Here is a 55,462-nt window from a genome sequence, read left to right as displayed (position 1 = left end):
CGCGCGGGGCGGGGGCGACCTGCCAGTCGCCGGAGCGGACGTCGGCGGTGTGCGGCAGGAAGTCCAGCGTCCCGGTGCGGGCGATCTCGGCGCGGCGCTCGCGGCGGGCGGCCAGCAGCTCGCGGCGGCGGCCGTCGAACGTGCGGTGCAGGTCGGCGACGAACGCGAGCGCCGCCGCGGTCAGCACCTCCTCGGAACGCGGTACCGGCGGACCGACGACCGTGACACCGGGGACGGTGGGGGACGAACCCTGATCTGCGGCGGCCATGGGCAGGACTCTCCTTGGGCTGTTGCGTTCTGTACAGTGGAGACTAGTTTCCGCGATACAGAATTTCAACGGTTTGTTGATTGATCGTGCGGACTCTACTCCCCACCCGACAGCGAAGGGAACGCTCATGGCCGGCACCTCCCCCGAACGCGCCACCGGCTCGGTGCAGTCCGTCGAGCGCGCCTTCCAACTCCTCGAAGCGCTCGCCGACTCCGGCGGCATCGCCACCCTCAGCGAACTGTCCGCCACCTCCGGCCTGCCGATGCCGACCATCCACCGGCTGGTCCGCACCCTGGTCGCCCAGGGCTACGTCCGGCAGGACACCGCCCGCCGCTACACCCTCGGCCCGCGCCTGATCCGCCTCGGCGAGACCGCCGGCCGCCTCCTCGGCTCCTGGGCCCGCCCGTACCTCGCCGAACTCATGGAGGCCACCGGCGAGACCGCCAACCTGGCCGTCCTGGAGGGCGGCGAGGTGGTCTACGTCGGACAGGTGCAGTCCCGCCGCTCCATGCGCATGTTCACCGAGGTCGGCCGCCGCGTCCAGACCCACTGCACCGGCGTCGGCAAGGCGCTGCTCGCCCAGCTCCCCGAGGACGAGGCCCGCGCCCTGCTCGGCCCCGGCCCGCTCCAGGCGCACACCCCGCACACCGTGGTCGAGCCCGCCGCGCTGCTCGCCCAGCTCGCCACCGCCCGCGACCTCGGCTACGTCGTCGACGACCAGGAGCAGGAGATCGGCGTCCGCTGCATCGCCGTCGCCGTCCCCGGTGCCCCCACCCCCACCGCGCTCTCCGTCTCCGGCCCCGAGGCCCGCATCCAGGCCCTCGAGGCCCAGTCGGGCGCGGCCGGACTCGTCCCGCGCATGCAGGCGATCGCCGCCCGCCTCGGCGAAGTGCTCTGACGGAGCGTCAACTCACCTGCGGTGGCTAGCTGTTGTACACGTGCCCGAGGACCCGGTGCCAGTACGCGTCCGGGTCGGCGACCGCCTCCGGGTCGATCCGCCGCAGCAGCGCCGTGAAGCGCCGGGCGACCCCCGCCGGGTCGAGGTGGTCGTCGTAGCGGAGGCCCGGCTCGTAGAACGGCCGCTCCGCCTCCAGCGCGTGCAGCGCGAGGACGAACGCGTCGATCCGGGTCGCGGCCAGCTGCGGCGCCTCGCCGTCCGGGACGTTGTGGACCCGGCCGGTGACGGTGTCCAGGTGGAAGCTGTCCTCGCCGAACCGCCCGAGCGGCAGCCAGGCCGTCGCGTCCAGCGGCGCGGCGCGCGACACCCAGTACTCGTCGCCGATCAGCGACCCGCCCCACCGGATCTCGGGCTCCAGGGCCAGGAACGCGGCGTCCTCCGGCAGCCCGACCTCGCGCAGGAACACCCGGCTCGGCCGGTGCGCGACCGCGGCCGCCGTCCGCTCGTCCAGGGTGACCGTCCCGTCGGCGCCGAACACCGCCTCGGCGGTGGCCCGGTCGAGCAGGAAGCCGTGCAGCAGCGCGTCGTCGGGCCCGGCCGGCGCCTCGAAGTCGATCGCCGACAGGCAGGCCCTGAACCGCTCCGCCGCCGACTGCAGCCGGTCCTGCTGCCGCTCCAGCGCCACCGCGCAGCGCTCCACCTCCACCGGGTCGAACCCGTGCTCCGGACCGATGTCCTCCCCCCGCTCCAGCGCCGCGAACAGCTCGGCGGAGCGCGGTCGTTCGGGCCCGGCCGACGCCCCCTGGACGATCGCCTCCAACTGGTCCGTGGCGACCTCGCCGATCTGGTCCAGCGCGTAGTGCTCCAACTGCCCCTGCAGGTAGTCGATCAGCCGCTCCGCCTCGCCGACTCGCCACTCCACCGGCCGACTCGCGTCCGCCACCAGCGCCGCCAGCTCCCCGACCACCTCGTTCTGCATGGTCGCGACCACGTCCGCCGCCACCCCCAGCCGCGCCGCGCACTCCCGCGCCGCCGCCACCATCCGGGCCATCCGCCCCTCCGCCGCCTCCCGGTACTCCCCCGCCAACGCCTCGTACACCGGCCCCCGGTAGTGCGCCCCCAACGCGGTCAGCGCCCGCAGCCCCTCCGCCAGGTTCTCCTCCAGCGCGTCCGCCAACTCCCCCACGTACCGCCCGAGCCGCCGCACCGCGCCGTCGTTCGCCCGCTCCCACAGCACCCCGGCATCGTCGAGGAACGCCCGCACCTCATCCGGCAGTTCAGCCGTCCACACCTCGGTTCCCATCCGCCCCACCCTACCCGCCGCCACGGTCAGGACGGCCCGTCCGGCTTGGCCAGCGCGGCGAGGGCCTTCGCCTCGTCCCCGGTCCTGCGGTGCGCGGCGGCCGCCTCCTCCCGGACGGCCCGGACCTCGGCGGCGGGGTGTCCGGCGGCGAGCAGGGTGTCGGCGAGCTCGTCGGCGGCCCAGCCCAGGTTGTACTGGTAGTCCAGTTCGCGGAACAGGGCGATGGCCTGCCGGGCGGCCTTCACCGCCTGCTCCAGGTCCCCGGAACTCCTCATCGTGGTACCGAGGTTGTGCCAGGCGATGGCCTCACCCGCCTGCCAGCCCGATTTCTGCAGCACCAGCAACGCGGCGCGGTGAGCCTGTTCGGCCTCCTCGAACCGCCCCAACTCCTGGAGGATGAGCCCCAGGTTGCTCTCGCTCACCTCCAACCCCTCCTTCCGGTACAGCGCCAGGGAAGTGCGCTGCGCCAGCTCGGCCTCCTCCAATCGGCCCTGCCCACTCAACGTCATTCCCAGGAAGTCCCACGCGGCGGCTTCGGTCCTCGAGAACCCGCACTCATGGCACAGCGCCACGGCACTGCGCTGGACCGACTCGGACTCCTCCAGATGCCCCAGCTCCTGCATCAAGTAGCCGAACTGGATCAGCCCCAGAGCCTTCATCCGCGGATCCCCGACCTCCTCCGCCGAAGCCAGGGAGGCTTTCACCACGGCCAGGCCGTCCTCGAGGCGTCGGCGCACGTCCAGGTACTCCGCGATGTTGTCGGCCAAAGACATGACAAGATCGTGGTGCCCCGCCTCACGGGCGGCGTGGACGGCCGCGGTGAGGTTGGCGCGCTCCGCGTCCAGGGCGGCCAGGTCCATGGCCGACTGGCCGTAGCCGACGTAGTACCTGTCGAACTGGTGCCCGCCACGGGTTGCGGCGATCCGGTCGTAGTACTCCAGCAGTCGGCGCAGCGCCACCGCCGAGCGCCTGGGGTCCTCCCGCGCCAGTTCGTCGGCGTAGGCGCGCACCAGGTCGTGCATCCGCCAGCGGCGGGTCTCCGGGTCCTGCCGGATCAGGCTGGCCCGGGAGAGCGCGACCAGGCGCAGCCGGACGTCCTTGAGCTTGGCCATGCCGGTCGCGGCGGCGGCGGCCTCCAGCGCCAGGTCCGGGCCCGGGTTGACCGCCAGCAGCCGGAACATCTCGGCGTGGGTGGGCGCGAGCCGCCGGTAGGAGCGCTCCAGCACGCCGCGCACCGCCCGTGGGCCGTCCTCCAGCAGGTCGAGCCGGTCCGCCGTGTCCTCCAGTTCGTCGGCGAGTTGGTCCGGTTGCAGACCCCGGTCGCCCGCCAGCTGCCCGGCCGCGATCCGCAGCGCCAGCGGCAGGTGCCCGCACAGCGCGGCGACCCGGGCCGCGCCCGCCGGGTCGGCGGCCACCCGGGCGTCCTTCGGCAGGACCAACCGCACGGCGGCGTCCAGGAGTTGGACGGCCTGGGCCGGCGTGAGGACGTCGAGGTCGACCAGGGAGGCGTCCAGCGCGGCGGCGAAGTCGTCCCGGGAGGTGACCAGCAACCGGTGCGGCCCCGGCGGGGGCACCAGGTGCTGGACCTGCTCGGCGGCGGACGCGTTGTCGGCCAGCACCAGGACCCGTTCGCCGGCCCGGGTGCGGGCGTCGAGGCGGGCCCGGTAGAGGGCGGCGCGCTGGTCGGTGCCGGGCGGGATCTGCTCGGGCGCGGCACCGAGGGCGCGCAGCACGGTGTCCAGGACCTGGCCGGCGTCGAGGACGCTGTCGTCGTAGCCGTGCAGGTCGAGGAAGAGCACGCCGCTGAACAGCCCCCGCCGCACGGCCTCGTGACCGACGGCCAGGCCCAGCGTGGTCTTGCCCATGCCGCCCATGCCGTGCACGGACGCCACCAGCACGGCCTGCTCCTCGCCTGCGGCCGGGTCGAGCAGGGCCAGCAGCCCGCCGAGGTCGGCCTCGCGCCCGGTGAACCCGCGCGGGACGGCGGGCAGCGGGTCGAACGCGGAGAGCACCGGGCCTTCCTGCTCCAACCGGTCGAGCTCCTTGACGAGTTCACCGTGGCGCCGCCGCCAGTACGCGGTCCCGCCGCGCTCGCCGTCCAGCCCGATGCCCACGGCCTCGGCGTGCCTGCGGCAGCCCTCGACGAACGCCCGGACGGTCTCCCAGCGCGGGATCCCGTACGCGCCCCGCTTTCCGCCCAGCAACTCGCTGACGCCGCTGGTGCTCAGCCCTCCCCCGGCCGCCTTGCACAGCTGCGGGCCGCTCGGGTCCCCGGCGTCGGCCCGCAACTCCGCCAACTCCCGGGCGAACTCGCGGATCTCCGCCTGCGCCGCCGCGCCCTGCCCGCGTCCCCGCCCCACCTGATGCCCCTCCGCCCCGCCCGTCCGCCGACGGCCGCCGGTGTCCGCCACCGTCCGCCGACCGGCCTCCCACCCTAGCGCCCACCTGCGGCGACACGGGCCGCTTCCGGGCCCCTCCGGGTCCGTCCGCGAATCCGCCAACCACCGCCCCGCCCAAGGATCGTGGTGCCCACGCCGGCCGGCCGACCCCGTCACCACCGCGACCCGTCAGGGGAGGACCCGATGTCCCGCAAGCACCGCCCCACCCGCACTGCCCGCACCACCCGCACTGCCCGCGCCATGAAGCGCACCGACCACCCGCTCGGCGGGCAGGTGGCGCGCGGCGCCGCCGCCGGAGCGGCCCGATCGCTGCTGGACTGGCTGATCGGGCTGGTCCGCGAGCACTTCGAGGCCCGCTGACCTCCGCTCAGCCGAACAGCCGCTCGTACTCGGTGCCCTCGGGCGTGAAGACCAGCCGGTAGTCGCGGCCGGTGACGGTGGCCGTCTCGCGCAGGCGGGCCAGCGCCCCGGCGGCGGTCGGCAGGTCGAGCCCGAGGGCCCGGGCGGCGGCTTCGCGGTCGGCCGCGAGGTCGGGCAGGTCCGCCAGGTACTCCTCGGCGAGGAGGTCGCTCTCCGCCTCGGTGAACTCCTGGCAGTCCCGCCACCACGGCGCCGCCAGCAGCAGCCGCAGCCGCAGCAGTTCCGGCAGCCCGACGGCGAGCAGCGCGGCGCCGCCCTCGGAGTCGGCGTACAGCACGGGGCGTTCCTCGACGCCTTCGCCGCAGAAGAAGTACGTCCCGCCCGCGCCGTCCCCGGCGAAGGGCTCCAGCCGGGTGCCGGAGGCGAGGTGGACGGGCTCGGCGTGCTCGGCCTCGTCCGGCTCGAAGTCGCCGGGCCAGGACAGGAAGCGGGCGACGCCCTCGTGCGTGCGGACGGTGTCGAGCAGCGGAAGCGCGGAGGTCATGCGCCGCACGGTAGCGGCGTGGTCCGACACCGCCGCCGGGCACCGTGACTACGCTGAGTACCCATCACCCCACGCTCCGCCGGAGGACACCCGTGCACCGTCTCCTCTCCCTGCTCGCCGCCCCCGCCCTCGCCCTGGGCACCCTCGGCACCCTGGCCGCGCCGGGCGCGGCCGCCGCCCCCTCGAACTCGGACCTCCGCGTGGTCCGCCTCGACCCCGACCCGGTGGCCCCCGGCGGCACCACCACGGTGCACGGCTTCGTCGGCAACGGCGGCCCGCAGACCGCCGCCTCGCCCTTCACCGTGGTGATCGACCTCCCCCCGGGCTTCACCCCGACCGGCCCCTACTTCCCGTCCGCCTGCACCGTCACCGGACGGACCGTCAGCTGCACCTTCCCCGCCGGCCTCCCCTCGCTGCGCTCCGCGACGGCCCTGGTGCCGGTGCGGGCGGACGCGGAGCTGCCCCACGGCCTGAAGACCGTGGGGCAGGTGCGGGTGGTGAGCGCGGACGACCACAATCCGGCGAACAACCTGACGCCGTTCACGCTTACCGTTTCGTGACGTGTCATCAATGTCGCGTCATCGATGACGCTTTATCGATGCCGCGACATTGATGCCGCGACATTGGTGACACGTCATCCATGCCGTGGCATCAAATGACTTGTCATTGGTGTCGCGACACGCATGAGGTGACATCCATGACTCGACATTCATGACTCGTCACCGATGCCGCAGCATCGATGCCTCCTCACGCATGCCGCGTCACCGATGCGGTGTCATCGATGTGGCGTCACCAATGTCGCGTCATCGATGTCACGTCACCGGTAAACCCGCAGGTAGTCCGCGCTGAACGCGAGCGCCGCGCTCCCGCTCGCCGCCGGGTGGTACTGCCCGGCGCTGAGCGACAGGTTGAGGATGGGGTAGGCGGACCAGTTCGCGCCGACGCCCGTCCCGTCCGAGTAGACCTTGGCGCCGTTGACGTACCAGTCGACCGAGTCCGCGCCGTAGTAGGTGCCGACGGTGACCCAGCGGTCGGGGGCGATCGCGGCGGTGTCGGTGTGGTACTTCAGGCCGGGGCGGATCCGGTTGGAGAGTTCCAGCAGGTTCGGGTTGTCGGGGTGGTACTCGAAGCTGTCGATCTCGTTGTTGCCGTCCTTCCAGGTCCACAGCGCGGGCCAGGCGCCGTCGCCGGCCGGGAGCTTCACCCGGGCCTCGATGTAGTCGCCGGTGCGGACCTGGAAGCCGTCCTTGCTGTACTCCGTGGTGAGCAGGCCGGTGTCCCAGGCCCGCTTTCCGCTCTCCAGGGTGTGTGCGGAGGGGGTGGCGGTGAAGGTGGCGACGCCGCCGGAGACGGTGACGGCGGACGGGGCGAGCCAGTCCAGCTTGTTGTCGTCGGGGTTGTGGTCGCCGTAGCGGTAGGCGCTGCTGCGGTCGCCGGTCCACTTGCTGCCCCAGGCGATCGGTCCGGAGAACTCCTCCGCCCAGACCGGCGTCTTGCCCTGGGCGGGGCCGGCCGGGGTGGTCGGGGTCGTCGGGGTGCCGGCGGCGGGGTCCGCGACGGTCAGCGTCCGGGTGGGGAGGTTGTGCCAGCCGCCCGCGGTGTCCTGCCAGAAGCCGAACTGGGTGTAGCTGCCGGCCGGGAGGGCACGGGCGCCGGTGGTGACGGTGGTGCCGCCGGGGCAGATCCGGACGTTGCTCGCGCTGCCGGGGAAGTCCAGGTTGGTCCCGGCCGCGTCGCGGACGCCGACGCCGACGGTCTTCGCGGTGAAGCAGCGGTTCGCGTGCAGGGTGACCGAGGCGGTGCTCGCGCTGCCGGCGGTCATCCCGGCGGGGGTGAGCCGGTCCTGGACGACGGTGCCGGTGCCGGTGCCGGTCGTGGTGGCGGCCTGCGCCGGGACGGTGGCGAGCGGGACGCCGACCAGTGCGGCGGCGCCCGCGAGGACGCCGAGGCGCAGCGGGCGGGAGGGGGCGGCAAGAGTGGTGGGTCGCATGGGGTGTGGTCCTCCGCGACGCCTGCGAGGTGAGCTGTCGGGTTCGGGCGCCGTGGTTCCCGGGACGGGCCTGCCGTCCGGTACCTCCGCGTGCGCCCGGCCGCTCCGGCCCGTACCGGTGGAACGCGGTACGGGCGGTGCGGCTTCACCCCGAGCCGGGCCGGTGCCCGCCGCCGGGCAGGGGCGGGGGCAGGAGGGTGGCGCGGCGTACTGCCGTGGGTCCCCCGCTCCCGCCCGTGGTGTGCTGTGGGAACGCCGTCGGGCGGGCGGGATCAGGCGTCCCGGCGGCGGGTGCGCCCGGTTCGGGACGCACTCGCAGGCTAGGCAGATTGTCGCTTTGTCTCCAAGGGTCGACGGCCCGCTGAGAGCACTCTCACACCACGCTCCGTGACTGCCGCCGGGCCGGGTACGGCTCGCCCGCGCACCGGGTACGGGCCTGCGCTCACGAGCCGGGTCGGCCCGTGGCGAGGCGGCGGCGGGAGAGGCGGCGGGGGCGGGAGGAGAGGCGGCGGCGGGCGCGCGGCAACGGCACCGTCCCGCCCTGCCCCCGTGATCGACTGGAACGGCGCGGAGGAAGCCGCCTGCGCCGTACCCGCCGGCCGGCTCGCGGACGACCTCGTCCGGGAGCTGTCCGACGCGCTGACGGATCCCGATCCGCTGGTGCAGGACGGTGCGCCGCCCACCGTCACGACGGCCTGGATCGCCCGCGGCACGATCGGGGCGGCCCGGCGGCTGAGCCGGGTGACGAGATGGCCGCCCGGTTCGCCCACCTGCGGAGCGAGGCCCGCGCCTTCGCGCCCCCTCGTCCTCGACATGCTGGTGACCGCGGGGGACCTCAGGTCCGGCTGGGTGGACGCGTTCGAGCGCTGGTGCCCGGCGGAGCGGGACCTGCGCGGCCAAGACCCGGAGCTCGGCCGGCTCCACGCGGTCGCGCCGACCTGGACGAACGCGAGGCCGTCGGCCGGCTCGGCCCGATCGCCGACCGGTTCGGGGCCGACCGCGTCAGGGCTCCCGTCCCCGCGCGGGTCGGCAACTGCCTGCGCACCCTGCGGCTGCTCCACGTCCTCGCCGACCGGGGCGTGCGCCACCGCGACGCGGTCAAGTCCGCCGTCGCCGCCGTCCTCGACCGGCTCGTCAAGCGCTGACGGACGACGTGCCCTCGGGCGCGGCCGGACGGCGTCGCGCGCGGCATGTGTCAGGACCACACCGCCGGGACGCCGCTGGTGGCGGTACGGCACAAGTCGTCGGGATGGTGCGGCAGTTACCCATACGTGAAGTGTTCCCGCCAAGGGTTACCGCGGGCCCGGCGCGGCATCACACTGCTGCCATGCGAATGACTCTACGCGCGTTGAAGATCCGTGCCGGCTCGGTCGCCGCCCTCGGCCTGCTGACCCTCGCCCCCACCGTCGCCACCGTCGGCGAGGCGCACGCCGCCGTCAGCGGGAACGTCTGCTACTCGGCGCTGCCCAGCCAGGGCCGCGACACCATCCGCCTGATCGACGCGGGCGGGCCGTTCCCGTACTCGCAGGACGGCATCGTGTTCCAGAACCGCGAGGGCGTGCTGCCCGCGCAGTCCTCCGGCTACTACCACGAGTACACCGTCATCACCCCGGGCAGTTCGACCCGCGGCGCCCGGCGGATCGTGACCGGCAAGGTCTACCACGAGGACTACTACACGGCGGACCACTACGCGACCTTCCGCCGCGTGGACTTCGCCTGCTGACCCGCCACCCGGCCCGGGCCCCGGTCCGATAGGTTGGGCGGGTGCGGCCACCCCGGCCGCACCCGCCTGACCGCATCACCCCGCAACGCCCCGCACCACCACCGACCGACCCGACCGCACCGAGGACCGAGGACCACCCCATGAACGCCCCCCTGCCGGGCTTCGCCGGCCGCACCTACCTCTTCGAGGTCGACAACGGCGCCTCCTTCCGCAACTCCTACTCCGCGGACGGCACTCGGCTGCGCTGGGAGGGCCTCGGCGAGTCGGCCGGCCAGTACGAGGACGTCCCGCTGCACGTCGCGGCCGTCGCCCCGAACGTCTGGTTCGTCTCCTGGACGGAGCGCAGCGGCATCACCGTCAGCCACGTGATGGACCTCAACGCCCTGACGGTGAAGGTGTTCTGGACATGGGAGGGCGAGACCGGCCGGGTCGGCGAGCTGCACACCGGCACCCTCACCCCGGCCTGACCCGACCGCCCCGAGACCGCCCCCTCCCCGCTCCCCGACCGGCCCCCACCACGGGCCCTCAGACCTTCAGCCGCGCCGACAGGAACTGGAACCCGGACGGCAGCAGCTTGATCCAGGTCGTGTAGTTGTGGCCGCCCTCGGGGACGGACGCGATGCCGGTGGTCAGCGGAGCTTTCGCGGCGGCGGTGAACGCGTCGGCCTCGGCGCGGAAGTCGCCGTCGCCCTTCTCCGCGCCGCTGAGCATGATCCCGGTGGCGGGCATCGGCAGGTTGCGCACCCGCCAGAGCAGGTCGGCCTCGTCGCGGCGGCGCTGGCTGCCCTTGAACAGGTCGCCGGTGGTGACGTCCTCGGCGGCCTTGAGGTAGCCGGAGATGGAGACGCCGCCCGCGAACACGTCGGGGTGCCGCATGGCGAGCTTCGCGGCGCAGTAGCCGCCGGTGGAGTTGCCCATCACGCCCCAGGCGCCGGGGCCGGTGGCGACCCGGTAGGCGGCGCCGATCGCGCGCGGGACGTCCTTGGCGAAGTACGTCTCGGCCTGCGGGCCGCCGGGGACGTCCTCGCACTCGGGGTCGGCGGGCATCGCGGGCGAGGGCCGCATCAGCACCAGCACGGTGGGCTGCATCCGGCCGGCCCGGAGCTCGTCCAGCGCGACGCCGGGGTAGTTGAAGCGGGTGATCAGCGCCTTGGCGTCGCCGGGGAAACCGGTCATCGCGATCACCGCGGGGAACTTCCGCTGCTCGTTGCCGGGTTGGAAGTACTGCGGCGGCAGGTAGACGTACCCGTCGGTGCTCAGCCCGGTGCGGGCGCCGGGGATCCGGACGGCGCGGATCGCGCCGACCTTCTGCGGGTCGCGCCCGCTGGCGTTGACGGGTTCGCTGCCGGTCTCCTCGGCGGGCAGCACCGGCAGGTTCGGCGGGTCGGCCTCGGCGGAGGCGGAAGCGGAAGCGGAAGCGGTCGGCGCGGCGGAGGCGGCGGACGACGCGGCCGAGCCGGTCGGCGCGGGCTGCGCCCCGGGAGCGGCGGCGGCCCGGACGGAGACCGGGGCGTCCGGGCCGGTGCCCAGTAGGTCGTTCCAACTGCTGTAGAACGAGAAGTAGTTGTTCGCGACCAGGCCGAGCACGGCGAGCAGCGCGAACTGGCTGCCGAGCAGCATGCCGACCCGTCCGAGCACCGCCCGCCAGTGCCGTTCGGCGAAGGCGGGCCACCACCAGACGGTCGCGCCGAGGACGACCAGCGCGACCTCGATCGTGAACAGCAGCAGTGTCGTGCTGGTGAGCCCCATGCCCCGTGGTCCCCGTGTCTTCCGTTCTCGGCCCCGCCCCGTTCCCGGCGCGCACGCGATCGGAGATCGGCGGCCGACGGCCGGGCGGGACGTACGACGTGCCTCGGGCACGCGCGGCAAGCAGTATGCCTGCCGCCGGGGTGACGTCCCGACCCGGCCCTGCGGTTCCCGAACCACCGGAAAGCGCAGGAAGGCCCCGGAAGACGCCCGGCCGCCGGGTCAGGCGTGGGTGCCGCCGTCGATCCGGATCTCGGTGCCGGTGACGAACGCGCCGTCGTCGGAGGCCAGCATGGCGATCACGCCGGCGACCGTCTCCGGGCCCGCGAAGCCCTGCCCGAGGGCGGGCTGGAGCTTGACGAACCACGACATGTCGGCGTCCGCGGGCAGCCCGGGGTCGGCGGTCATGCCGGAGGCGATCGAGCCGGGCGCGACGCTGACGGCGCGCAGGCCCTGCTTGGCGTACTCGGCGGCGATGGCGTGCGTGAAGGACTGGATGCCGCCCTTGGTCGCGGCGTACGCGGCCATGTAGGGGTGGGCGAAGGAGGCGGAGGTGGAGGAGAAGTTGACCACCACGCCGCGGCCGGTGGCGAGCAGCGCGGGCAGCGCCTCGCGGGTGACCAGGAAGGTGCCGGTCAGGTTGACCGCCAGCATCCGGTTCCAGAACTCCAGCGTGGTCTGCTCGGTGTGCGCCGAGCGCAGGATGCCGGCCGCGTTGACCAGCACGTCCAGGCCGCCGAGGCCGGTGATCGCGCCGCCGACGCCGGCCCGGACGGACGCCTCGTCGGAGATGTCGACGACCACGGTGCTCAGCTGGTCGGCGGTGCCGTCGGCCTCGGCCCGCTGGTGGGTGGCGGCGAGGCCGGCCTCGGACACGTCGACGGCGACCACGATGCCGCCCTCGGCCAGGATCCGGTGGACGGTGGCCTGGCCGATGCCGGAGCCGGCGCCGGTGATCAGGACGCGGCGGCCTTCGAAACGCTTCATGACGGGGGTCTCCCTGTGGTGCGGGCGGGGGTCGGGCGGGTCGGTCCGGCCCCTCGATGTGCACGGTACGCCTAGCTGGCACGTTGTGCCACTTCCGCACTCCGTGACGCTTCCCGGCTAGGCTGGAGACCGCCGACACCGGCCGCACACGCGCGCACACGCGCACACCGCATCCCGGGGGAACCGCCATGCCCGACCCGTCCGCACCCTCGCCCACCCCCACGTCCCCGCAGTCGCCGTCGCTGACCGAGCGCCGCAAGGCCGCCACCCAGCAGGAGATCTCGCTCGCCGCGGCCCGCCTGTTCGCCGAGCACGGCGCCGAGGGCACCACCGCCGAGGACATCGCCCGCACCTCCGGCGTCTCGCTGCGCACCTTCTACCGCTACTTCCGGACCAAGGAGGACGCGGTCGCCCCGCTGCTCGCCGAGGGCTCCCGCCAGTGGATCGAGCTACTCGCCGCGACCGCCCCCGGCACCCCGCCGCTCACCGCCCTGCTGGACTCCGCCCGCGCCTCCCTCACCCCCGCCCCGGGCCGCGCCGCCGAGTCGCTGGCCTGGACCCGCGGCCTGCTCCGCGCCATGCCGGACGACCCGGCGCTGCGCGACGTCTGGCACCGCGTCCACCACGACGCCGAGGCCGCGCTGCGCCCCGTCCTGGCCGGGCTCACCGGGCTGGCCGCCGAGGGCTTGGAGGCCCGGCTGCTGGCCGCCGCCGCGAACACCGCGATGCGCGTCGCCGTCGAGTCCTGGGCGGCCGCCGACACGCCCCCGACCGCCGCGGCCGACCTCGCCGACACCACCTTCCGCCGCCTGGCCGGCCCGCTGCTCCCGCCCGCCTGACGCTCCCGCCCGCCTGACGCTCACACCCGTCTGACGCTCACACCGGGACGACGGCCACCGGGCAGTGCGCGTGGTGCAGGACGGCGTGCACGGGCGTCGACAGCCGCAGGCCGAAGCGCGGTGCGGGCTCGTGCCGGGAGGCCACCAGCAGGGTGGCGGTGCGGGACTCCTCGACCAGGGTCGCGGCGGCGCCCCCGGTCAGCTGGTGGCTCTCCACCTCGACCTCCGGGTAGTCCTCGCGCACCGGGTCGCAGGTGCGGCGCAGCAGTTGCTCGTGCAGCTCCGACTCCTCTCCCAGTTCGTCGACCATCGGCGCCATCCGCCCGACGTCGGCCACCACCGGCGACCAGGTGTGCACGGCCCGCACCGGCAGGCCCCGGCGGGCGGCGATCTCGCAGCCGAACCGCAGCGCGGCGGCGTCCCGTTCGTCGTGGACGGCGACCAGCACCGGCCCGCCCGGGCGGCCGGGCGCCCGGACCACCACCACCGGGCAGTCCGCGTGCGCGGCGACCCGCAGGCTGACCGAGCCGAGCAGCAGCGAGGCGAAGCCGCCGTGGCCGCGGGTGCCGAGGACGGCGAGCGAGGCGTGCTCGGCGGCGGTCAGCACGGCCTCCCCGGCGTCGCGCGGGACGACGTCGCCGGTGATCCGCAGGCCCGGGTGGGCGGCCGCCAGCTTCGACTGGACGTTCTCCAGCAGCTCCGCGGCCTCCCGCAGGATCAGGTCGGTGACGCCGGCGCCGGTGCGCGGCGAGAGCGTCACCGTCCCGGTGTTGACGGCGTGCACCAGGTGCAGCCCCGTCCCCCGCGACTCCGCCTCCCGCGCGGCCCACTCCGCCGCCTCGGCCGCGGGCACCGACCCGTCGACCCCCGCCAGCACCCCGTTCGCCGCCCTGATCTCCATGGCACGCTCCTCGGTCCCGGGTCGCCCCGGCCGCTCCCCTCCAGCATGCGCCGCCCGCCCCCGTCGCAACAACCAGGGACGGCCGCCCCTCACCGGCTCCCGGCCGGATCCGCCTCCCCCGCGTACGGCGCCCGGGGCAGCGGCGCGTCGGTGAGGAAGGCCAGCACCGCCGCCCGGTACTCGGCCGGGCGGTCGACGGCGATCGCGTGGCCGGCGCCGGGGACGTAGAGCAGGCGGGCGTCCGGCAGGGTGTCGCGGTACTCGCGGGTGACCGGCCAGTGCTTGTAGTCGCACTCGCCGCGCAGCACCAGCGCCGGGACGCGCGCGGTGCGCAGCGCCGGCCGGGGGTCGGGGCGGTGGCGCAGGTCGGCGGCGATCAGCTGGTTCGCGTAGTAGCCGGGGGTCTTGACGGGCACGTCGCCGCCGCCGGGGGTGCAGGTCGCGGCGGAGCCGGTGGCGGCGAGCAACTGGCGGAACAGCGCGTCGGCTTCGGCGTCGGGGAGCAGGGCGCGGGCCTGGGCGGGGTCGACGGCGGCGAGCAGGGCCCAGAGGGTGGCGCGGGGCGTGGTGCCGATCCGGGCGACCTGGCGGCGCTGGGCGTCGGTGAGGCGGTCCCAGAGCTGCCCGGCCTGTTCGTCGCTGTACGCGGGGGCCCAGAGCGCGCCGGGCGAGGTGAAGACGGCGCGGGCGACGTGACCGGGGTGCGCGGCGAGGTACTCGGCGGCGAGGGTGCCGCCCCAGGAGGCGCCGATCAGGACGACCCGCTCGGCGCCGATCCGCTGCCGGACCGCCTCCAGGTCGTCGATCTGCCGCTGCACGGTGTAGCCGTCCAGGCCGGCCGGGCGCGGGGAGTCGCCGGAGCCCAACTGGTCGTAGGCGTAGACGGGGTAGCCGGCGGCGGCGAGCGCGGTGTCGAGTCCGTCCGCGGCTTCGCCGGGGGTGCCGGGGCCGCCGTGCAGGCGGATGACGGGGGTGTCGCGGGCGGGTCCGCGGGCGGGGGTGAGGTGGTAGGCGAGGCGGGAGCCGGTGGGCAGGTCCCAGTACGCGGCGGCAGTCGCGGGGGCGGCCCGCTCGCCGGGCGGCAGCACGGCGGCGGCGAGCGCGGCCGCGAGCAGCGCGGCGACCGCGGCCGGGGTCCGGGCCGGCCACCCGCCGAGCCGGGCCGCGCCCCGGAGCGGCCACCAGGCCCCGGCGGCGAGGCCCAGCAGCGCACCGCCGAGCATCAGCCACCGGACGGGCGCGAGCGCCCCGGCCGCCAGCAGCCCGAGCCCGGCCCCGACCGTCCCGCCGATCAGCCCGACCGGCACCAGCCCCACCGCGATCAGCGTCCTCCGCGTGCTCTTCGCCCGCTGCCCGCTCTCCATGCGCTCCATGCTCTTCATGCTCTTCATGCCGCCCACGGTGGCCCGCCGGGCCCCCGCCGGTCGTCCCTCCGCCCGCTCGCCCCGCTCCCCCTGGGGGTGGACCCGGTGTCAACTCCCGGGCTGACGCGCCCCGGTGGCGCCGCGCCGTAGCGTGGGCGCGGTGAACTGGTGGCGGGCGGACGGGCGGGTGGCGCGGGGCTGGTGGGTCGCGCTGGACGGGGTGGTGGCGTGGGCGTCGGCCGGGATCGCGGTGGGCGGTTCGGGCTACACGGCGTCGCTGCTGGCGGGTTCGGCGGTGTCCCGGGTGGCGGTGGCGGTGTGGTTCGGGGCACTGCTGCTGCGGCGGCTGGTGCCGGTGGCGGCGCTGTGGGCGGGTGCGGGGGCGACGGTCGCGGTGGTGGTGGCGGGCGAGCCGGTGACGAACCTGTCGCTGGCGTCGGCGCTGCCGCTGGTGGTGCTGTTCCGCGTCCGGCCGCCGGCCGCCGCCGCCGTGCTCGCCGCCCTGCCGGTGCCGGCCGTCCTGCTCGCGCTCGCCGGCCGTCCCGGTTTCCCGCTCGCCTGCGCTCTGCACGCCGTCGCGGTGGCGGTGGGTGTGGCGGCGCGGCGGCGGGCGCGGGCCCGCCGGGCGGCGGCGGAGGAGCGGGCGCGGCGCCTGCTGGACGAGGAACGGGCGCGGATGGCAAGGGAGTTGCACGACGCGGTGGGGCACGCGGTGACGGTGATGGTGACCCATGCGGGCGCGGCGCGGCTGGGTGCGGCGGACGGTCCGCCGCCGCTGCGCGAGACGCTGGCGCGGATCGAGCGGGTCGGCCGCGGCGCGATGGGCGACCTGGACCGGGTGCTGGGCCTGCTGGAATCGTCCCCGCCGCCCCCGCGACTGGAGCCCGCCCTGCGGGCGCTGCTCGCCGACCTGCCGCCGCGGCTCTCCGCGACCCTCGAACTCTCCTACCCCGCAGCTGACTTGACGGTCTCCTGGGTCGAGCTGTTCCACCAGGCGGCCCGGGAGGCGCTGACGAACACCTTGCGGCACTCGACGGCCACCGCCACCACCGTCCGCCTCCGCCGCACCCGGCACGGGCTGCGTCTCACCGTCACCGACAACGGCCGCCCCGCGCCAGCGACTTCGCGCTCCTCCTCCGGCCGCGGCCTGGCCTCGCTCCGCCGGCGGGCGGCCGCGCTGGGCGGCACCCTGACCGCCGGCCCGACCGCCGACCAAACCGCCGACCAAACCGCCGGCCCGACTACCGGCCCAACTACCGGACCGGGGCCGGACGGCTGGCGTCTGGAGGTCGAACTCCCTTGGCCGTGACCGTTCTTCTCGCGGACGACGAGGACTTGATGCGGGCCGGCCTGCGGATGATGCTCGACACCCAGCCGGATCTGCGGGTGGTCGGCGAGGCCGCCGACGGCGCGCAGGCGGTGCGCCTGGCAACGGAGTTGCGGCCGGACGTGGTCCTGATGGACGTCCGGATGCCGGTCCTGGACGGGGTGGCCGCCACCGCCGAGCTGTCCGTCCGCTGCCCGGGGTCGCGCGTCCTGGTGCTCAGCACCTTCGAGTCGGACGCGTACGTCTTCGCGGCGGTCCGGGCGGGCGCGGCGGGGTTCCTGTTGAAGCGCACCCCGCCGGAGCAACTCCTGGACGGCATCCGCACGGTGGCGTCCGGTGAGGCGCTGCTCTCGCCGTCGGTGACCCGCCGGGTGCTCGCCGAGTTCGCCCGGGCGGCGCCGCCGCCGCCGTCCCCGGCCGTCCGGGCCGTGCTCGACCGGCTGACGCCGCGCGAGCACCAGGTGCTGCGGCTGCTGGGCCGGGGCCGGTCGAACCCGGAGATCGCCGCCGCCCTGTATCTGGGCGAGGCCACCGTGAAGACCCATGTCCGGCGCGTGCTGGACAAGTTGGGCGTCCGCAACCGGGTCCACGCGGTGGTCTTCGCCTTCGACCACGGCCTGGTCCGACCCGCCCCGCACGCCGGTGTCGAGGAGGAGTAGCGTGCTGGGTACGGCACCGGGAGCGACCGGCCGCCCGGGGCACCCGGGCCCGCCCGGTGCCCTGACTGGGGGTGTGCGATGAGCACGGTGTCCGTCCACCGGGCGTTTCCGGGTCCGACCGTGGCGAGGGCGGAGGGCGCCGTCCGCTGGTACGGCCGGCTGGCCGCCCGCTACCTGGTGGCCATCGGGCTGTGCTACCTCGTCCTGGTGGCCCTGCTCGCCGGCCTGACCGCGCACGGCCTGGCCGACTCCTTCTACCGCGGCCTCGCACTGCCCGCGTTCTGCGCCGTCTTCCCGGTCCTCCTCGCCGCGGCCGCCCCGCTGCGCTTCTCCCCCCACCTGGCCCACTGGGTGGGCGTGGCCCTGGTGCTGCCGCTACTTCCGCTGCTGCCGGTGTTCGGCCCCCTCCCGCTCCCGCTGGTCGTCCTGCACCTGGCCTTCGCCCGCTGGTTCGTCCCCCGCCCGGCCCTCCTGCTCCGCTGACCGGCCGCCCCGGACGCGCCGCTGCCCGCCCGGAGAGCGAGCGCTCCGGGCGGGCAGCGGACGGGCGGCGGCGTACCCGACGGCGGGTCACTTGCCGCCGGCGGCCTGCCATTCGGCGCGGTAGTCGTCGAAGATGGCCTTCAGGTGGTGGCCGATCTTGAGGTAGTCGAGGTCGTCGAGGTTGGCGAGCGAGACCCGGACGGACCACTGCGGGCCGTCGAAGCCGCCGCCGTTGAGCAGGACGACGCCGGTCTGCTCGGCGAGCCGGAAGAGCGGCTCGGTGGGTTCGTAGTTCTTCTGCAGGAAGGCGGCGAACTCGGGGCCGGAGGTGCGTTCGGCTTCGGCGAGCAGGTCGAGTTCGATGTAGTAGCCGGCCCGCTGCGGGTCGTCGGAGATCTTCATGCCGGAGCCTTCGAGCAGCAGGGCGAGGCGCTGCTGGACGATGGCCTGCACCTTGGCCTTGTACGCCTTGCCCTCGGGGAGCAGCGCGAAGAGCGAGAACAGGGTGAGCTGGGCCTGCTGCGGGAGGGAGAGGCCGGCGGTGTGGTTGAGGGCGACCTGGCGGGAGTCGGCGACCAGCCGGTCGATGAAGCGGATGCTGCCGGGGTCGAGGCTGAGGCTGCCGTAGCGCTTGGCGAGCCGGTCCTTGTCGGCCTGCGGGAGGGCGGCGAGGGCGTCGTCGATGACGTTGTCGCGCTGGAGGCCGATGACGCCGAGGCGGTGGCCGGTGCAGCCGTAGTGCTTGGAGTAGGAGTAGACGAGCAGGGTGTTGCGGGGCAGGTCGGCGGCGATGCTGCGGAAGTGGTTGACGAAGGTGCCGTAGACGTCGTCGGTGACGATGATCAGGTTCGGGTTGTCGGTGGCGACGATGGACTTGATCTGGTCGGTGACCCGCTGGGAGAGCGCGAGGGAGGGCGGGTTGCTGGGGTTGACCAGGCAGACGAGTTTGACGGCGGGGTCGGCGAGCTTGGCGACCTCCTCGGTGGGGTAGCGCCATTCGCGGACGCCGGCCTCGGCGAAGGAGGAGGCTTCGACGGTGACGACGTCGAACTCGTAGGTGTCGAGTTCGGGGATCTCGATGTAGGGGGTGAAGACCGGCACCATCAGGGCGATCTTGTCGCCCTTGTGCAGGATGCCGTTCTTCATCAGGGAGTCGAAGATGTAGCACATGGCGGCGGTGCCGCCTTCGGTGGCGAACAGGTCGAGGTCGCCCTCGGGGGGCCGGCGGTCCATCAGTTCGTCGTGCAGGTAGCCGGTGACGATCTGTTCGGCGCCGGTCAGCATCCGGTCGGGGACGGGGTAGTTGTCGCCGATCGAGGCGTCCGCGAGCTCGTGCAGGAAGGCGTCGCGGTCGAGGTCGAAGCGGTCGACGGCGAGGCTGACGCAGGCGGTGAGCAGGTCGATGCCGGGCAGTTCGGGGTGGGAGCGGGCGAAGTGGTCGTAGCGTCCGGAGATGCCGTCCTGTTCGGGCATGCCGCCGAGGTTGTCGGCGGTCCAGACCCGGCGGGACTCGCTGAGCGCGAAGTGGCCGAGGGCGAGCATCGCCTCGCGCGGGCCGGTGCACACCCAGTTGGGGTTGCCGCGGCCGGCGTTGAGCATGTGGGCGGTGGTCTTGCCCTTCTGCCCGGGCTGGTCGGCCTGGTACTGCTCGGCGAGCTTGATGAACTCGCCCTTGAGCTCGAACGGGCTGAGCCGGGAGAGGCGCTTGATCTCCTCGCGGCTGATCGACGGCTTGCTCATGGTGCGTCTTCCTTCGACGGGGAACGGCGGGAGGTCATCCGAGCAGGGCGACGATGATCGCGCCCCAGATGGTCAGCAGGACGTTGCCCGCGGCGTACGGGATGGTGTAGCCGAGGGTGGGGATCTGGCTGCGGGAGGCTTCGTTGATGGCGCCGATCGCGGCGGTGGTGGTCTGCGCGCCGGCGACCACGCCCATCAGGATCGGCGGCCGCATCCGGAACACGAAGTGGCCGATCAGCAGGCCGATGATCAGCGGGACGACGGTGGCGACGGCGCCCCACACCAGCAGACCCCAGCCGGCTTGGGAGAGGCCGCTGGTGAAGCTCGGTCCGGCGTTGATGCCGACGATGGCGACGAACGCGCACAGGCCGAGGGTGTCCATGAACCACTGGGCGCCGGGCGGCACGTTGCCGTAGGTCGGGTACTTGCCGCGGATCCAGCCGAAGACCAGGCCCATGATGAGCGCGCCGCCGGAGGTGGAGAGGCTGATCGGGACGCCGCCGAGGGTGAGCGCGGGGATGCCGATGCAGCCGCCGAGGAAGATGCCGAGGCCGACCCAGGTCATGTCGGTGGCGAAGCTGGTCGGCACGGGCTTGCCGATCGCCTTGCCGGCCGGTTCGACCAGTCGCTGCGGGCCGGAGAGCAGCAGGGTGTCGCCGCGTTCGACCTGGGTGGTGAGCAGGTAGGGGAACTCGGCGCCGGAGCGGTAGACCTTGTCGATGAACACCCCGACCATGAACGGTTCGCGGCGCAACTCGGCGATGGTCTTGCCGAGTTGGGCCTTCTCGGAGGCGACGACGTGCAGGTGCTCGGTCTGGTAGCCGAGCAGTTCGATGTCGTCGCTCTCCGGGCCGATGGCGCTGACCGGGTCGAGTTCGACCAGGTCGTGGCGGAGCGCGCTGACGGCGAGCACGTCGCCGCGCTGGATGACGGTCTGCTGGTCGTGGTCGAGGATCTTGCCGTCGCGGCGGACCCGGGTGAGGTAGATCCGGCGACCGGCGGCCTTCTCGCGCTGTTCGAACTGTTCGATGGTGGAGCCGATCGGGCCGTTGAGGGCGGTGTAGGCGCGCAGCACGACCTCGTAGTAGCCCTCGGCGAGGTCGGGGTCGTCGGCGGGGGCGTCGAGTTCGGCGGCGAGTTCGCGGGAGTCGGCGGCCAGGTCGCTGTGCAGGAAGCGCGGGGCGATGTTGGCCAGCAGGATCGCGCACAGGATGGTGCCGAGCGGGTAGGTGACGGCGTACCCGATCGGGACGAGGTTCTGCTGGGCGGTGATCTGGTCGGCGCTGAGGCCGGGCAGGCCGCCGATCGCGTCCTGGGCGACGCCGATGACGGCGGACTGGGTGAGCGCGCCGCCGAGCAGTCCGGCGCCGAGCCCCGGCCCGTAGCCGAGCATCTCGGCGAAGCCCCAGCAGATGACCAGGCCGCTGACGCAGACCGCGACGGTGACCGCGACCTGGGGCAGCCCGTCCTTCTTGAGGCCGCGGAAGAACTGCGGCCCGACCTTGTAGCCGAGGGCGAACAGGAACATGATGAAGAACACCGACTTGACGGTGCCGTTGACCTCGACCTCGGTCACCCAGCCGGTGAACAGGCCGGCGATCAGGCAGCCGGTGACGGCGCCGAGGCCGATGGCCTTCCAGTGCAGGCGGCCGATGAAGAAGCCGATCGCGATGGTCAGGAAGATCAGCAGTTCGGGGTAGGGCTTGAAGACGTGGGCGGTGATCCAGTCCATCGGCCGTCAGCCTCCGTTCAGGCCGACCAGACCGACGAGCAGCGGTCCGGTCAGCGGCAGCAGGAAGTTCGAGATGGTGTAGGTGATGGTGTAGCCGAGCATCGGGACGCTGCTCTGCGCGACGTTGCCGACGGCGGTGATCGCGGGGGTGGAGCACTGCTGTCCGGCGATCGCGCCGACCAGGATCGGCGGCTCGATCTTGAGGAAGCGGCGGCCGATGAACAGGCCGAGGAAGGCCGGGACGACCACCATCAGGATGCCGGAGACCGGCAGCAGGACCGGGTACTGCTTGAGCAGCGGCCCGGCGTCGGGGCCGGCCGCCATGCCGGTGACGGCGATGAACATGGCCAGGCCGAGGTCCTTCATGGTCTGCGCGGCGACCGGCGGGTAGGCGCCGAAGGTCGGGCGCAGCGAGCGGAACCAGCCGAAGACCAGGCCGGCGATCAGGCAGCCGCCGCCGGTGCCGAGGGTCAGGTTGATCTCGCCGAAGTGGACGTTGACCTTGCCGAGCAGGACGCCGAGGCAGATGCCGAGCGAGATGTAGATGTAGTCGACGGTGTCCGAGCGGACGGTGGCGCCGACCTTGGCGGCGAACTTCTCGACCCGGGAGCGGGCGCCGACCACGGTGAGGGTGTCGCCGCGGTGGACCTCGGTCTCGCCGACGGCGGGCAGGTGGTGGTCGACGCGCTGGATGTCGGTGAGGAACACGCCGCCGGTGACGCTGTGGTCCTCGTCGCGGATGGCGTTGAGGGTGTGGCCGGCGACCGCCTTGTTGGTGACGACGATCTCGCGGACCGCCATCGGGCTGTCCAGGCCGGGGACGCCGCTGGTCTCGGGGCCGAGTTCGTGCCCGGCGTCGAGCACGGCGGCGCGCCGGCCGACCACCAGCACCTGGTCGCCGCGGCGCAGCACCGGGTCGTCGTCGGTGCCGAGCTTCTTGCCGCCGCGGCTGACCGCCTCGACGGTGACGAGCTGGCCGGAGCGTTCCTGGACCTCGCTGATCCGGGTGCCCTCGCCCTGCGAGACCAGGTAGGTGCGGCCGACCAGGGCGGGCAGCGAGGGGGCCTCGCCGGGCTCCAGTTCGCCGCCCTCGCCGCGCATCTTCTCCCAGACCTTGCGGGAGGCGTCGGCCAGGTTGATCCGCATCAGCAGCGGGAACAGCTGGCTGGTCAGCAGGACGATGCTGATCAGGCCGAACAGGTAGCAGACCGAGTAGGCGGTGGCGACGTGCGCCTGCAACTGGGTGGTCTGGTCGGCGGTGATGCCGGGGAGCTTGGCGATCGCGTCCTGCGCGGTGCCGACGGCGGCGGACTCGGTGGCGGCGCCGGCCAGGATGCCGGCGGCGGTGCCGACGTCGAGGTCGAAGCCCTTGGCGATGCCGAGCGCCATCAGCACGACGACGACCGCCTCCATGACGGAGAGCACGCCGAAGCGCAGGCCCTTGGCGTTCATGTTGGCGAAGAACTGCGGGCCGGCGATGTAGCCGAGCGAGAAGATGAACAGCGCGAACGCCACGTTCTTGACGTCGGCGTTCACCGAGACGTGCTGGGCTCCGACCAGCATCGAGACGATCAGGACGCCGCAGATGCCGCCCAGTTGGATCGGTCCGACGCGTAGTTTTCCGACCAGGTAGCCCAGACCCAGGCAGAAGAAGAGGGCGAGAACGGCGTTCTCACGCAGGAGGCTCATGAGGATATTAGAGCCGAACTGTTACGTTATGTCCGATTTAACACGCCGTCATGATCATCCGACTTATCCGGGGCCGGTCCCCCGCACGCCCGTGGGCCCCGCCGTGCGTACGGCGGGGCCCACGGGCGGGAGCGGGCGGGTCAGACCTTCACCGTCGGCTCCGGCCGCTCGGCGGGGGTGCCGGACGGGGACCCGGCGGGCTGGGCGGAACCGGCGGGGCCGGTGGGCTCGGCGGACTCGATGGCCAGCTCGGGCAGGAGGCGGTCGAGCCAGCGGGGCAGCCACCAGTTGAGGCGGCCGAGCAGGGTCATGGTGGCGGGGACCAGGACCATCCGGACCACGGTGGCGTCCACCAGGACGGCGGCGGCCATGCCGACGCCGATCATCTTGACGGTGATGTCGGGGTCGATCGCGAAGCCGGTGAAGACCGCCACCATGATCGCGGCGGCGCTGCTGATCACCCGTCCGGTGGCGGACAGGCCGCGCACCACGCTGCCGCGGGCGTCGCCGGTGGCCAGCCAGTCCTCGCGGACCCGGGCCAGCAGGAAGACCTCGTAGTCCATCGACAGGCCGAACAGGATGGTGAACATCAGGATCGGCACCCAGCTGGAGACCGGCACCGCGTGCGGCAGGCCGAGCAGCTTCGCGCCCGCGTCGTGCTGGAAGACCGCCGTCATCACGCCGTACGCGGCGGCCACCGACAGCAGGTTCATCGCGGCGGCCTTGACCGCGATCACCGGCGCCCGGAACAGCACGGTCAGCAGGATCAGCGACAGCACGACCACGAACGGGATCACCACCCAGAGCCGCTGCGCGAGCCGGTCGGAGATGTCGGAGAACGCCGCGACCTGGCCGGTCACCTCGACGCCGCCCGGCAGTTCGTGGTCGCGCAGCCGCTCCAGCAGCTTCGCGGTGGCCTCGTCCTGCGGGCCGGTCTTCGGCTGGACGCTGATCACGGCGGCGTCCCGGGCCGCGTTGATCCGGGCCGGCTGGACCGCGGCCACCTCCGGGTCCGCGGCCAACCGGGCCGCCAGTGCGGGCAGTTCGGGCTCCGGCAGCCGGCCGAGGTCGACCGCCAGCAGCAGCGGCCCGTTCGCGCCGGGGCCGTACGCGGCGGCGACCAGGTCGTACGCCTTGCGGGTGGTGTTGCCGGACGCCTGGCTGCCGGCATCCTGCGGCCAGGTCCGCATGCCGAGCAGCGGGGCGGCCAGGCCGAGCAGCACCGCCAGCGAGAGGACCGCGGCGGCGACCGGGCGGCGACCGATCATCCGGGCCCAGCGCTCGGTCCGGGTCGGGGCGGCGGCCGGGGCCTGCCCGGCGAAGGCGGTGGCGGGGGCCGTCGCGGTGGCGGGGGCGGTGGCCGGGGCGCGGCGCTCGGCGCGGCGGAGCAGGCGCGGGCCGGCCAGGGCGGCGAGCGCGGGCACCAGGGTCAGCGAGGCCGCCATCACGGCGCCGACGGTCGCGAAGGTCGCGTAGCCGAACGAGGCGTAGACCGACAGGCCGGCCAGCTTGAGGCCGAACAGCGAGACCAGCACGGTCGATCCGGCCACCACCACGGAGGAGCCCGCGGTGGCGTTCGCCTCGGCGGCGGCCGCCCGGGCGTCCAGTCCCCGGCGCAGCCCCTCGACGTGCCGGGAGACCAGCAGCAGCGCGTAGTCGATGCCGACGCCGAGGCCGACCATGGACGCCACGGTGGGGGCGATGTTGCTGATGTCGGTGAGCGCCGACAGCAGGGTGATCAGCCCCGTCCCGGCGCCGAGGCCGGCCAGCGCGACCAGCAGCGGCAGGCCGGCCGCGACCACCGTGCCGAGCGCGACCACCAGGATCACCAGGGCGGCGGCCATGCCGATGCCCTCGGCCATCCCGTTCGGGGCGCTGAAGTGCTCCGGCAGTTCGCCGCCGAACTCCACCTGGTACCCGGCGTCGGTGGTGGCCCGGGCCGCCTCGCGCAGCGCGTCCAGCCCGGTCGAGCCCTTGAACGCGGTGACCTTCACGTCGTAGCCGACCGTCAGCAGCGCGGTGTCGCCCGCCCGGGACGGTATCGGCTGGCCGACCGGCAGCGCGTGCGGCAGCGCGGCGAGCCGGCCGCGCAGCGCCTCCAGCGGCTCGGCGGGCAGCGCGCGGCCGCCCCGGTCGTGGACCACCACCCGGGCGCTGGTCCCGGAGCTCTCCGGGAAGCGCGCGTTCAGCAGGTCCATGCCCGCGGTCGAGCGGGTGCCGGGAACGCGGTAGTCGTCGTGCGGTTCGCCGCCGAAGACCTGGGCCAGGCCCAGGACCGCGACGATCAGCAGCACCCAGGCCGCGACGGTGCGCCAGGGCCGGGCCGCCGCGGCCCCGCCGAGGCGGCCGAGGAGTGTGGACATTGCAGGAGCCTTCCGTGCAGCGGTCGATGCGGTGTCGAACCCCAGTGTGGGAGGCGCTGCTTGGAGGCCACTTGGCGGCCCCGCTCCAAGTCGGCGGCCCGGCGCCCGCCGGCGTTCCCGGGCCGGTCGGGTGCCCGGGACCGGTCGGGTGCCCGGGACCGGGCCGGGCCGGATCAGGTCGGGTCAGGTCTGCAGGGCTCGGAGGCCGGCGGCGGCCTCGGCGGCCCAGCCGGGGGCCTCCCAGCGGTGGGCGACCTCGGCGGCCCGGCGGTAGTACTCGGCGGCTTCGGCGGTGCGGCCCAGGTGGGTGGCGAGTTCGGCGAGGGTGAGGGCGATCGGGCGGATCGCGATCGAGGTGGAGGCCGCGCCCGCCACCAGGTGGGCCAACGGGCGCATCTCGTCGAGGAGTTCGGCGGCCTCGGCGCGTTCGTCCAGGGCGATGACCAGGTCCGCGCGCAGGTGCAGGAACAGCGAGCGGAAGTAGTCGGCCTGGATGCCGTGGCCCTCGCCGCGGGCCCGGCGGGCCGCCTCGGGGCCGTGGCCGGCGGCGAGCAGGGCGAGCGCGGTGACGTCGGCGACCAGCGGGCCGTACTGCTCGCGGTGCTCCTCGATCAGCGGGAGGGTGTCGGCGAGCCGGCCCTGCCGGTACGCGATCACGATCCGGATCAGCGCGCCCAGGCCCCCGGCGTGCAGCGAGCCGCGCTCGCGCAGGCCGGTCAGCGCCCGCTCGTACAGGGCGACGGCGTCCTCGACCCGGTCGGCGGCGAGTTCCAGCATGCCGCGCTGGAACAGCACCACGTCGACGAACTCGGCCAGCCCGTAGCGGTGCGCGATCTCCTCGGCGGCGGCCATGTGGCGGCGCAGCGCGGGCAGGTCGCCGTGCACGGCCGCGGCGGTGGCGGCGAGGTGCTCGGCGTGCCAGCGGTAGGCGGGCAGGTCGTGCTCGGCGGCCAACTCGGCGAGTTCGGAGGCCACTTCGGCCCGGTCGATGGGCGCCAACTCGTGGTCGCAGGAACGGGCCCGGGCGGTGAGGGCGAGGCAGAGCAGCCGCGGGTCGTCCTCGCCGCGGGCGATCGCGACGGCCTCCCGGCCGGCCGTGACGGCCTCCGGGGAGCCCGCGCAGTCGAGTTCCTGGGTGAGCGCGTCGAGCAATCGGCAGCGGGTGGCGGGCGGCAGGTCGGTGCGGCGCAGCAGCCGGGTGAGCTGGTCGACGGCCTCCCGGTCGAAGGCGCCGTACGGGTGGGTGACCCACGGGGTGGGCTCGGTCCAGGCCGTCCAGGCGGCGATCAGCAGGTCCTCCCGGCCGCTCTCCCGGGCGAGTCGGAGCGCGTGCGCCTTGGTCTCGGTCGCGGCGGTGACCTGCCCGGCCCGGACCTGGGCCCGCAGCAGCGCGCCGAGCAGGTCGATCCGGCGGGCGGCCCGGTCCTCGCCGGGGCGTTCGGCGGCGCGCTCCAGGTTGTCGACGGCCTGCCGGAGCAGGTTGACGGCGCTGGGGTGGGCGTAGCGCCGCTCGGCGGCCTCGGCGGCCCGGACGCAGTGGTCGACCGCGAGGGCGGCCGTCCCGGCGGTCGCGGCCTCGGTGAAGTGGTGGGCCAGTGCGGCGAGTTCGCCGGGGCGCAGGCCGTGCAGGGCGTGCCCGATCCGGCCGTGCAGGCGGGCCCGGCGCAGGCCGCCGAGGTCGGCGTACAGGGTGTCGCGGACCAGCACGTGGGCGAACCGGACGGTCCCGGGGCGGGGTTCGAGCAGCAGGCCGCCCGCGACGGCCGCCTCGACGGCCTCGGTCGCGGTCTCCTCGTCCTGCCCGCCGGCCCGCAGCAGCAGGTCGACGTCGCTCTCCCGGCCCGCGACGGCCGCCAGCCGCAGCAGGTCGACGGCGGGCGCGGGCAGCCGCTCGAAGCGGCGGCGCAGCACGTCCCTGACTCCCTGCGGGACCTGCCGCAGGGCGGTGGAGTCGCCTTCCAGGGCGAGGAGTTGGGCGCTCTCCGCAAGGTAGAACGGGTTGCCGCCGGTGCGTTCGGCCAGCGCCCGGACGGTCTCCGGGCGGACCGGCGCGGCACACACCGCCTCGATCAGCCGGCCCGCGTCCGGCTCGGCGAGGCCGCCGAGCGGCACCCGGACCGGCGAGCGGCGGGCCAACCGGGCCAGCACGTCCGCGAGTTCACCCTCGCCGGGGCGCAGCGCGGCCACCACCAGCAGGCCGCCGGCCGGGCTCTCGAAGGACTGGTCGGCGGCCAACTCGCCCAGCAGCTCCCGGGTTTCCGGGTCGGCGGCGTGCAGGTCGTCCAACAGCACGGCGAGCGGCGCGGTCCGGGCCGCGTCGTGCAGCCGGGCGACGACGGCCCGGTGCAGCCGGAACCGGCCCGAGCGGGCGTCCTGCCGTCCGCTCGGCTGCGGGTCGGCGAGCAGCGGGTCGAGCAGCGGGTCGGAGGCGGTGGCCGGTTCGTGCCAGGCGAGTTCGCGCAGCACCTCGGTCCACGCCCAAGCGGCGGGGGCGCCCGCGCTCTCCGGGCAGCGGCCGGCCACCACCCGCCAGCCGTCCGCCTCCAGGGACTCCCGGACCCGGCCCAGCAGCGTCGACTTGCCGGCCCCGGCCTCCCCGGCGACCAGCGCGAACCCCGCCCCGCCGCGGGCCCGCCCGGCCGCTCCCAGCAGCGCCGCCACCTCCCCGTCCCGCCCGACGAACACCCGCGCCCGCCCGGCCCCGGGCCCGCCGCGCACGGCGAGGGCGCCGTCCGACGCGGACGGGGCGGGCGGCGCGGCGGAGGGGACGGCGGGCGCGGGGGTGGCGGGCGCGGGCGCGGGGGTGGTGCGGGGCCGGGGGGCGAGGTCCTCGGTGCGCTGGTGCAGGATCGCGGATTCGACGGCGGTGAGCAGCGGGCCCGGGTCGAGGCCGAGTTCGGCGGCGAAGTAGTCGCGGGCGCGGCGGATCGCGGCGAGGGCCTCGGCCTGGCGGCCGGCGTGCCAGAGGGCGAGGGCGAGCAGGCGCCAGGTCTCTTCGCGCAGGGGGTGGTCGTCGACGAGGGCGGCGGCGGCCTGCGCGGCAGAGCGGGCGCGTCCGGCGGCGAGGTCGGCTTCGACGGCGGACTCGCGGGCGGTGGTGCGCAGTTCTTCCAGCCGGGTGATCTCGGGGACGGCCCACGGGCGGTCGGCGAACTCGTGGTAGGCCGGGCCCTGCCAGAGCGCGAGCGCCCGGCGCAGCCGCTCGGCGCCGTCGCCGTCGATGCCGCTGTCGACACCGGGGCCGGGGCCGGCGAGCAGGTCCTCGAAGTCCTGGGCGTCGGTGCGGACGCCGCGCAGCGCGTAGCCGCCCGCTTCGCTGACCAGCAGGCGGGCCTCCTGGCGGGGGCCGCGGGCGGGTTCGAGCAGGCGGCGCAGGTTGGAGACGTACGCCTGGAGGGAGGTGGCGGCCTTGGCGGGCGGGCGGCCGTCCCAGAGGTCGTCGATCAGCCGGTCGGCGGGGACGGCCGTCCCGCGCGCGACCAGGAGTTGGGCGAGCACGCCACGCTGGCGCGGGCCTCCCAACCGGGTGGCGGCCCCCGCCACGTGCGCCGTCAGTGTCCCGAGCACAGTGATCCGCACCATCGTGGGGTCGAGCCTATGCGATGGCGTCCGGCGACCGTCGCCGACCTGCGTTCCGAGCGGCTTCCAGGCGGGGTGCGCTCACTCTTCGTGCGGAGCGAACTCCACGCTGTGACCGCCCTGTTCGACCAGCAGGGTGCCGGCGGGGGTGAGCCGGGCGGTGAGGTCGACGTCCTCGGCGAGGAGTTCGGTGGCGGAGGCGGTGAACAGCGGCAGGGCGGGCTGGCCGGGCCAGTCGAGCTCCAACCGGCCGTCGCGGAGGGCGAGTTCGAGGCCGGGCCCGGCGGGGTCGGCGGTGCGGCGCCAGCGGCCGGGGCGGAGGCCGGGCGGGACGGGGGCGGGCGGGTCGTAGGGCGGGGTGAAGTCGAGGCCGGTCCAGCCGTGGTGGGCGGCGATCGCGGGGATCAGCCGGGAGAGCAGGGCGTGGCCGCCGTCGCCGTTGGTCATCACGGCGGCGGCGCGTCCGCTGCCGGTCTCGGCCAGCAGGTAGCAGCGGTAGCCGTCGTTGCCGCCGGCGTGGCCGAACCAGCTGACCGCGCCGGCCGGGTCGGTGCGCAGGAAGAGGCCGAGGCCGACCCGGTCGAGCCCGGCCAACGAGGCGCCGCCCGGCGGTACTTGGGCGTGCGGAGTGAGGGCGGCCCGGGCGGCGGCGGGGCCGATCGGGGTGGCGGGGCCCTGGAACGCGGCGGCGAGGCGCAGCAGTTCGGCGGGGGTGGCCCAGAGTCCGGCGGCGCACAGCTCGGGGTGGCGGGCCCAGCCGCCGGGGACGGGGGCGCCGCCGCGCCGGTGGCCGTGGGCGGCGAGGTCGGCGGGGACGGCGGTGGCGAACCGGGCGGCCGTCATGCCGAGCGGGGCGAGGACGAGGTCGCGGAGCAGTTCGGCGGCGGGCCGTCCGGTGACCGATTCGAGCAGCAGTTGCAGCACGGTGGTGCCGCCGCCCGAGTAGGCGTATCCGAAGCCGGGCAGGCCGACGGGCCGGACACCGGGCGTGTTGGCGGGCGCGGTTCCGGCCAACACCTGGAGCAGGGTGGGCAGTTCGGCACCGGCCGGGTAGCCGGGGAAGCCGGAGGGGCCGAGGCCGGCGGTGTGGCTGAGCAGCCGGCGGGCGGTGACGGCGGGCTGCCAGCCGCCGCTGGGCGGGATCCGCCAGCCGGCGAGCCGCTCGTTGACGTCGGCGTCCAGGTCGAGTTCGCCGCGTTCGGCGAGCAGCAGCACGCCGAGCGCGGTGACGGGCTTGCTCAGCGAACAGGCTTGGAACAGCGTGCCGGTGCCGACCGCGCGGTCGCCGCCGCCGGCCGCCGTGCGCTGCCCGAACGCCCAGGCGCGCTCGCGGCCGTCGGCGTCCCGGACGGCCACCGAGCAGCCCGGCACGCCGTACGCGCGCAGCAGTTCGGGCACGTCCGCGCCGTACGGCCAGCGTTCGGCCCCGCCCGGTTCCGTCATCGGCCCTCCCCCGTCGCCCGGTCACCGCTCCTCGGTGACGTTACCGGCGGGCGGGCGCGCTGCCACCCGGTTTTCCGGCCGGCCCGGCGGGCGGTCGGGCTGCGATACTGCGCGGATGAGTACGTACGTGTCGGTCCGGGGCTGGGTGGAGTGCGACGACCGGCAGTTGGCGCTGGTCCGGGAGCTGGTGGAGCGCGCGGAGCGGGGGCCGCGCCGCTACCGGGGCGGCTGGAGCTTCCCGGCCGAGCAGCCGATGTGGGGCAACGCGGTGTTCTTCGCCGCCGACCTGCGGGCCGGTGAGGAGGAGCACCTCCGCGAGCTGCTGTGCCGGATCGCGGCCCTGCCGCCGTCCGCGCCGATGCGGGAGGAGGACGACGACGAGCGGGTGCACGGGCTGTTCCTGGTCAGCCACGAGGCGGACGGCCCGTCGGAGTGGCGGCTGCACGGCGGCGGGCTGCACCGCGCCCCGCTCCCGGCGGAGCACGCCTACCTGGTCTAGGTCCTGTGCGCCCTGTCCGCTCCACGGCTCCCCGGCTCGGCAGGGGGCGTCGGAAAGTCGTGACAACCCCGGGCGGGGGCCCGGGCGTGTAGCGGACGGACTCCGTCCTCCCGCCGGTCGCCGGCGCCGGGGCGGGCCGCCGTGCAGGTCAGCGATGTGAGGGAAGAACAGCATGTCCGTACGTACCGCCAGCCCCCGTTCCCGCGCCGCCGGCCGCGCGCTCGTCCTGGTGGCGGTGGGTGTCTCGCTCGCGGGCTGCGGGCTGCTCGGCCCGGGGGCGCAGCCGGTGGGGACGCGGAGCCGGGAGGTCAGCGAGCAGCAGGCGGAGCGGCTGCTCGACGGGATGCGGGAGGTGCTGGGCGAGGGGCGGCCGGTGGCGCTCGACGGCCAGATCCGGATGTTCGACGGCTGCTCGGACGGCTGGCGGATCGCCGCCGAGGACGAGCCGTACCGGCTGGCCATCGGGATGCGGGTGGCCGTGACGAGCGAGGTGCTGCCCGCCCGGGTCAGGGGGCTGCGGGACGCGCTGGCCGCGCGGGGCCTGCGGGTCGGCGACTACCGGGAGTCCCGGCCGGCGGCCGGCCAGTCGATGTCCGAGCCCTGGTTCACGGCCGAGCTGACCACCGGGGACCGGCAGGACCGGTACACGCTGGAGGTGCGGGTCGGCGACGACACGGGCGCGGGCGACGGGAAGACCACGGTGCTGCTGACGACCGTGTCGGCGTGCCTGGAGCCCGGCGAGGCCCCGGCCGGGAGCCCGTCCCCGTCCTCCTCCCCCGCTCCCTCCCGCGTGCCGGTCTCCTGACCGCGCGGCCGGGGCCGCTTCCGTCCACGGCCGCCGACCGCCCCCGTTCCGCCGCCGCTTCAGCGCTCCGCCGCCGCCCCGCGACCCCCGCCACCGCCCGTGCCACCGCCGTCCGTGCCGCTTCCGGACCGGTCCCGGGCCGAACCGGAGGGGCACGGGGCGGTTCGCGTGCACCCGGGGGCTGGTGAGGCCGGTGTGACGGGTGGGACGAGTGGACGACTTGTGCCAGGACAACTTCCGTCCACCCCGACGGCCTTCCACGCCCCCGCCGGACGCGCCAGAGTAGAGGTGTCGGCAGGGAGGAAAGCGCCGGGGAGCACGAGACCGGAAAGCGCGGAATCCCGAAAGCGCGGAATCCCGAAAGCCGACGGCACGGGAACACTCCGGGAAAACCCGGAGGATGCCGCAGCAGATTCGATTTCACCAGGGGAGAGAATTCCGTGAACGCCACCCGTACGGCCCGCACCGTGCTCGCCGCACTCCTCGTCGCCGGCCTCTCGGCCGCCGTCGGCCTGGCCGTTCCGGCGCACTCCTCCCCGCTCGGCACCACCCTCCGGGCCGACGGCCCGCAGGTGTCCGCCACCGCGTCCCCGTCGCCCACCGCCACGCCGACGGCCCACACCGACGACGTGACCTGGGGTCAGTGATACCCACCGATCTTCGCCAAGGAGCCCGCTATGCACGCCACGTCGAACTTCCTCGCCGACTCGCCGGAGTCCGCGGAGCGCACCGACCGCGTCCTCGGCGACACCCGCCGCAACCTGAACGAGGGCTGGGTCGTCGCCTGATCCACCCGGCTCCCCCGAATAGGCGCGGCCGCACCGGAATCCGCTTCCGGCGGCGGCCGGCCGGGGAGATCGCCGAGAAATTCTCCGCATTCACCACAATCACCGAATGACCGAATCGCTGAATCTCCGAATCACGGAAAGGGGTGGACGACGTGAAACGCAATCACCACCTGTTCGCCGGGGACGATCCGCACTTCTACGACCACCCCGTGCACGGCGCCGCGAAGCGCCGGTTCGCCGCCGTCGACCGTCCCGTCCCGGCGGGTTGGCGGAGCCACCAGAACGGCTCCTGGTTCTTCCTCGCCCCCGAGGGCGCCGAACTGCCGGACCAGGGCTGGAAGATCCACGTCTCCGCGGTGCCGGCCGAAGCCGCCGAGGTGATCGAACTGGTCACCGCCTACTGCCTGGAGGCGGGCCTGCCGCACAAGTTCCTGGTCAGCCCGCGGGTGCACCACCTGAACAACGGCAAGTACGCCCGCCGGGGCAGCAGCGGCAAGCTGATGACGCTGTACCCGGCCGACGACGAGCGGCTCCGCGACGCACTGGACGGGCTGGGCCCGCTGCTGGCCGGCCGCCGCGCCCCGTACGTGCTCGGCGACCTGCGCTGGCAGGACGGTCCGCTGTACCTGCGGTACGGCGGCTTCCTGGAGCGCTGGTGCACGCTGGAGAGCGGCGAGCGGGTGCTGGCGATCGCCCGGCCGGACGGCACCCTCGTCCCGGACCGGCGCGAGCCGTACTTCGAACTGCCGCAGTGGCTGGAGCCGCCGGAGTGCGTGGCCGAGCAGCTGCGCGCCGACGAGGCCGCCGCGGCCGGCCAGCCGGGGCTGCCCTACCTGATCGAGCGGGCGCTGCACTTCTCCAACGGCGGCGGCGTCTACCTGGCCCGCAGCCGGACCGACGGCGGCCGGGTGGTGCTGCGCGAGGCCCGGCCGCTGGCCGGACTGGACGGGGCCGGGGCCGACGCGGTCACCCGGCTGCGCACCGAGGCGCGGGCCCTGCGCGCCCTGGCCGGGCTGGAGTTCGTCCCCCGGCTGCTGGACGAGTTCACCGTCTGGGAGCACCACTACCTGGCGGAGGAGTACGTCGAGGGCGAGACGCTGCGCCAGTTCCTGGCCCGCTCCAACCCGCTGACCCGCCCCGAGCCGACCGCCGCCGAGCTGGCCCGGTACACCGAGCAAGCCCTGGACATCGTCCGCCAGTTGGAGCTGGCGATCGACCAAGTGCACGCCCGCGGCTACGCGTTCGGCGACCTGCACCCCGCCAACGTGCTGCTCCGCCCGGACGGCCGGATCTGCCTGGTCGACTTCGAGGTCGCGCACCGCCCGGAGCACGAGCCCGAACCCTCGGTCGCCTGCCCGGGGTTCGTCGCCCCGCACGCCACGGCCGGCTTCGCCCGGGACAGGTACGCGCTGGACTGCATCCGGCTCGCGCTGTTCCTGCCGTACACCATGCTGCTCGACCTCCAGCCCGCGAAGGTCGACCAACTCGCGGACGCCATGGCCGAGTTCTTCCCCGTCCCGACCGCCCACACCGCACGGGTGCGCAGCGGCCTGCGCCGCCCCTCCGTCCGACTCCCTGCCCCCGAGGACCCGTTCGCCGACCCGGCCGACACCGACGGGCTGACCGCCGCGCTCACCCGGGCGATCCTGGCCTCCGCCACCCCGCACCGCACCGACCGCCTCTTCCCGGGCGACCCGGCCGGGCTGACCGACGGCGGCCACACCCTGGAGCACGGCGCGGCCGGCGTCCTGCACGCCCTGCACGCCACCGGGCAGCCGGTCGACGAGGAGCACGCCGACTGGCTGTGGCGGGCCGCCCGCCGCAGCCGCGACCCGCGGCCCGGCCTGTACGGCGGCCTGCACGGGGCCGCCCTCGTCCTGGACGAACTCGGCCACCCGCAAAAGGCCCTGGACCTCCTCGACCGGGCCGGCCGGACCGACGAGCCGTCGCTCCGCAACGGCCTGGCCGGCATCGGACTGACCCTGCACCGGCTGCACCGCGCCACCGGCGACGGCGGCCTGCGCGACGCCCTCGACCGCACCGCCGAACGGCTCGCCGCCACCCTCGACCCGGCCGCACCGCCCCGGGACGGCGCCGGACTGCTGACCGGCCCGAGCGGGACCGCCTCGTTCTTCCTGCACCTGCACCAGGACGGCGGCGACCCGGCCCACCTCGACCTGGCCGCCCGCGCCCTGCGCGCCGACCTGGCGCGCTGCCGCACCAGCGAGGAGGGCGCGGTCAACCTGCTGGACGGCACCCGGCTGCTCCCCTACCTGGGCAGCGGCAGCGCCGGAGTCGGCCTGCTGCTCGGCCACTACCTGCGGCACCGGCCCGAGGACGAGGAGTTCGCCCGCGCCCTGGACGGGATCCTGCTGGCCGCCCGCGCCCGGCTGGTGATCTTCGGCGGGCTGTTCCACGGCCGGGCCGGCCTGCTGGCCCTGCTCGCCGAACACCGCGACCGCCCCGGCACCGCCGAACCGCTCGCCCGCCAGCGGCGCCTGCTCGGCTGGCACGCCGTCCCGTACGGCGGGGGCACCGCGTTCGCCGGCGACCAGCTGCACCGCCTGTCGATGGACCTCTCCACCGGCACCGCCGGCGTCCTGCTGGCCCTGCACGCCGCCGCCGGCGCGCCGCTGGACCTGCCCGGCGCCACCCTGCCGGCCCTGGCGGCCGCCCGCCCCTGAGCCCGCTGCCGCCGGGCCCCACCTGCCCCTCCCGGGCGACCGCCCGGGAGTCGACGCACCACCGAAACAAGGGAGTTCACGATGTCCGAGGTCCTGAAGCTGCAGAACCTGTCGGTCGCCGACAGCGACGAGGGCGAGCTCAACGAGTGGAGCACCATCTCCAACTACTGCGGCAGCAAGATCGACGAAGAAGCGCTCTGAGCAGCCCGTCCTGCATTGCCGACGCACCGACAACCAACCAAAACCAGGGAGTTCACCATGTCCGAGATCCTGAAGCTGCAGAACCTGTCCGTCACCGACACCGACGAAGGCGAGCTCAACGACTGGAGCACCATCTCCAACCACTGCGGCAGCAAGATCGACGAAGAAGCGCTCTGAGCAGCCCCCGTACCACTGCGCACAACGACCAACGACCAGACACCCCAGAGGAGTTCACCATGTCCGAGATCCTGAAGCTGCAGAACCTGTCCGTCGCCGACACCGACGAGGGCGAGCTCAACGACTGGAGCACCATCTCCAACCACTGCGGCAGCAAGATCGAAGAGGACGCGGTCTGAGCAGTCCTCGCACTACTGCGCACAACGACCAACGACCAGACACCCCAGAGGAGTTCACCATGTCCGAGATCCTGAAGCTGCAGAACCTGTCCGTCGCCGACACCGACGAGGGCGAGCTCAACGAGTGGAGCACCATCTCCAACTACTGCCACAGCAAGATCGAAGAGGACGCGGTCTGACCGTCGCGTGCTCCACAGGCCCCCGGTCGCGGCCCCTCACCCCCGTGGGGCGCGACCGGGAACGGCCGGGGCGGCCGGTGCCCTTCGACGGCGCCGGCCGCCCCGGCCGTTCCGTTGCCACCCGATTCCCCATTCGACCCCCGCTCGATCCGGCTCCGGGAGGACCGCCGTGGCTGACGCCCCGCCCACCCCGCTGTACCGCAATCCCGACTACCAGCGCCTGTGGCTCGCCCACGCGCTGTCCGCGTTCGGCTCGCAGGCGACGTACATCGCGCTGCCCCTGGTCCTGCTGGCGGCGACCCACTCGATCACCGACTTCGGGCTGGTCACCTTCGCGGAGATCGTCTCCTCGCTGTTCGCCGGCTTCCCGGCCGGGGTGCTGGTCGACCGGCTGAGCCGCCGCACCGTGATGCTGTTCTGCGACCTGGCCCGGACCGCCGCGTTCGCGCTGTTCGCGCTGGTGGTGCTCGCCGACCGGGTGAACCTGCCGGTCGCGGTGGGGCTGGCGGTGCTCAACAGCCTGCTCGGCGCGCCGTTCGGGCCGGCCGCGTCGGCGGCGCTGCGGCACGTGGTGCCGCGCGGCCAGTTGACCACCGCGGTGTCGATGGCCCAGGCCCGTTCGGCGGTCGCCACGCTGGCCGGGCCGATGCTGGGGGCGGCGCTGTACGCCGTGACGCCGGTGCTGCCGTTCGTGGTCGACGCGGCCTCGTTCGCGGCGTCCGCGCTGTGCGTGCTGTTCGTCCGGCTGCCGAGGGAGGCGCCGGGGGCGGGCCGGCCGCGGGCCGAACGGCCGCCGTTCCTCAAGGACTTGACGACCGGGCTGGTGGAGGTGCGGCGCAGCGCGTTCCTGCGGTACACGCTGGTGAACGCGGCGCTGGTGAACTTCGTGTTCAGCGGCATCGTGGTGGTGCTGGTCGCGGAGGGCGCGCGCTCCGGGCCGGGCGGCAGCTACCACAACGGGCTGATCATCGCGATGTCGGGCGCGGGCAACCTGGTCGGTGCGCTCTTCTCGGCGCGGGCCGGGCGCACCCTCGCCCCGCGCACCCTGGTGCTGGCGGTGTGCTGGAGCACGGCGCTGCTGACGCCGCTGCTGGCGCTCGGCTACGGGGTGCTGTTCACCGCGCTGGTGATCGGCCTGTGCGGGCTGACCTCGCCGGCCGCGAACGCGGTGATCTCGGCGGCCCGGCTGCACTCCGTCCCCGACCACCTGCTGGGGCGGGTGCAGACGGCCTGCGGCATCGCGCCCGCGCTGTTCGTCCCGTTCGGCCCGCTGGCCAGCGGCGTGCTGCTGGACCACTTCGCCGGGTCCACCGTGCTGCTGCTGAACGCGGGCGTCCTGCTGCTGCTGGCCGCGTACAGCACGGTGAGCGGCGGCCTGCGCCGCATCCCGGACCTGCGCGAGCCCCGGGCGTCCGAGGGGCCGGCGCCGGAGCCGGCCGACCGTACGCCGAAGGGTCGGCTCGCGGAGCCGCATCCGGTGGCCGGCACCTGACCGGCCCGCCCCGGCCCGCCCCGGACCAGCCCGGCCGGCCCGGTCGGCCCGCCGGTCAGGGCGCGGCGCCGCCGGAGGCCAGCCGGACGGCGGTGAGCGGGACGAAGCCGCCGCTGCCGCCGCCGGTGTCGGGTTCGCCGAGGCGGCGCAGCATGGCGACGGCGATGCGCTGCGACTGGGCCTTGGCGCGTTCGGTGACGGGGCCGGCGTGGCGGCCGTCGAGGGTGGCGCGCCAGAGTTGGACCCAGCGGCCGAAGTGGGCGGCGGTGAGCGGGGCGGCGGCGTGCAGCGCGGCGTGCGGGGCGAGCGCGTTGCCGCGGTAGGAGGCGGTGCGCAGCAGGGCGCTCTCCCAGAAGTCGGTGATGCGGGGGAGGTGGCGCTCCAGGTCGAGGCGGGCGATCTGGGTGAAGTGCGGGCCGATCAGCGGGTCGGCGAAGGCGGCGCGGTAGAACAGCCGGAGGGCGTGTTCGAGGTCGGCCCGGCTGGTGATGTCCGGTTTGGCGGTGTCCGGCGGTGTCACGGCGGGGCCTCCTGGTGCGGTCGTCCGCGGTCACGCGCCGTGACGGGTGGTGGCGCGCTGCTCCGCCCGGCCAGGGTACGTCGGGGCGGGTGTCCACGGGCAGGGCCGTTGGTCCCGTCGGGGGCCCTCACCTGGCAGGATGCTGGCCATGAGCTTCCTCCCCGCAAGCGACCGCTACGACTCGATGACCTTCCGCCGCGCCGGGCGCAGCGGCGTGCAGCTGCCCGCCGTCTCGCTCGGCCTGTGGCACAACTTCGGTGACACCCAGCCGCTGGACGTGCAGCGCGCGGTGCTGCGCCGGGCCTTCGACCGGGGGGTGACGCACTTCGACCTGGCGAACAACTACGGTCCGCCGTACGGCAGTGCGGAGCGCAACTTCGGCTACCTGTTCGCGCAGGACTTCCGTCCGTTCCGGGACGAGCTGTTCATCGCCTCGAAGGCGGGCTGGGACATGTGGCCGGGCCCGTACGGGGACGGCGGCAGCCGCAAGTACCTGCTGGCGAGCCTGGACCAGTCGCTGGGCCGGATGGGCCTGGACTACGTCGACGTCTTCTACTCGCACCGGTGGGACCCGACCACCCCGCTGGAGGAGACGATGGGGGCGCTGGACACGGCGGTGCGCTCGGGCCGGGCGCTGTACGCGGCGATCTCCAACTACCCGGCGGAGCAGCACCGGGAGGCGGTGGCGATCCTGCGCGAGCTGGGGACGCCGTGCCTGCTGAACCAGGCGAGCTACTCGATCCTGAACCGGGAGCCGGAGCAGGGGTTGCTGGACGCGGTGGGCGAGACGCGGACCGCGCTGATCGCCTACTCGCCGCTGGCGCAGGGCCTATTGACGGACCGTTACCTGTCGGGTGACGTGCCGGCCGGGTCGCGGATGTCGGTGGGCCACTTCCTGAAGGAGGAGGCGCTGACCGGCGCGAAGCTGGAGCAGCTGCGGGCGCTGGCGAAGGTCGCGGAGGGGCGCGGGCAGAGCCTGGCGCAGTTGGCGCTGTCCTGGGTGCTGCGGGACGAGCGGGTGGTGTCGGTGATCATCGGCGCGTCGAGCGTGCGGCAGTTGGACCAGAACCTGGACGCGCTGGCGGCCGGTCCGCTGACCGCCGAGGAGCTGGCGGAGATCGACCGGATCAGCCGGTAGCCGGAAGAGCGCCGAACGGGCGGGCGGCCGGGGGGAGTTCGGCCGCCCGCCCGTTCGGTCGCGGGGGTGCGGTGGCTCAGGGGTGGAGCTTCGGCAGCACGGTCTCGGCGACCCGGTAGGCCTCCTCCAGCAGCGGGTTGCCGGAGAGGATGAAGGTGTCGACGCCCAACTCCTGGTACTCGCGCAGTCGTTCGACGACCTGGTCGGTGGAGCCGACCACGGCGGTGCCGGGGCCGGGCCGGAACAGGCTCATGCCGGGCCACAGGTTGGGGTGGGTCTCCAGCTCGCGGGCGTGGGCCGGGACCTTGCCGCCGTGCTGGCGGAACTGGCGCTGCCAGCCGACGCCGTCCTCGTCGGCCCGGCCGCCGAGCTGGCGGGCGTAGGTGGCCTCGCTGGTGACGTCGAGCAGCCGGTCGGCGGCGGCCCAGGCCTGCTCCTCGGTGTCGCGGACGATCAGGTGCAGGCGCAGGCCGAGCCGCAGGGTGCGGCCGTGGGCGGCGGCGCGCTCGCGGACCTTCTCCAGCTTCTCCTTGAGCAGGTGCGGGGGTTCGCCCCAGGTGAGGTAGACGTCGACGTGTTCGGCGGCGACCTCGATGCCGGCCGGGGAGGAGCCGCCGAACCAGAGCGGGATGCGTCCCTCGCGCAGCGGCGGGAGGTCGCGGAGCGAGCCGCCGGCGTTCTTCAGCTGGTAGAACTCGCCTTCGTGGTCGAAGACTTCGCCGCTGGTGAGGCGCTTGACCAGGCTCCAGTACTCGGCGGAGAGCCGGTAGCGGTCGTCGTGCTCGACGTGCAGGCCGTACTCGCGCAGCTGGTTGGTGGAGCCGTTGACCACGTTGAAGCGCAGCCGGCCGGGGCCGTGCAGGTGCTCGAAGGAGAGCGCCATCTTGGCCAGCAGGGTGGGCGAGACCAGGCCGGGGTGGACGGCGAGCAGCGGCTGGAAGCCGGGGCCGGTGGCGGCGGCGAGCGCGGAGCCGAGCGTCCACACGTCGTACTGGTCGGTGGCGAGCAGCGCGCCGGTGTAGCCGAGGCGTTCGACGGTGGCGGCCAGGTGCTGGAGGTAGCCGAGGTCGACCGGGCGGCGGCCTTCGGGCTCCCACGGGTAGTGGCCCTCGCGGGGGATCAGGTACCAGAGGACTTCGGTGGCCATGGCGCTCAGACCTCCTTCGCGACCGGGGAGGCGGCGGCGACGGCGGCGGCGACGGGCTGCTCCAGCTCGGGCAGGTGGATGTCGGCGACGGTGACGGCGCGCTCGATGAAGCCGACCCGGTGGAAGATGTCGGCGGCCTCCTGCTGTTCGGCGACGAACTCGGCGGTGGCGGGCTCCAGTCGCCAGGGCAGGGCGGCGAGCGCGGTCTGCCAGTCGGCGGCCTCGCCGCCCTGGTCGGCGGCGGCGATCGCGGCGGCCTCGGCGGGGTTGGCGGCGGCCCAGTGGTCGGCGCGCTGGAGGGCGGTGACGATGGCGGCGACCACCTCGGGGCGCTGGACGGCGAGGTCGCGGCGGGCGAAGAACACCGAGCGGTCGGTGATGACGTCGCCGGTGCGGATCAGCTCGCGGAACGCCCCGGTGCGGCGGGCGGCGGCGAGTTCGGCGCCCTGGGCGATCCAGCCGGCGATCCGGCCGTCGGCCAGCCGCTCGGCCTCGTCGCCGGCCGGGCGCTCGGCGGTGATGTCGTCGCGGTAGGAGAGGCCGTGCTGGTCGAGGGCCTTGGCGAGCAGGTGGGTCTGCCAGGAGCCGATGCCGAGCACCACGGTGCCGCCCTTGAGGTCGGCGACCGAGTGCACCGGGCCGTCGGCGGCGACCAGCAGCGCGCCGTGGTCGGGGCGGGGCGCGGAGACGGCGGTGTAGACGATGTCGTGTCCGGCGGCCTGCGCGGTGATCGGCGGGGTGGAGCCGGTGCCGCCGAAGTCGATGGTGCCGTCGGCCAGGTAGGGGCCGGTCTTGGTGCCGTCCGCGTAGTGGTGGAACTCGGCGCTCTCGCCGAGCGGGGCCAACTCCTGCTGGAGGTAGTCGAGTCGGGCCAGGTGGTAGAGCGACGGGTTGGAGCGGTGCACACCGACGATGACGGTCATGGCGGTCTCTTCTCTTGCGGGGGAGGCTAGTTGACGTGCTGTGCTGCGGTGACGTGCGGTGCTGCGTTGACGTGCGGTGCTGCGGAGTCCTGGTGCACGCCGAGGTCGGCGAGCAGGCGGCGGCGGAGCGCCGCGAAGTCGGGGTCGGCGGCGTCCCGGGGGCGTTCGACGGTGACGGTCTCGTCCCGGACGAGCGCGCCGTCGCGCAGCACGGCCACCCGGTCGGCGAGCCGGATCGCCTCGTCCACGTCGTGGGTGACCAGCAGGACGGCCGGCCGGTGCTTGCGGCACAGCTCGCCGACCAGGTCCTGCATGCGCAGCCGGGTGAGGGCGTCCAGGGCGGCGAACGGCTCGTCGAGCAGCAGCAGTTCGGGTTCGCGGACGAGGGCCCGGGCGAGGGCGGCGCGCTGGGCCTCGCCGCCGGAGAGGGTGCCGGGCCAGGCGTCGGCGTGGTCGGCGAGGCCGACCTCGGCGAGGGCCCGGCGGCCGGTCTCCTTGGTGGCGGCGCCGCGCGGCAGGCCGACGGTGACGTTGCCGAGGACCCGCTTGGACGGGATCAGCCGGGGCTCCTGGAACACCACGGTGCGCGAGGGCGGCACGAGCACGGTGCCCTCGTCGGCGCGGTCGAGCGCGCCGAGGATCCGCAGCAGGGTGGTCTTGCCGGTGCCGGAGGCGCCGAGCAGGGCGACGAACTCGCCGCGGGCGATGTCCAGGTCGACGCCGTCCAGGACGGCCCGGGTGCCGAACACCCGGCGCAGGCCCCGGAGGTGGACGGCGGGGGTGGTCGCGGTCGTGGTGGTGGTCGTGGTGGCGCTCATCGTCCGGTCCCCCGTCGTGCTCCGGTGGGCCGCCAGGGCATCAGGACGCGTTCCAGGACGCGGACCGCGCCGTCGGCGGCGAGGCCGAGCAGGCCGTAGATCAGGATGCAGACGGCGAGCACGTCGGTGCGCGAGAAGTTCTGCGCCTGGGCCATCAGGTAGCCGATCCCCTCGGTGGAGTTGATCTCCTCGGCGGCGATCAGCGCGATCACGCTGAGCGTCATCGACAGCCGCAGCCCGGAGAGCAGCGCGGGCAGCGCGCCGGGGAGCACCACCTCGCGGACGATCGCCCAGCGGGAGAGGCCGAAGCTGCGCATCGCCTCGACGAGTTTGCGGTCGGTGTTGCGGACGCCGCCGGACGCGGAGACGTACATCGGGAAGGAGGTGGCCACGCCGATCAGCGCGATCTTCGCCGTCTCGGTGATGCCGAACCAGACCATGAACAGCGGCACCAGCGCCAGGAACGGTACGGTGCGCAGGACTTGGACCGCCGAGTCGAGCAGTTCCTCGCCGAGCCGGAAGAATCCGGTGACCACGCCGAGCACCAGGCCGATGCCGGCGCCGAACAGCAGGCCGAGGGCGGCCCGGGTCAGCGAGGTGGAGAGCGCGTCGGACAGCTGCCCGTTGCCCCACAACTCCTGGACGGCTTGCAGGACCTGGCCGGGCGAGGCGAGCACGTCGGGGGTGAGGGCGCCGGTCGCGGAGGAGATCTGCCAGGCGGCGATCAGGGCCAGCGGACCCAGGGTGCGCAGGGCGAGCGAGACGCCGCGCGGCCGGGTGGCGGTGGCGCGGGCCCGCGGGGCGACCAGCCCCGCGGCCCGGGCCTGTTCGGTACTGGTGGTCACTTTCCGCTCCCGGCCAGGGAGTTGACGTCGATCAGGTAGGGCTTGACGTCGACCAGGCTCTTGGTGACGCCCTGGTCGGCGTAGAACTTGGCGACCACGGCGAACCGGGCGGCGTCGGCGTCGGTGATCGGCGAGTCGACGGCGCGCTGCTTGCCGAAGTCGACGGCGATCTCCTTCTCGGCGGGGGTGACGGCGGTCGGGCCGGCGTCGGTGAACACGTTGAGGTAGCCGGCCGGGTCGGCCTTCTCCTTGGCGGCGTTCTCGTGCAGGTAGCCGTAGAACGCCTTGACCACCTCGGGGTGCTTCTCGGCGAAGCCCGAACGCACCGCCCAGATCGCGTAGTTGTCGCTGCCGACGGCCTTGCCGTTGGCCAGGAAGTGGGCGTTCGCGTTGGCGATGGCCGGGATCGAGAAGGTGCCCCAGGTCGCCCAGGCGTCGACCTGGCCGGAGTTGAACACGCCGGAGGTCTGGTCGGCCCGCAGGTAGACCCGCTCGACCTTGTCGGTCGGGATGCCGTTCTTCTCCAGCGCCTTGAGCAGCAGGTACTCGGAGGTGCCGCCCTGCGAGACGGCGACCTTCTTCCCGACCAGGTCCTTGATCTCCTTGATCGGCGAGTCGTTCTTCACCAGGATGCCCTCGCCGGCGACGTCCGGCTCGATCTGCGCGAACAGCTTGAAGCCGGGCTTCTGGGCGAGCGCGGCGACGGCCGAGGTGATCGAGCCCTGGGCGACGTCCAGTTGGTCGGCGTTCAGGGCCTGCGCGGCGGGGGCGAACGGGCCGGCGCTGCCGGTCCACACCACCTTGGCGTGCGCGGCGGCCAGCGCCTTGTCCAGCGAGCCGTCCTTCTTGCCCTTGGCGAGGAAGCCGGAGTTGCCGGGGTCGGGCACCCGCAGCACCACCTGGGCGCCGCCCTTGCCGTCGGCGGAGGCCCCGGCGTCCTTCGCGGAGGAGCCGCAGGCGGTCAGGGCGAGCGCGGCGACGGCGGTCAGCGCGGTGGCGGCGAGCAGCGGGCGGCGGACGGTGGTGCGCATGGGGTTCTCCAACAGAGGGGGTCGTCGGGAAGGTCAGGAGCGGGCGGCGAGCAGGGCGCGGGCGGCGGCCAGCGGGGCGGGGTCGGCCCAGGCGTGGACGTCGACCCGGTCGGCGAGGAAGCCGTGGGCGTGCAGGAACTCCTCCTGCCGCGCGAGCAGTTCGAGGCGGTCCGCGGAGAGGTCGGGGTGCAGGGTGCGGTGGCTGCCGGCCGCGTAGGCGCCCGCGACGCCCTCCGGTCCGGCGCCGGTCTCGGCGCCGAGGATCCGGGCGACGTCCTCCGGCCGGTCGGCCGCCCAGTCGGCGGCCCGCAGCAGTACGGCCAGGAAGCGGGCGACCAACTCGGGCTGCTCGTCCAGGAGTTGCTGGTGCACGGTGATCGGGCGGGGGGTGCCGTTGTTGACCCGGTGGCGGCGGTCCGGCAGCGCGTCCAACTCCACGGCGGGCACCGCCCCGTGGCGGCGCGCGGCCTCCACGGCGAGCGCCCCCTTGACGTACACGGCGTCCACCCGGCCGTCCGCCAGCGCGGCCAGTTCGGCCTCCCACTGGCCGCCGCCGGGCGCGGCCTCGACGTCGACCGACTCGACGTCCTCCCAGCCGAGTCCGGCCGAGGCCAGCGCGCCGTGGTGGCCGGCCAGCGCCATCGCCCGCCAGAAGTCGATCGCGATCGGGTGCCGGGGCACCGCGAGCCGCAGCCCGCGCAGCTGCCCGGCGGAGGTGATGCCGCTGTCGGCCCGGGCCAGGATCGCCTGGCGCTCCTCGATCCAGGTCAGGCCGATCAGCCTGGTCCGCTCGCCGCGCGAACGCGCCCACAGCGCCGGGACGTTGCCGCCCTCCCGGAAGAGGCCGGTCAGCGCGTGGGTGTAGTGGTGGTCGGCGGCGACCTCCGGCGGGACGTCCTGCAGCGAGCGGACCGCGATGCCCTCGGCGGCGAACTCCTCGGCCAGCCAGCCGCGGTCGGCGGCGATGCCGGTCGCGGTCGGCACCGGGCAGCGGGTGAACCAGAGGGTGTCGGGGTACGGCGGCGCGGCGGGGGGCGTGCTCATGGCGGGGCTCCGGAATTCGGCAGGAGGCGCACGCGGAATCTTCCGCATGATGGGAAGAACGGCGCGGCGGGGAAAGGGCGTCGGGGCGGTCAGCGACAACAGGAGGAGTGGCACCGGTGCGTCTTCACGGTGGACTCCCTCCTGCTCGAACCGGCTGATGGACTGAGCGTTCCATCCGGCCGGGGTGGAATCAAGCCTTGCCAGATGATGGGATCACCTGTTCACAGAAGGCCGGGCAGCCGCAACACCGCCGACACACTTCCGCAGTGATCACCCCCATATCCTGGGAAAACCACGGCCGTTGAGCCCGCGCGGGCCGCGCCCCGCCCCGATCCCGCCGAGCCGCCCGCGACTCCGATCACGGCCCCGATCCCGATCACGACCCCGACTCCGATCCCGACCCCGATCCCGATGAGGTGCGATGCCCGGCTCCGGAACCCTTCCCGCCCCGCCGAGCGGCGCGCAGGCGGTCCACCGGGCACTGGGCCTGCTGCACTGCTTCCACGACAACGGGCCCGACCTGAGCGCCTCCGAACTCGCCCGCCGGATGGGCCTGTCCGTCTCCACCGCGCACCGGCTGGCCCGCACCCTGGTCGCCACCGGCTTCCTCGACCAGGACGAGCGCACCGCCCGCTACCGGCTCGGCCCGGCCGTCGCCGAACTCGGCCAGCTCACCTTCCACCAGCGCGGCCTGCACCTGGCCGGCCCGGAGCTCGACCGGCTGGCCCGGCGCACCGGCGCCACCGCCGACCTGGCGATCCGCTCCGGCCCGCAGGCCGTCATCCTGGTCGGCGGCTCCGTCCTGCCCTCCACCGGTCTCGGCCTGCGCCGCCCGCTGCACTCCACCGCGCTCGGGAAGGTGCTGCTGGCCTGGCCCTCCCCCACCGAGCCGCCGCTGAGCGGGCCGCTGCCCGCCTACACCGCCCGCACCCTCACCGACTCCGCCGCGCTGGACGCCGAGCTCGCCCTGACCCGCGAGCGCGGCCACGCCCTCAACGACGGCGAGTCCGCGGCCGGCGTCCGCACCCTGGCCGTCCCCGTCCTCGACCACACCGCGACCGCCCGCTTCGCCCTCGCCGTCCGCTCCACCCCGGCCCACCTCACCGACGAGGCCCTGCCGCGCGTCCTGGCCCACGCCCACGCCTGCGCGGCGGCCCTGACCGTCCTCCTGCTGCCGCCGGACCAGCGCTGACCCCGGGCCCGACCGGCGCCGTATGCTCGGCGGGTCGGAACGGCGCGCGAACGGGAGACGGGCAGTGAAGTACGGCATCCTCCAGGGCCTCGGCATGGTCCTGCTCGTCCTCGGGGGCCAGGGGGCGATCCGCCAACTGGTCGACCACGACGACGCCGGCCTGCTCGGCTGGCTGCCGGGCGGGTTCGCCGCGGGCATCGGCGTCCACGTCCTGGCGGCCGTCGGCGGCGCGCTGCTGGCCGGCTGGGCCCATGACGCGGCGAAGGCCGCCCGCGACGGCGACGGCCCTGACGGCCCCGGCTCCGGCTCCGGCTCCGGCTCCGACGACTGACCACCGCCCGACCGCCCGGCCCCCGCAGGACGCCGAGAGGCCGCGACGGGGCGTCGACCGACTGCCCGCGTCGCGGCCTCGCCGCGTGCTGCGCTGCGCTGTACCGCGCTGTACCCCTACCGCTACGCGGCCGGCGCGTACTTGTAGCCGACCCGGCGGACGGTGACGATGGTGTCGCGGTAGGCCGCGCCGAGCTTGCGGCGCAGGCGGGCGACGTGGACGTCCACGGTGCGGCCGTCACCGACGTGGCCGTAGCCCCAGACCGTGTGGACCAGCTGGTCGCGGGTGTGGACGCGGTGCGGGTGCTCGGTGAGGTGGGCGAGCAGCTCGAACTCGAGGTAGGTGAGGTCGAGCAGCACGCCGTCGACGTACGCGTTGCGGCGGTCGAGGTCGACGGAGATGCCGTTGTCCGCGGGGCGGGTGAACGGGCGGGCGGCGACGGGGGCGGCCGGGGCGGCGACGGGGGTGGGCGCGGCGGGGGCCGGGGCCTCCGCGGGGACCAGCACCAGGTAGCCGACCAGCGGGGAGTTGGCCGCGCCGAGCTGCGCGAGCAGCCCCTGCGGGAGGACGGACTGCGGGAGGGCGGCGACCACGGCGGCGCCGTCCTGGAGGCCGGCCAGCAGGCTCTCGGGGGCCGGGGCGACGGTCGGGACGGTCGGCACGGCCTGGCGGGCCGGCGCGGGGCGGCGGTGCTCGGGGGCGGTCGGGGCGAGGCCCGGCAGCGCCCGGACGGCGCGCAGGTGCGGAGTGGAGGTGGTGGCGGTGGCGGCGTACGACATGTGAGGGCTCTTTCGCGCGTGACGGTCGGTGGGTGGTCGTCGTCTGCGCTTCCGGCGCACGGGAGTTGACGGTTGGTCAGGTCCGGGGCCGGGAGGCGCGGGTCGCGCGCCGACAGGTCTGGTCGAAGTGGTGGTTCCGGCGCGAGGGCCAGAAGGGTTCGAGGAGGGTGCGAGCGTGCACGGTTGCTCTCCGGAGCGCGGCGGGGGGTCGACGGCGTCGGGTGCGGTCGACGGGGGGACGCGGGGCCGCGGAACTCCCGCTGTCAGTGCGGGAGGTGGCGGCGCGTCAGCGACAGCAGGTGCTGTAGATCCGGCCGTGGTCCAGGTACCGGCGGACGGTGAGGAGGGGGAGAGCGGCGATGCGGACCGATGCGGTCATGGTGCGGCTCCTCCCCCTGAGTGTCCGGCCCGACCGCGAACGGCGGCGGGCACGGGTACGAGACTTCCACGCCCGGCACCCGGAAGGCAACCCACCGGAGGGGCTTATCCGCAGGGCGAGACGGAAAACATCCGCGATTCGGACTCCACCGCTGTGACCTGCTGCAACGCGAGAAATATCGGTGGCAGAACTACCTTGACTTCTCGGCCGGAATGCGCAGCGGGAACGCGAGCGGGCCGCCGTCCGGTGGGACGGCGGCCCGCTCGGACGGGGCGTTACAGCCGGACGCCGGCCCGCTCGGCCGCGTGCTCGACCAGCCGGATCAGCAGCTCCTTGCCGTCCTCGCGCCGCCGCGCGTCGCACAGCAGCACCGGCACCGCGGCCGGCAGGTCGAGCGCGGCCCGGACGTCGTCGGGGGCGTACACCTCGGTGCCCTCGAAGCAGTTGACGGCCACGATGAACGGGATGCCGCGCTGCTCGAAGTAGTCGACCGAGGGGAAGGAGTCGGCCAGCCGCCGGGTGTCGGCGAGGACGACCGCGCCGAGCGTGCCGCGGGCCAACTCGTCCCAGACGAACCAGAACCGGTCCTGCCCGGGGGTGCCGAACAGGTAGAGCGCGAGGCCGGGCCTCAGGTCGATCCGGCCGAAGTCCATCGCGACCGTGGTGGTGCGCTTGGCCTCCACGCCGGCGGTGTCGTCGACCGGGCGGCCGATCTCGCTGAGCGACTCCTCGGTGCGCAGCGGGCGGATCTCGCTGACCGCGCCGACCAGGGTGGTCTTGCCCGCGCCGAAGCCGCCGGCGATCAGGATCTTGACCGCGTTGGATCCCCAGGGATCCTTGCGGGCAGCGGAAGTTGACGGTGCGTCAGAGTGCACGGAGGCCATTGATCACGTCTCGCAGCAGGCGCTCGTCCGGTTGGTGGGCGAGCTGGACGGGTCGGGTGACGCTGATCAGCTCGGCGTCGTGGAGGTCGCCGAGCAGGACCCGGACCACGCTCACCGGAAGGTCGGTGTAGGACCCCAACTCGGCGACGCTGAGCGGCTCGTCGCGGCAGAGTTCGAGGATCGCGTGGTGTTCCGGGTCGAGCGCGAGGTCGGGTCGGGTGCCGCCGGGGCCGAGGGCCGGCCCGGCGGCGGTGACCAGGGAGATCAGGTCGAACAGGCCGTCGTCGACCGGGCGGGCGCGGCCCCTGGTCATCGAGAACAGCCGGACCATCGGTCCGGCGTCGTCGTCGAACCAGCGGTCGTCCACCGGGGTGCGGGGGACGAACAGGTCGACCGGCTCGTCGCCGGCCGCCTCGTCGTCCGCGGTCGCACCGCTCAGGTCGGCCGGGGCGGGGGCCTCGGTCGGCTCGGTCGGCTCGGGCTCGCTCATCGAATCGGTCATCTCCCGGGCAGTGGCAGCGTGGTCAGGTCCTCGGCTCGGCGGCCAGGTGCTCGCCGACGCGCTTGACCAACAGTGCCATTTCGTAGGCTATTTGGCCCACATCGGATTCGGCGTCGCTGAGGACGGCCAGACAGCTGCCGTCGCCCGCGGCGGTGATGAACAGGAAGGCCTCGTCCAGTTCGACCATGGTCTGCCGGACGCCGCCGACCTGGAAGTGCCGTCCCGCGCCCTTGGCGAGGCTGTGGAAGCCCGCGGCGACCGCGGCGAGGTGTTCGGCGTCCTCGCGGCCCAGGCCGCTGGAGACGCCGGTGGCCAGGCCGTCGCTGGACAGGATCACCGCATGCCGAAGGGTCGCCACCCGGCCGACCAGGTCGTTGAGGAGCCAGTCGAGGTCCCCGGACGGCGGTGTTGTTGCGGTCATGATTCGGTTCCTTCTGCTGGTGCGGGCGGTGCGGTCGGCGGCCGGTGGGCCGGCGGGACGGAGCGGACGGGGGCGGCGGGCAGCGCGTGCGGCACCGGCGCGGAGGGCAGCGCGACCCGCAGCCTGGGCGGCTGCCCGGGGAGCAGCGGCCGCAGCGGCGAGGGCCGTTCGGCGGGCCGCGCGGTGTCGTCCGGGTCGGGCTCGGAGCGCACCACGGTGAGCGAGGCGGGCTGCAGCCGGTCGCCGCGGCCGCGGGCGAAGCCGCGCTGGAAGGAGGCGAACGCGGAGCGGGCCTCCTCGGGGTCCCGCTCGCGGGCCGGTTCGGCGGCGGCCGCCGCGGCGTCGGTGTCGGCGCCGGGGCGCAGTTGGGGCGCCAGGCTGGCCTGCCGGACGCGCTTGGGCAGCAGCCCGCCCGCGACGGGGGTGAGCGCGGGCCCGGCGGCGGGTGCGGCAGCCGACACAGCGGCGGACGGCCCCGGGGGCAGCGCGGGCCGTCCGGCGTCATCCTCGGGGCGGCGGTGCCGTCCGGTGCCGGCGGTGTCGGGTTCGGCGGCCGGGGCGGCGCCGGCGTTGCGCCGCCGGGGCAGTCCGCCGGGCGTGCCGGCCGGTTCGGCGGCGGACGGCCGGGGTCCGCCGAGCGCGGCGGTGGCGGGGGCGGCGTGGGCGCCGCGGCCGGGGCCGGCCGGGGCCGGGGGCCGCCGGTGGGTGCCGGTGTCCTCGCCGGTGGTGCGGGGGGCGTCGGGGGCGGTCTCGACGGTCTCGGCGAGCAGTTCGCGCGGGATCAGCACGACGGCGGAGGTGCCGCCGTAGGGGCTGGGGCGCAGGTGGACCCGGATGCCGTGCCGGCGGGCGAGCCGGGAGACCACGAACAGGCCGAGCCGGTCGGTGTCGGCGAGGTCGAACTCCTGCTCCACGGCGAGGCGCTGGTTGATCTCGGCGAGGTGCTGTTCGCTGAGGCCGAGGCCGCGGTCGTCGATCTCCAGGCAGAAGCCGTGCGCGACGACCTCGCCCTGGACGGTGACCTGGGTCTGCGGCGGGGAGAACACGGTGGCGTTCTCGACGAGTTCGGCGACCAGGTGGGTGACGTCGGCGACGGCGGCGCCGAGCAGGCCGGTGCCGGGGAAGGGCCGCACGTGCACCCGGGCGTAGTCCTCGACCTCGCCGACGGCGGCGCGGACCACGTCGACCATCCGGACCGGCTTGCGCCAGGCGCGGCCGGGCGAGCCGCCGGAGAGGATGATCAGGCCCTCGGCGTGGCGGCGCATGCGGGTGGTGAGGTGGTCGAGCCGGAACAGGTCCTCCAGCTCGCGCGGGTCCTCGGTGCGGCGCTCCATGGTGTCGAGCAGGGTGAGCTGGCGGTGCAGCAGCACCTGGGAGCGGCGGGCCAGGTTGACGAAGACGGCGGAGACGCCGCGGCGCAGTTCGGCCTGTTCGACGGCGGCCTCGACGGCGACCCGCTGGACCTCGTTGAAGGCCCGGCCGACCTGGCCGATCTCACCGGTGCCGAACTCCAGTTGGGGTACCTCGGCGACCACGTCGACGGCGTCCCCGCGGCGCAGCCGGAGCATCACGGAGGGCAGCCGGGTGGCGGAGAGGTCGGCGGCGGCGTTGCGCAGGCCGACGAGTTCGCGGACCAGGCGGCGGCCGGTGCGGTAGGAGATGACGACGGAGAGGATGACGGCGGCGAGGCCGATCAGGCCGGCGGTGCCGCCGCGGACCAGCGCGCTGATCGCGTTGTCGCGGGCCTGGTCGCCGATGTCCCCGGCGAGCCGGGAGTTGATGGCGTCGATGTCGGCGAGGACCTTGTCGGCGGTCTCGCCCCAGGCGTCGACGGCGCCGCCGCGCACTTCGAGGGCCCGGTCGGCGGCCTTGTCGAAGCCGTTCTCGGCGGCGGTGAGCGCGCTCCAGTTCTGGCCCAGGCGCAGCGTGTTGTAGCTCTGCCGGTCGGCGGCGCCGAGTTCGCCGATGTAGATCCGGAACAGCGCCTGCTGGGCGTTCATGGCGTCGAGCGCGACCTGCTGCTTGCGCGGGTCCTGGGCGGCGGCCTCGCTGCCGGCCCGCAGGGCGCGCATCGCGGCGGTCTCCTGGGAGAGGTACTCGCCGGCCCGGGAGAGCTCGACCAGGATGGTGCCCTGGCGGGGCAGCGAGCCGCTCTGCTTGGCGATGAAGGAGGAGCGGAACGCGAACACCGGGGTGATCACGTCGCTGTAGTCCCGGAGGGCGCCGTCCCAGCTCTGCCGCTGCTGGCCGATCTGGCTGCGGATGGCGCCGAGCTGGTCGGCGACGGCGAGCACGTCCTGGAAGCGGGCGCGCTGGTCGGCGTCGAGCTTGCCGGCGTCCTTGCTGTTGCCCTGGTAGCGCAGCAGTTGCAGGTCGCGGTCGGTGGCGGTGCGGGCCTTGGCGTAGGCGGCGGCGTAGTCGGCGTTGCCGGGCGAGGCCAGCCGCAGGACGGCGGCGGCGCGCTCCTGCTGGAGGTCGTAGGCGTACTCGTCGGCGGGGTCGCCGAAGGCGGTGTACGTGGAGCTGAGGTCGAGTTGCTTCCACACGTCGCCGGTGGTGACCAGCGTGGCGTACACCCACAGGCCGCTGAGCGCCGCGAGGGGCACCAGGAGCAGCGCGACGATCCTCGCGCGGATCGAGCTGCGGCGCAGGCGCATACGGGTCCTTAGTGGTCCTCGGGCGGGAAGGCCGCCGGACGCGGGGGCGGGCGCGGTGGGGGTGCGCGGGGGACGTGGGGTCGGGTGGCGGGCGCGGGCGGGCAGGGGTGGGTACGGGCGGATTCGAGAGCCGCGAGCCTACTACTTCCTGACCATCCGTTCGTAGGGTGAAAGGGCATCGTGATCGGCTGTTGTCCGGATCGTCCTCGAATTTCCCCACCGTGCCGCGGGACGGCCCCCACCTGCGGCGCTGCGTCCGCTGCGGGGTGTCGCCGGTCGGTGACTCTGGGCAGCGCCGCGCCGATCCGGTAGCTTCGCGGGTGCCGCCTCGGCTGTGCGGGCCGCGGGCGGGGACGGCGGGATCGGGGGGGCCTTGCGAGAGTTCAGCAGTCCCGCGCTCGGGGGCGGGCCGGCCGGCGGGTTGGCGGACTCGGTGTTCGACCGGGCGGAGCGGGAGCCGCGGCTGACGCAGTCGTCGCGCTGGGCGGACGGGGCGTGGGTCCCGGTGTCGGCGGCGCGCTTCCGGGACGAGGTGCTGGCCCTGGCGAAGGGCCTGTTGACCCGCGGGGTGCGCTACGGCGACCGGGTCGCGGTGATGTCGGCGACCCGCTGGGAGTGGACGCTGTTCGACTACGCGCTCTGGTCGATCGGGGCGATCCCGGTGCCGGTGTACCCGACGGCGGCGCCGGACCAGGTGCGCTGGATCCTGGCCGAGACCGCGGCGGTGGCCTGCGTGGTGGAGGACGAGGACCAGGCGATGACGGTCGGCGCGGTGTGCGACGCGCTGCCGGAGCTGACCGGCATCTGGCAGCTGGACCGGGACTGCGTGGCGCAGTTGTCGGCGGACGGCGCGGGCGTGCCGGACGCGCTGGTGCACCGCCAGCGGCTGGCGGTGACGCCGGACTCGATGGCGACGATCGTCTACACCTCGGGCACCACCGGCCGTCCCAAGGGCTGCCTGCTGACCCACGGCAACCTGGCGTCGGTGGCGGACGCGCTGCTGGCGGGCTGGGCGGAGGTGTTCCACGACACCCGGGGCGAGCAGCCGGCCACGCTGCTGTTCCTGCCGCTGGCGCACGTGTACGGGCGGATCACCCAGGTCGCGGCGGTGCGCGGCGGGATCCGGATCGGCCACCACGCGAAGCTGTCCTCGGAGAGCCTGCTGCCGGCCCTGGCGGCGTTCGAGCCGACCTTCCTGCACGCGGTGCCGTACGTGTTCGAGAAGATCCACCGCCGGGCCCGGGAGGCGGCCGAGGAGGCCGGGAAGCTGGAGCTGTTCGTCCAGGCCGAGCGGGTGGCCGTCGAGTGGGCGGCGGCCTGGGAGCGCCGGGCGCACCGGCTGGGCCCGGGCCCGTCGCCGGCGCTGCGGCTGCGGCACGCGGCGTACGAGCGGATGGTGTACCAGCGGGTGCGGGCGGTGCTGGGCGGCCGGGTGCGGGCGGTGATGTCGGGCGGGGCGATGCTGGGGCGGGAGCTGGGGCTGTTCTTCGCGGGCGCGGGCATGACGGTGTACGAGGGCTACGGGTTGACCGAGTCGGCGGCGGCGGTGACCGCGAACCCGCCCCGGCGGCCGAAGTTCGGCACGGTGGGCCGCCCGGTGCCGGGTTCGACGGTGGCGATCGCCGAGGACGGCGAGGTGTGGGTGAAGGGCCCGGGGGTGTTCTCGGGGTACCTGAACCACCCGCGCTGCTCGGACGAGGCGCTGTGCCGGGGCTGGTTGGCGACCGGTGACCTGGGGGTGCTGGACGAGGACGGCTACCTGACGCTGACCGGCCGGAAGAAGGAGGTGATCGTGACCTCCAGCGGCAAGAACATGGCGCCGGCGGTGCTGGAGGAGCGGGTGCGGGCGCACCCGCTGATCGCCCAGTGCCTGATCGTGGGCGAGAACCGGCCGTACCTGGCGGCGCTGATCACGCTGGACGCGGTGGCGCTGGCGCACTGGCTGCGGGCCCGCGGGCGGCCGCGGCTGGACGTCTGGGAGGCGCTGGTCGACCCGGAGCTGCACCAGGAGGTGCAGCGGGCGGTGGGGGCGGCGAACACCTCGGTGTCGCGGGCGGAGTCGATCCGGGCGTTCCGGCTGCTGCCGCGCGAGTTCTCGGTGGAGGACGGGCTGCTGACGCCGTCGCTGAAGATCAGGCGGGCGGCGGTGGTGGAGCGGTACGCGGAGGACATCGAGGAGCTCTACGCCGGTTGACCGATCTCGGGTACCGGTTGGGCCAATCCGCTTGACCGCCGGGATTGGTCCAGTCCATTGTGTGCACCGGCCTGGTGCGGCAGGGCCCCCACCCGATTCCCGCCCCCTCCGGGACTCACTCCTCCGCCCGTCCCCCACACTGGAGTTGACCCGTGCTCAGTTCCGCCCGCCGCCGTCTCGCGGCCCTCGCCGCCACCGCCGCGCTGGCCTCGCTGGCCACCGTGCCGGCCGCCCGCGCGGACGCCCCGGCCGCGCCGAACCTGGCGACCAACCCCGGCTTCGAGATCCCCACCCTGCCGCTGGCCGACTGGGGTTCGATCCCCGGCTGGCACTGCGCGCCCGGCGAGGGCGCGGTCACCGCCGCGGCCCGCACCGGCGGCTCCGCCCTGGCGGTCACCCCCGCCTCGGCCGACTCCACCGGCCAGTGCACGCAGACCCTCGCGGTCCGCCCGAACACCGGCTACACGTACAGCGCCTGGGTGCACGGCTCGTACGCCTTCCTCGGCGCCAGCGGCACCGGCCACGACGTCCCCCCGGCCTGGACGGCGTCCACCGGCGACGGCTGGCAGCGGCTGACCACCTCGTTCACCACCGGCGCCGACACCACCTCGGTGCAGCTGTACGTGCACGGCTGGTACGGCCAGGGCCCGATCGCGGTGGACGACGTCTCGGTGGCCGGCGACAGCCCGGCGCCGGTGCCGCTGACCACGAACGCGCCGACCGCCGACCCGGTCGTCTTCATCACCATCGACGACGGCTGGACCCGCGACCCGGCGGTCCTCCAGCTGCTCGCCGACCGGAAGGTGCCGGTCACCGCGTTCCCGCTGCCGATGCCGGAGGGCTTCGAGCCCGACTACTTCGCCAAGGCGACCGCCGTGCCCGGCTCCGCGATCGAGGACCACAGCGTCTCGCACCGCGACCTGACCGGCCTGTCGCTGGCCGAGCAGCAGGCCGAGATCTGCGACGCCCGGGACGCCGTGACCGCCCGCTACGGCACCGTCCCGACGCTGTTCCGCCCGCCGTACTTCGCGGCCAACGCCGACACCCAGCAGGCCGCCGCGAACTGCGGCATGAAGTACCTGGTCACCGCGAACGCCGACTTCGGCTGGGGCGCCTCCAACACCTCCCACCCGGGCGGCGCGCTGCAGGCCGGCGACATCGTCATCCTGCACTTCACCGACACCCTGGCCACCGACCTGCGGCGCGCCCTGGACGCGGCCGACCGGGCCGGCCTGAAGCCCGCGGCGCTCACCTCCTACCTGCGCTGAGCCCGCGCGGCCCCCGAAGGACACCGGTGGCCGGGCTCCTCGCACGAG

At 74.7% G+C, this 55,462-nt stretch carries 51 protein-coding genes (1 of these 51 running past the window's edge); 24 read left to right on the top strand and 27 right to left on the bottom strand.

The genetic code is table 11. From position 1 onward, the window contains the following. Positions 1-268: the 5' end (the start) of a malate synthase A gene (gene aceB / locus KSE_RS31280; RefSeq protein ID WP_014139383.1), read on the bottom strand. The gene continues 1,379 nt to the left of window position 1, outside the view; 268 of the gene's 1,647 nt are visible here — the first part of the coding sequence; its start codon is at positions 266-268; its stop codon lies beyond the left edge, outside the window. A gap of 127 nt (positions 269-395) precedes the next feature. Here aceB and KSE_RS31275 point away from each other — a divergent pair, with 127 nt between their 5' ends. Then, the gene (locus KSE_RS31275; protein ID WP_014139382.1) at positions 396-1,166 is read left to right on the top strand and encodes an IclR family transcriptional regulator; all 771 of its coding nucleotides are present in this window, start codon (positions 396-398) and stop codon (positions 1,164-1,166) included. 25 nt (positions 1,167-1,191) lie between these two features. Here the strand turns inward: KSE_RS31275 and KSE_RS38945 are convergent, their stop codons facing one another. Then, positions 1,192-2,469 carry an SUKH-4 family immunity protein gene (locus KSE_RS38945; protein WP_014139381.1) on the bottom strand — a complete coding sequence of 426 codons (1,278 nt, stop codon included), beginning with the start codon at positions 2,467-2,469 and terminating at the stop codon, positions 1,192-1,194. A 26-nt stretch (positions 2,470-2,495) separates the two neighbouring features. Continuing rightward, complete coding sequence (locus KSE_RS31265; protein WP_051055448.1) at positions 2,496-4,829, bottom strand: tetratricopeptide repeat protein; 2,334 nt, start codon at positions 4,827-4,829, stop codon at positions 2,496-2,498. A 222-nt stretch (positions 4,830-5,051) separates the two neighbouring features. Here KSE_RS31265 and KSE_RS43065 point away from each other — a divergent pair, with 222 nt between their 5' ends. Then, complete coding sequence (locus KSE_RS43065) at positions 5,052-5,228, top strand: hypothetical protein (protein WP_157850068.1); 177 nt, start codon at positions 5,052-5,054, stop codon at positions 5,226-5,228. Positions 5,229-5,235: 7 nt separating this feature from the next. Here the strand turns inward: KSE_RS43065 and KSE_RS31260 are convergent, their stop codons facing one another. Beyond that, positions 5,236-5,772: a hypothetical protein gene (locus KSE_RS31260; RefSeq protein ID WP_033259019.1), complete on the bottom strand. Its 537-nt coding sequence runs from the start codon at positions 5,770-5,772 to the stop codon at positions 5,236-5,238. Positions 5,773-5,864: 92 nt separating this feature from the next. On the opposite strand from KSE_RS31260, the gene KSE_RS31255 reads away from it, so the two are divergent. Beyond that, on the top strand, positions 5,865-6,332 hold the full coding sequence (locus KSE_RS31255; protein WP_014139377.1) for a hypothetical protein: 468 nt from the start codon (positions 5,865-5,867) through the stop codon (positions 6,330-6,332). A gap of 257 nt (positions 6,333-6,589) precedes the next feature. Here the strand turns inward: KSE_RS31255 and KSE_RS45140 are convergent, their stop codons facing one another. Beyond that, positions 6,590-7,762, bottom strand: a complete 1,173-nt coding sequence (locus KSE_RS45140) for a glycoside hydrolase family 16 protein (protein WP_014139376.1) — start codon at positions 7,760-7,762, stop codon at positions 6,590-6,592. A gap of 869 nt (positions 7,763-8,631) precedes the next feature. Between KSE_RS45140 and KSE_RS43060 the strand changes: the two genes are divergently transcribed. The 3 genes from KSE_RS43060 to KSE_RS31235 all read left to right on the top strand — a co-directional run bounded on the left by KSE_RS43060 (position 8,632) and on the right by KSE_RS31235 (position 9,952). Then, positions 8,632-8,907: a hypothetical protein gene (locus KSE_RS43060; RefSeq protein ID WP_033258997.1), complete on the top strand. Its 276-nt coding sequence runs from the start codon at positions 8,632-8,634 to the stop codon at positions 8,905-8,907. A 182-nt stretch (positions 8,908-9,089) separates the two neighbouring features. Continuing rightward, a complete protein-coding gene (locus KSE_RS31240; RefSeq protein ID WP_033258996.1) occupies positions 9,090-9,485 on the top strand; it encodes a ribonuclease domain-containing protein in 396 nt (131 codons plus the stop codon). Positions 9,486-9,625: 140 nt separating this feature from the next. Next, positions 9,626-9,952: a MoaF-related domain-containing protein gene (locus KSE_RS31235; protein WP_014139373.1), complete on the top strand. Its 327-nt coding sequence runs from the start codon at positions 9,626-9,628 to the stop codon at positions 9,950-9,952. 58 nt (positions 9,953-10,010) lie between these two features. Here KSE_RS31235 and KSE_RS31230 read toward each other — a convergent pair whose 3' ends face one another. Both KSE_RS31230 and KSE_RS31225 read right to left on the bottom strand, forming a co-directional pair. Next, positions 10,011-11,234 carry an alpha/beta hydrolase gene (locus tag KSE_RS31230; protein WP_014139372.1) on the bottom strand — a complete coding sequence of 408 codons (1,224 nt, stop codon included), beginning with the start codon at positions 11,232-11,234 and terminating at the stop codon, positions 10,011-10,013. Between the two features lie 219 nt (positions 11,235-11,453). Further along, positions 11,454-12,218 (bottom strand): SDR family NAD(P)-dependent oxidoreductase, encoded by a 765-nt coding sequence (locus KSE_RS31225; RefSeq protein ID WP_014139371.1) that lies wholly within the window; start codon positions 12,216-12,218, stop codon positions 11,454-11,456. Between the two features lie 188 nt (positions 12,219-12,406). Here KSE_RS31225 and KSE_RS31220 point away from each other — a divergent pair, with 188 nt between their 5' ends. Next, positions 12,407-13,057, top strand: a complete 651-nt coding sequence (locus KSE_RS31220) for a TetR/AcrR family transcriptional regulator (protein ID WP_014139370.1) — start codon at positions 12,407-12,409, stop codon at positions 13,055-13,057. Positions 13,058-13,094: 37 nt separating this feature from the next. Here KSE_RS31220 and KSE_RS31215 read toward each other — a convergent pair whose 3' ends face one another. Continuing rightward, complete coding sequence (locus KSE_RS31215) at positions 13,095-13,958, bottom strand: universal stress protein (RefSeq protein ID WP_014139369.1); 864 nt, start codon at positions 13,956-13,958, stop codon at positions 13,095-13,097. Positions 13,959-14,047: 89 nt separating this feature from the next. Further along, a complete protein-coding gene (locus KSE_RS31210; protein ID WP_148283183.1) occupies positions 14,048-15,349 on the bottom strand; it encodes an alpha/beta fold hydrolase in 1,302 nt (433 codons plus the stop codon). A 133-nt stretch (positions 15,350-15,482) separates the two neighbouring features. On the opposite strand from KSE_RS31210, the gene KSE_RS31205 reads away from it, so the two are divergent. The 3 genes from KSE_RS31205 (at position 15,483) to KSE_RS31195 (ending at position 17,791) form a co-directional block, all read left to right on the top strand. Continuing rightward, positions 15,483-16,631, top strand: a complete 1,149-nt coding sequence (locus KSE_RS31205) for a sensor histidine kinase (protein WP_148283182.1) — start codon at positions 15,483-15,485, stop codon at positions 16,629-16,631. After that, positions 16,622-17,308 carry a response regulator gene (locus tag KSE_RS31200; protein WP_014139366.1) on the top strand — a complete coding sequence of 229 codons (687 nt, stop codon included), beginning with the start codon at positions 16,622-16,624 and terminating at the stop codon, positions 17,306-17,308. The genes KSE_RS31205 and KSE_RS31200 overlap by 10 nt, the downstream gene beginning before the upstream one ends. Before the next feature lie 120 nt (positions 17,309-17,428). Then, a complete protein-coding gene (locus KSE_RS31195) occupies positions 17,429-17,791 on the top strand; it encodes a hypothetical protein (RefSeq protein WP_041293911.1) in 363 nt (120 codons plus the stop codon). Between the two features lie 87 nt (positions 17,792-17,878). Here the strand turns inward: KSE_RS31195 and KSE_RS31190 are convergent, their stop codons facing one another. The 6 genes from KSE_RS31190 to KSE_RS31165 form a co-directional block, all read right to left on the bottom strand. Continuing rightward, a complete protein-coding gene (locus KSE_RS31190; protein ID WP_014139364.1) occupies positions 17,879-19,531 on the bottom strand; it encodes a bifunctional aspartate transaminase/aspartate 4-decarboxylase in 1,653 nt (550 codons plus the stop codon). Positions 19,532-19,565: 34 nt separating this feature from the next. Next, complete coding sequence (gene aspT, locus KSE_RS31185; RefSeq protein WP_014139363.1) at positions 19,566-21,263, bottom strand: aspartate-alanine antiporter; 1,698 nt, start codon at positions 21,261-21,263, stop codon at positions 19,566-19,568. A gap of 6 nt (positions 21,264-21,269) precedes the next feature. Beyond that, positions 21,270-22,952, bottom strand: coding sequence for an aspartate-alanine antiporter (aspT, locus tag KSE_RS31180; RefSeq protein WP_014139362.1), 1,683 nt, complete (start codon positions 22,950-22,952; stop codon positions 21,270-21,272). A 140-nt stretch (positions 22,953-23,092) separates the two neighbouring features. After that, complete coding sequence (locus KSE_RS31175) at positions 23,093-25,315, bottom strand: MMPL family transporter (RefSeq protein WP_014139361.1); 2,223 nt, start codon at positions 25,313-25,315, stop codon at positions 23,093-23,095. 183 nt (positions 25,316-25,498) lie between these two features. After that, positions 25,499-28,897 carry a BTAD domain-containing putative transcriptional regulator gene (locus KSE_RS31170; protein ID WP_014139360.1) on the bottom strand — a complete coding sequence of 1,133 codons (3,399 nt, stop codon included), beginning with the start codon at positions 28,895-28,897 and terminating at the stop codon, positions 25,499-25,501. Positions 28,898-28,975: 78 nt separating this feature from the next. Next, positions 28,976-30,337, bottom strand: coding sequence for a serine hydrolase domain-containing protein (locus KSE_RS31165; RefSeq protein ID WP_014139359.1), 1,362 nt, complete (start codon positions 30,335-30,337; stop codon positions 28,976-28,978). A 115-nt stretch (positions 30,338-30,452) separates the two neighbouring features. On the opposite strand from KSE_RS31165, the gene KSE_RS31160 reads away from it, so the two are divergent. From KSE_RS31160 to KSE_RS31140, 9 genes are all read left to right on the top strand, one after another. After that, positions 30,453-30,836, top strand: a complete 384-nt coding sequence (locus KSE_RS31160) for a hypothetical protein (protein ID WP_014139358.1) — start codon at positions 30,453-30,455, stop codon at positions 30,834-30,836. A 172-nt stretch (positions 30,837-31,008) separates the two neighbouring features. Further along, positions 31,009-31,641: a hypothetical protein gene (locus tag KSE_RS31155; protein ID WP_014139357.1), complete on the top strand. Its 633-nt coding sequence runs from the start codon at positions 31,009-31,011 to the stop codon at positions 31,639-31,641. 440 nt (positions 31,642-32,081) lie between these two features. Beyond that, positions 32,082-32,288: a hypothetical protein gene (locus KSE_RS31150; RefSeq protein ID WP_014139356.1), complete on the top strand. Its 207-nt coding sequence runs from the start codon at positions 32,082-32,084 to the stop codon at positions 32,286-32,288. Positions 32,289-32,581: 293 nt separating this feature from the next. After that, positions 32,582-35,113, top strand: a complete 2,532-nt coding sequence (lanKC, locus tag KSE_RS31145; RefSeq protein WP_148283181.1) for a class III lanthionine synthetase LanKC — start codon at positions 32,582-32,584, stop codon at positions 35,111-35,113. An 81-nt stretch (positions 35,114-35,194) separates the two neighbouring features. Continuing rightward, on the top strand, positions 35,195-35,314 hold the full coding sequence (locus tag KSE_RS43705; RefSeq protein WP_193365934.1) for a class III lanthipeptide: 120 nt from the start codon (positions 35,195-35,197) through the stop codon (positions 35,312-35,314). Between the two features lie 57 nt (positions 35,315-35,371). Further along, on the top strand, positions 35,372-35,491 hold the full coding sequence (locus KSE_RS43700) for a class III lanthipeptide (protein ID WP_193365933.1): 120 nt from the start codon (positions 35,372-35,374) through the stop codon (positions 35,489-35,491). A 59-nt stretch (positions 35,492-35,550) separates the two neighbouring features. After that, on the top strand, positions 35,551-35,670 hold the full coding sequence (locus tag KSE_RS43695) for a class III lanthipeptide (RefSeq protein ID WP_193365932.1): 120 nt from the start codon (positions 35,551-35,553) through the stop codon (positions 35,668-35,670). Positions 35,671-35,729: 59 nt separating this feature from the next. Next, the gene (locus tag KSE_RS43690; protein WP_193365931.1) at positions 35,730-35,849 is read left to right on the top strand and encodes a class III lanthipeptide; all 120 of its coding nucleotides are present in this window, start codon (positions 35,730-35,732) and stop codon (positions 35,847-35,849) included. 169 nt (positions 35,850-36,018) lie between these two features. Next, the gene (locus KSE_RS31140; RefSeq protein WP_014139354.1) at positions 36,019-37,341 is read left to right on the top strand and encodes an MFS transporter; all 1,323 of its coding nucleotides are present in this window, start codon (positions 36,019-36,021) and stop codon (positions 37,339-37,341) included. 55 nt (positions 37,342-37,396) lie between these two features. Here the strand turns inward: KSE_RS31140 and KSE_RS31135 are convergent, their stop codons facing one another. After that, complete coding sequence (locus KSE_RS31135; RefSeq protein WP_014139353.1) at positions 37,397-37,861, bottom strand: group III truncated hemoglobin; 465 nt, start codon at positions 37,859-37,861, stop codon at positions 37,397-37,399. 148 nt (positions 37,862-38,009) lie between these two features. Between KSE_RS31135 and KSE_RS31130 the strand changes: the two genes are divergently transcribed. Beyond that, a complete protein-coding gene (locus KSE_RS31130; RefSeq protein WP_014139352.1) occupies positions 38,010-38,999 on the top strand; it encodes an aldo/keto reductase in 990 nt (329 codons plus the stop codon). A 76-nt stretch (positions 39,000-39,075) separates the two neighbouring features. Here KSE_RS31130 and KSE_RS31125 read toward each other — a convergent pair whose 3' ends face one another. Genes KSE_RS31125 through KSE_RS31100 form a run of 6 tightly spaced genes read right to left on the bottom strand, consistent with a single transcriptional unit; the run spans position 39,076 to position 44,807 of the window. Next, on the bottom strand, positions 39,076-40,146 hold the full coding sequence (locus tag KSE_RS31125) for an LLM class flavin-dependent oxidoreductase (RefSeq protein WP_014139351.1): 1,071 nt from the start codon (positions 40,144-40,146) through the stop codon (positions 39,076-39,078). Positions 40,147-40,151: 5 nt separating this feature from the next. Beyond that, a complete protein-coding gene (locus KSE_RS31120) occupies positions 40,152-41,069 on the bottom strand; it encodes an ABC transporter substrate-binding protein (protein WP_014139350.1) in 918 nt (305 codons plus the stop codon). Positions 41,070-41,095: 26 nt separating this feature from the next. After that, entirely contained in the window at positions 41,096-41,887 is a 792-nt protein-coding gene (locus tag KSE_RS31115; protein ID WP_014139349.1) for an ABC transporter ATP-binding protein, read from the bottom strand. Further along, the gene (locus KSE_RS31110; protein ID WP_014139348.1) at positions 41,884-42,732 is read right to left on the bottom strand and encodes an ABC transporter permease; all 849 of its coding nucleotides are present in this window, start codon (positions 42,730-42,732) and stop codon (positions 41,884-41,886) included. The genes KSE_RS31115 and KSE_RS31110 overlap by 4 nt, the downstream gene beginning before the upstream one ends. Next, complete coding sequence (locus KSE_RS31105; RefSeq protein WP_014139347.1) at positions 42,729-43,763, bottom strand: ABC transporter substrate-binding protein; 1,035 nt, start codon at positions 43,761-43,763, stop codon at positions 42,729-42,731. The genes KSE_RS31110 and KSE_RS31105 overlap by 4 nt, the downstream gene beginning before the upstream one ends. 33 nt (positions 43,764-43,796) lie before the next feature. Beyond that, entirely contained in the window at positions 43,797-44,807 is a 1,011-nt protein-coding gene (locus KSE_RS31100) for an ABC transporter substrate-binding protein (RefSeq protein ID WP_014139346.1), read from the bottom strand. Positions 44,808-45,228: 421 nt separating this feature from the next. Between KSE_RS31100 and KSE_RS31095 the strand changes: the two genes are divergently transcribed. After that, positions 45,229-45,999 carry an IclR family transcriptional regulator gene (locus KSE_RS31095; protein ID WP_014139345.1) on the top strand — a complete coding sequence of 257 codons (771 nt, stop codon included), beginning with the start codon at positions 45,229-45,231 and terminating at the stop codon, positions 45,997-45,999. 64 nt (positions 46,000-46,063) lie between these two features. Then, positions 46,064-46,330, top strand: a complete 267-nt coding sequence (locus KSE_RS31090; protein ID WP_106437761.1) for a hypothetical protein — start codon at positions 46,064-46,066, stop codon at positions 46,328-46,330. A gap of 122 nt (positions 46,331-46,452) precedes the next feature. Here KSE_RS31090 and KSE_RS40440 read toward each other — a convergent pair whose 3' ends face one another. The 5 genes from KSE_RS40440 to KSE_RS31065 all read right to left on the bottom strand — a co-directional run bounded on the left by KSE_RS40440 (position 46,453) and on the right by KSE_RS31065 (position 51,952). Beyond that, positions 46,453-47,109 carry a winged helix-turn-helix domain-containing protein gene (locus KSE_RS40440; RefSeq protein WP_014139343.1) on the bottom strand — a complete coding sequence of 219 codons (657 nt, stop codon included), beginning with the start codon at positions 47,107-47,109 and terminating at the stop codon, positions 46,453-46,455. A gap of 654 nt (positions 47,110-47,763) precedes the next feature. Next, entirely contained in the window at positions 47,764-48,372 is a 609-nt protein-coding gene (locus KSE_RS31080; RefSeq protein WP_014139342.1) for a GTP-binding protein, read from the bottom strand. Continuing rightward, entirely contained in the window at positions 48,353-48,862 is a 510-nt protein-coding gene (locus tag KSE_RS31075) for a DUF742 domain-containing protein (protein ID WP_014139341.1), read from the bottom strand. Before KSE_RS31075 ends, KSE_RS31080 begins: the two co-directional genes overlap by 20 nt. A 34-nt stretch (positions 48,863-48,896) precedes the next feature. Further along, complete coding sequence (locus tag KSE_RS31070; RefSeq protein WP_014139340.1) at positions 48,897-49,295, bottom strand: roadblock/LC7 domain-containing protein; 399 nt, start codon at positions 49,293-49,295, stop codon at positions 48,897-48,899. Then, on the bottom strand, positions 49,292-51,952 hold the full coding sequence (locus KSE_RS31065) for a sensor histidine kinase (RefSeq protein ID WP_014139339.1): 2,661 nt from the start codon (positions 51,950-51,952) through the stop codon (positions 49,292-49,294). The genes KSE_RS31070 and KSE_RS31065 overlap by 4 nt, the downstream gene beginning before the upstream one ends. A 373-nt stretch (positions 51,953-52,325) precedes the next feature. Between KSE_RS31065 and KSE_RS31060 the strand changes: the two genes are divergently transcribed. Continuing rightward, positions 52,326-54,146 (top strand): AMP-dependent synthetase/ligase, encoded by a 1,821-nt coding sequence (locus KSE_RS31060; RefSeq protein ID WP_014139338.1) that lies wholly within the window; start codon positions 52,326-52,328, stop codon positions 54,144-54,146. Between the two features lie 152 nt (positions 54,147-54,298). After that, entirely contained in the window at positions 54,299-55,414 is a 1,116-nt protein-coding gene (locus tag KSE_RS38940) for a polysaccharide deacetylase family protein (RefSeq protein ID WP_014139337.1), read from the top strand. The last annotated feature ends 48 nt before the right edge of the window (positions 55,415-55,462 follow it).

Origin of the sequence: Kitasatospora setae KM-6054 (genome assembly GCF_000269985.1) — a bacterium.
Lineage (GTDB): Bacteria > Actinomycetota > Actinomycetes > Streptomycetales > Streptomycetaceae > Kitasatospora > Kitasatospora setae.
The sequence above is the reverse complement of the archived record's forward strand: the minus strand, read 5'-3'. Positions and strand labels throughout refer to the sequence as shown.

Excerpts from the sequence above, each read along its gene's own strand:
- KSE_RS31120 (WP_014139350.1), bottom strand. The coding sequence starts at position 41,069 with ATGACCGTCATCGTCGGTGTGCACCGCTCCAACCCGTCGCTCTACCAC.
- KSE_RS38945 (WP_014139381.1), bottom strand. The coding sequence starts at position 2,469 with ATGGGAACCGAGGTGTGGACGGCTGAACTGCCGGATGAGGTGCGGGCG.
- KSE_RS31155 (WP_014139357.1), top strand. The coding sequence starts at position 31,009 with ATGTCCGTACGTACCGCCAGCCCCCGTTCCCGCGCCGCCGGCCGCGCG.
- KSE_RS31240 (WP_033258996.1), top strand. The coding sequence starts at position 9,090 with ATGCGAATGACTCTACGCGCGTTGAAGATCCGTGCCGGCTCGGTCGCC.
- KSE_RS31065 (WP_014139339.1), bottom strand. The coding sequence starts at position 51,952 with ATGCGCCTGCGCCGCAGCTCGATCCGCGCGAGGATCGTCGCGCTGCTC.
- KSE_RS31210 (WP_148283183.1), bottom strand. The coding sequence starts at position 15,349 with ATGAAGAGCATGAAGAGCATGGAGCGCATGGAGAGCGGGCAGCGGGCG.
- KSE_RS31160 (WP_014139358.1), top strand. The coding sequence starts at position 30,453 with ATGAGTACGTACGTGTCGGTCCGGGGCTGGGTGGAGTGCGACGACCGG.
- KSE_RS43705 (WP_193365934.1), top strand. The coding sequence starts at position 35,195 with ATGTCCGAGGTCCTGAAGCTGCAGAACCTGTCGGTCGCCGACAGCGAC.
- KSE_RS31190 (WP_014139364.1), bottom strand. The coding sequence starts at position 19,531 with ATGAGCAAGCCGTCGATCAGCCGCGAGGAGATCAAGCGCCTCTCCCGG.
- KSE_RS31215 (WP_014139369.1), bottom strand. The coding sequence starts at position 13,958 with ATGGAGATCAGGGCGGCGAACGGGGTGCTGGCGGGGGTCGACGGGTCG.
- KSE_RS43695 (WP_193365932.1), top strand. The coding sequence starts at position 35,551 with ATGTCCGAGATCCTGAAGCTGCAGAACCTGTCCGTCGCCGACACCGAC.
- KSE_RS31220 (WP_014139370.1), top strand. The coding sequence starts at position 12,407 with ATGCCCGACCCGTCCGCACCCTCGCCCACCCCCACGTCCCCGCAGTCG.
- KSE_RS31075 (WP_014139341.1), bottom strand. The coding sequence starts at position 48,862 with ATGAGCGAGCCCGAGCCGACCGAGCCGACCGAGGCCCCCGCCCCGGCC.
- KSE_RS45140 (WP_014139376.1), bottom strand. The coding sequence starts at position 7,762 with ATGCGACCCACCACTCTTGCCGCCCCCTCCCGCCCGCTGCGCCTCGGC.
- KSE_RS31275 (WP_014139382.1), top strand. The coding sequence starts at position 396 with ATGGCCGGCACCTCCCCCGAACGCGCCACCGGCTCGGTGCAGTCCGTC.
- KSE_RS31105 (WP_014139347.1), bottom strand. The coding sequence starts at position 43,763 with ATGCGCACCACCGTCCGCCGCCCGCTGCTCGCCGCCACCGCGCTGACC.
- aspT (WP_014139363.1), bottom strand. The coding sequence starts at position 21,263 with ATGGACTGGATCACCGCCCACGTCTTCAAGCCCTACCCCGAACTGCTG.
- KSE_RS43065 (WP_157850068.1), top strand. The coding sequence starts at position 5,052 with ATGTCCCGCAAGCACCGCCCCACCCGCACTGCCCGCACCACCCGCACT.
- KSE_RS40440 (WP_014139343.1), bottom strand. The coding sequence starts at position 47,109 with ATGTCGTACGCCGCCACCGCCACCACCTCCACTCCGCACCTGCGCGCC.
- KSE_RS31260 (WP_033259019.1), bottom strand. The coding sequence starts at position 5,772 with ATGACCTCCGCGCTTCCGCTGCTCGACACCGTCCGCACGCACGAGGGC.
- KSE_RS31125 (WP_014139351.1), bottom strand. The coding sequence starts at position 40,146 with ATGGCCACCGAAGTCCTCTGGTACCTGATCCCCCGCGAGGGCCACTAC.
- KSE_RS31115 (WP_014139349.1), bottom strand. The coding sequence starts at position 41,887 with ATGAGCGCCACCACGACCACCACCACGACCGCGACCACCCCCGCCGTC.
- aspT (WP_014139362.1), bottom strand. The coding sequence starts at position 22,952 with ATGAGCCTCCTGCGTGAGAACGCCGTTCTCGCCCTCTTCTTCTGCCTG.
- KSE_RS43690 (WP_193365931.1), top strand. The coding sequence starts at position 35,730 with ATGTCCGAGATCCTGAAGCTGCAGAACCTGTCCGTCGCCGACACCGAC.
- KSE_RS31100 (WP_014139346.1), bottom strand. The coding sequence starts at position 44,807 with ATGAGCACGCCCCCCGCCGCGCCGCCGTACCCCGACACCCTCTGGTTC.
- KSE_RS31170 (WP_014139360.1), bottom strand. The coding sequence starts at position 28,897 with ATGGTGCGGATCACTGTGCTCGGGACACTGACGGCGCACGTGGCGGGG.
- KSE_RS31080 (WP_014139342.1), bottom strand. The coding sequence starts at position 48,372 with ATGGCCTCCGTGCACTCTGACGCACCGTCAACTTCCGCTGCCCGCAAG.
- KSE_RS43700 (WP_193365933.1), top strand. The coding sequence starts at position 35,372 with ATGTCCGAGATCCTGAAGCTGCAGAACCTGTCCGTCACCGACACCGAC.
- KSE_RS31095 (WP_014139345.1), top strand. The coding sequence starts at position 45,229 with ATGCCCGGCTCCGGAACCCTTCCCGCCCCGCCGAGCGGCGCGCAGGCG.
- KSE_RS31175 (WP_014139361.1), bottom strand. The coding sequence starts at position 25,315 with ATGTCCACACTCCTCGGCCGCCTCGGCGGGGCCGCGGCGGCCCGGCCC.
- KSE_RS31130 (WP_014139352.1), top strand. The coding sequence starts at position 38,010 with ATGAGCTTCCTCCCCGCAAGCGACCGCTACGACTCGATGACCTTCCGC.
- KSE_RS31165 (WP_014139359.1), bottom strand. The coding sequence starts at position 30,337 with ATGACGGAACCGGGCGGGGCCGAACGCTGGCCGTACGGCGCGGACGTG.
- KSE_RS31235 (WP_014139373.1), top strand. The coding sequence starts at position 9,626 with ATGAACGCCCCCCTGCCGGGCTTCGCCGGCCGCACCTACCTCTTCGAG.
- KSE_RS31230 (WP_014139372.1), bottom strand. The coding sequence starts at position 11,234 with ATGGGGCTCACCAGCACGACACTGCTGCTGTTCACGATCGAGGTCGCG.
- KSE_RS31225 (WP_014139371.1), bottom strand. The coding sequence starts at position 12,218 with ATGAAGCGTTTCGAAGGCCGCCGCGTCCTGATCACCGGCGCCGGCTCC.
- KSE_RS31070 (WP_014139340.1), bottom strand. The coding sequence starts at position 49,295 with ATGACCGCAACAACACCGCCGTCCGGGGACCTCGACTGGCTCCTCAAC.